General features: G+C 56.4%; 37 protein-coding genes, 1 tRNA gene and 10 pseudogenes. 18 read left to right on the forward strand and 30 right to left on the reverse strand.

Annotated features, from left to right (window positions below):
- Both IM271_RS19185 and IM271_RS19190 read right to left on the reverse strand, forming a co-directional pair.
- A pseudogene (locus IM271_RS19185) lies at positions 1–135 on the reverse strand (IS481 family transposase); the annotation flags it as partial.
- Between the two features lie 184 nt (positions 136–319).
- Positions 320–395, reverse strand: a tRNA-Asn gene (locus tag IM271_RS19190).
- Positions 396–715: 320 nt separating this feature from the next.
- On the opposite strand from IM271_RS19190, the gene nac reads away from it, so the two are divergent.
- From nac to IM271_RS19205, 3 genes are all read left to right on the forward strand, one after another.
- Positions 716–1,633 carry a nitrogen assimilation transcriptional regulator NAC gene (nac, locus tag IM271_RS19195; protein WP_048998857.1) on the forward strand — a complete coding sequence of 306 codons (918 nt, stop codon included), beginning with the start codon at positions 716–718 and terminating at the stop codon, positions 1,631–1,633.
- 96 nt (positions 1,634–1,729) lie between these two features.
- Positions 1,730–2,680: an HTH-type transcriptional regulator Cbl gene (gene cbl / locus IM271_RS19200; RefSeq protein ID WP_193053017.1), complete on the forward strand. Its 951-nt coding sequence runs from the start codon at positions 1,730–1,732 to the stop codon at positions 2,678–2,680.
- Positions 2,681–2,843: 163 nt separating this feature from the next.
- On the forward strand, positions 2,844–4,130 hold the full coding sequence (locus IM271_RS19205) for a hypothetical protein (protein ID WP_193053019.1): 1,287 nt from the start codon (positions 2,844–2,846) through the stop codon (positions 4,128–4,130).
- Positions 4,131–4,290: 160 nt separating this feature from the next.
- On the opposite strand, the gene IM271_RS19210 is transcribed toward IM271_RS19205, so the two are convergent.
- Positions 4,291–5,211 carry a LysR family transcriptional regulator gene (locus tag IM271_RS19210; RefSeq protein WP_193053020.1) on the reverse strand — a complete coding sequence of 307 codons (921 nt, stop codon included), beginning with the start codon at positions 5,209–5,211 and terminating at the stop codon, positions 4,291–4,293.
- A 141-nt stretch (positions 5,212–5,352) separates the two neighbouring features.
- On the opposite strand from IM271_RS19210, the gene IM271_RS19215 reads away from it, so the two are divergent.
- From IM271_RS19215 to IM271_RS19230, 4 genes are all read left to right on the forward strand, one after another.
- Positions 5,353–5,742: a RidA family protein gene (locus IM271_RS19215; RefSeq protein ID WP_041909204.1), complete on the forward strand. Its 390-nt coding sequence runs from the start codon at positions 5,353–5,355 to the stop codon at positions 5,740–5,742.
- Positions 5,743–5,790: 48 nt separating this feature from the next.
- The gene (locus IM271_RS19220; protein WP_193053022.1) at positions 5,791–6,750 is read left to right on the forward strand and encodes a zinc-binding alcohol dehydrogenase family protein; all 960 of its coding nucleotides are present in this window, start codon (positions 5,791–5,793) and stop codon (positions 6,748–6,750) included.
- Positions 6,751–7,026: 276 nt separating this feature from the next.
- Positions 7,027–7,284, forward strand: coding sequence for an antitoxin (locus IM271_RS19225; protein WP_041909206.1), 258 nt, complete (start codon positions 7,027–7,029; stop codon positions 7,282–7,284).
- Positions 7,285–7,617, forward strand: a complete 333-nt coding sequence (locus IM271_RS19230) for a type II toxin-antitoxin system PemK/MazF family toxin (RefSeq protein WP_028013735.1) — start codon at positions 7,285–7,287, stop codon at positions 7,615–7,617. It abuts the gene before it with no gap.
- On the opposite strand, the pseudogene IM271_RS20365 reads toward IM271_RS19230, so the two are convergent.
- Positions 7,577–7,768: pseudogene (locus IM271_RS20365) on the reverse strand (hypothetical protein). The gene IM271_RS19230 and the pseudogene IM271_RS20365 overlap by 41 nt on opposite strands.
- A 251-nt stretch (positions 7,769–8,019) precedes the next feature.
- Between IM271_RS20365 and IM271_RS19235 the strand changes: the two are divergent.
- Positions 8,020–9,134: pseudogene (locus IM271_RS19235) on the forward strand (IS30 family transposase).
- Positions 9,135–9,254: 120 nt separating this feature from the next.
- On the opposite strand, the pseudogene IM271_RS19240 reads toward IM271_RS19235, so the two are convergent.
- The 5 genes and pseudogenes from IM271_RS19240 to IM271_RS19260 all read right to left on the reverse strand — a co-directional run.
- A pseudogene (locus IM271_RS19240) lies at positions 9,255–10,306 on the reverse strand (IS3 family transposase).
- Positions 10,307–10,467: 161 nt separating this feature from the next.
- Positions 10,468–10,599, reverse strand: coding sequence for a hypothetical protein (locus tag IM271_RS20270; RefSeq protein WP_255467567.1), 132 nt, complete (start codon positions 10,597–10,599; stop codon positions 10,468–10,470).
- A gap of 9 nt (positions 10,600–10,608) precedes the next feature.
- Positions 10,609–11,952 (reverse strand): enolase C-terminal domain-like protein, encoded by a 1,344-nt coding sequence (locus tag IM271_RS19250; protein WP_047062999.1) that lies wholly within the window; start codon positions 11,950–11,952, stop codon positions 10,609–10,611.
- Positions 11,930–13,282, reverse strand: coding sequence for an MFS transporter (locus IM271_RS19255; protein ID WP_047955839.1), 1,353 nt, complete (start codon positions 13,280–13,282; stop codon positions 11,930–11,932). The genes IM271_RS19250 and IM271_RS19255 overlap by 23 nt, the downstream gene beginning before the upstream one ends.
- A gap of 220 nt (positions 13,283–13,502) precedes the next feature.
- Positions 13,503–13,818, reverse strand: a pseudogene (locus IM271_RS19260) (IS110 family transposase); the annotation flags it as partial.
- Between the two features lie 338 nt (positions 13,819–14,156).
- Between IM271_RS19260 and IM271_RS19265 the strand changes: the two are divergent.
- Positions 14,157–14,303 carry a hypothetical protein gene (locus IM271_RS19265; RefSeq protein ID WP_154400831.1) on the forward strand — a complete coding sequence of 49 codons (147 nt, stop codon included), beginning with the start codon at positions 14,157–14,159 and terminating at the stop codon, positions 14,301–14,303.
- A gap of 156 nt (positions 14,304–14,459) precedes the next feature.
- Here the strand turns inward: IM271_RS19265 and IM271_RS19270 are convergent, their stop codons facing one another.
- Complete coding sequence (locus tag IM271_RS19270; protein ID WP_052768066.1) at positions 14,460–14,789, reverse strand: helix-turn-helix domain-containing protein; 330 nt, start codon at positions 14,787–14,789, stop codon at positions 14,460–14,462.
- A 66-nt stretch (positions 14,790–14,855) separates the two neighbouring features.
- Between IM271_RS19270 and IM271_RS19275 the strand changes: the two are divergent.
- Positions 14,856–15,064, forward strand: a pseudogene (locus tag IM271_RS19275) (recombinase family protein); the annotation flags it as partial.
- A gap of 258 nt (positions 15,065–15,322) precedes the next feature.
- Positions 15,323–15,538, forward strand: a pseudogene (locus tag IM271_RS19280) (LysR family transcriptional regulator); the annotation flags it as partial.
- A gap of 317 nt (positions 15,539–15,855) precedes the next feature.
- On the opposite strand, the gene IM271_RS20250 reads toward IM271_RS19280, so the two are convergent.
- Positions 15,856–16,056: a helix-turn-helix domain-containing protein gene (locus tag IM271_RS20250; RefSeq protein WP_052768067.1), complete on the reverse strand. Its 201-nt coding sequence runs from the start codon at positions 16,054–16,056 to the stop codon at positions 15,856–15,858.
- A 443-nt stretch (positions 16,057–16,499) separates the two neighbouring features.
- On the opposite strand from IM271_RS20250, the gene IM271_RS19290 reads away from it, so the two are divergent.
- The 5 genes and pseudogenes from IM271_RS19290 to IM271_RS19310 all read left to right on the forward strand — a co-directional run bounded on the left by IM271_RS19290 (position 16,500) and on the right by IM271_RS19310 (position 24,162).
- Positions 16,500–17,090 (forward strand): TetR family transcriptional regulator, encoded by a 591-nt coding sequence (locus IM271_RS19290; RefSeq protein ID WP_047063004.1) that lies wholly within the window; start codon positions 16,500–16,502, stop codon positions 17,088–17,090.
- Between the two features lie 632 nt (positions 17,091–17,722).
- Positions 17,723–18,853 (forward strand): efflux RND transporter periplasmic adaptor subunit, encoded by a 1,131-nt coding sequence (locus tag IM271_RS19295; RefSeq protein WP_047063006.1) that lies wholly within the window; start codon positions 17,723–17,725, stop codon positions 18,851–18,853.
- Positions 18,850–21,933, forward strand: a complete 3,084-nt coding sequence (locus IM271_RS19300) for an efflux RND transporter permease subunit (RefSeq protein WP_047063008.1) — start codon at positions 18,850–18,852, stop codon at positions 21,931–21,933. The genes IM271_RS19295 and IM271_RS19300 overlap by 4 nt, the downstream gene beginning before the upstream one ends.
- A 402-nt stretch (positions 21,934–22,335) precedes the next feature.
- A pseudogene (locus tag IM271_RS19305) lies at positions 22,336–23,028 on the forward strand (MipA/OmpV family protein).
- 171 nt (positions 23,029–23,199) lie between these two features.
- Entirely contained in the window at positions 23,200–24,162 is a 963-nt protein-coding gene (locus tag IM271_RS19310; protein WP_047955838.1) for an MBL fold metallo-hydrolase, read from the forward strand.
- A 139-nt stretch (positions 24,163–24,301) separates the two neighbouring features.
- Here the strand turns inward: IM271_RS19310 and IM271_RS19315 are convergent, their stop codons facing one another.
- From IM271_RS19315 to IM271_RS19350, 8 genes are all read right to left on the reverse strand, one after another.
- Complete coding sequence (locus IM271_RS19315) at positions 24,302–25,336, reverse strand: hypothetical protein (protein ID WP_047955837.1); 1,035 nt, start codon at positions 25,334–25,336, stop codon at positions 24,302–24,304.
- A 152-nt stretch (positions 25,337–25,488) separates the two neighbouring features.
- Positions 25,489–26,106, reverse strand: coding sequence for a membrane integrity-associated transporter subunit PqiC (locus IM271_RS19320; protein ID WP_047063014.1), 618 nt, complete (start codon positions 26,104–26,106; stop codon positions 25,489–25,491).
- On the reverse strand, positions 26,103–27,764 hold the full coding sequence (locus IM271_RS19325; protein ID WP_193053023.1) for an intermembrane transport protein PqiB: 1,662 nt from the start codon (positions 27,762–27,764) through the stop codon (positions 26,103–26,105). The genes IM271_RS19320 and IM271_RS19325 overlap by 4 nt, the downstream gene beginning before the upstream one ends.
- A complete protein-coding gene (locus tag IM271_RS19330) occupies positions 27,761–28,384 on the reverse strand; it encodes a paraquat-inducible protein A (RefSeq protein ID WP_047063016.1) in 624 nt (207 codons plus the stop codon). The genes IM271_RS19325 and IM271_RS19330 overlap by 4 nt, the downstream gene beginning before the upstream one ends.
- Positions 28,381–29,040 (reverse strand): paraquat-inducible protein A, encoded by a 660-nt coding sequence (locus IM271_RS19335; protein WP_047955835.1) that lies wholly within the window; start codon positions 29,038–29,040, stop codon positions 28,381–28,383. Before IM271_RS19335 ends, IM271_RS19330 begins: the two co-directional genes overlap by 4 nt.
- A gap of 18 nt (positions 29,041–29,058) precedes the next feature.
- On the reverse strand, positions 29,059–30,606 hold the full coding sequence (locus tag IM271_RS19340; RefSeq protein WP_072208238.1) for a DHA2 family efflux MFS transporter permease subunit: 1,548 nt from the start codon (positions 30,604–30,606) through the stop codon (positions 29,059–29,061).
- A gap of 20 nt (positions 30,607–30,626) precedes the next feature.
- Positions 30,627–31,787 carry an HlyD family efflux transporter periplasmic adaptor subunit gene (locus IM271_RS19345; protein WP_047063019.1) on the reverse strand — a complete coding sequence of 387 codons (1,161 nt, stop codon included), beginning with the start codon at positions 31,785–31,787 and terminating at the stop codon, positions 30,627–30,629.
- 14 nt (positions 31,788–31,801) lie between these two features.
- Complete coding sequence (locus tag IM271_RS19350; protein ID WP_047063020.1) at positions 31,802–33,169, reverse strand: efflux transporter outer membrane subunit; 1,368 nt, start codon at positions 33,167–33,169, stop codon at positions 31,802–31,804.
- Between the two features lie 129 nt (positions 33,170–33,298).
- Here IM271_RS19350 and IM271_RS19355 point away from each other — a divergent pair, with 129 nt between their 5' ends.
- A complete protein-coding gene (locus tag IM271_RS19355) occupies positions 33,299–33,949 on the forward strand; it encodes a TetR/AcrR family transcriptional regulator (RefSeq protein WP_052768068.1) in 651 nt (216 codons plus the stop codon).
- 371 nt (positions 33,950–34,320) lie between these two features.
- Here the strand turns inward: IM271_RS19355 and IM271_RS19360 are convergent, their stop codons facing one another.
- From IM271_RS19360 to IM271_RS19405, 10 genes and pseudogenes are all read right to left on the reverse strand, one after another.
- Complete coding sequence (locus tag IM271_RS19360; protein WP_047063021.1) at positions 34,321–35,250, reverse strand: NADP-dependent oxidoreductase; 930 nt, start codon at positions 35,248–35,250, stop codon at positions 34,321–34,323.
- A 25-nt stretch (positions 35,251–35,275) separates the two neighbouring features.
- The gene (locus IM271_RS19365) at positions 35,276–36,625 is read right to left on the reverse strand and encodes an alpha/beta fold hydrolase (RefSeq protein WP_223812791.1); all 1,350 of its coding nucleotides are present in this window, start codon (positions 36,623–36,625) and stop codon (positions 35,276–35,278) included.
- Entirely contained in the window at positions 36,570–37,439 is an 870-nt protein-coding gene (locus IM271_RS19370) for an aldo/keto reductase (protein ID WP_047063023.1), read from the reverse strand. The genes IM271_RS19365 and IM271_RS19370 overlap by 56 nt, the downstream gene beginning before the upstream one ends.
- Before the next feature lie 54 nt (positions 37,440–37,493).
- Entirely contained in the window at positions 37,494–38,738 is a 1,245-nt protein-coding gene (locus IM271_RS19375) for a S9 family peptidase (RefSeq protein ID WP_080346974.1), read from the reverse strand.
- A 52-nt stretch (positions 38,739–38,790) separates the two neighbouring features.
- Positions 38,791–39,465: a TetR/AcrR family transcriptional regulator gene (locus IM271_RS19380; RefSeq protein ID WP_047063024.1), complete on the reverse strand. Its 675-nt coding sequence runs from the start codon at positions 39,463–39,465 to the stop codon at positions 38,791–38,793.
- Between the two features lie 111 nt (positions 39,466–39,576).
- Positions 39,577–40,404 carry a biotin-dependent carboxyltransferase family protein gene (locus IM271_RS19385; protein ID WP_223812790.1) on the reverse strand — a complete coding sequence of 276 codons (828 nt, stop codon included), beginning with the start codon at positions 40,402–40,404 and terminating at the stop codon, positions 39,577–39,579.
- The gene (locus IM271_RS19390; RefSeq protein WP_047063026.1) at positions 40,385–41,275 is read right to left on the reverse strand and encodes an allophanate hydrolase subunit 1; all 891 of its coding nucleotides are present in this window, start codon (positions 41,273–41,275) and stop codon (positions 40,385–40,387) included. Before IM271_RS19390 ends, IM271_RS19385 begins: the two co-directional genes overlap by 20 nt.
- Positions 41,265–42,661, reverse strand: a pseudogene (locus tag IM271_RS19395) (acetyl-CoA carboxylase biotin carboxylase subunit). The gene IM271_RS19390 and the pseudogene IM271_RS19395 overlap by 11 nt, the downstream one beginning before the upstream one ends.
- 16 nt (positions 42,662–42,677) lie before the next feature.
- Positions 42,678–42,929 carry an acetyl-CoA carboxylase gene (locus IM271_RS19400; RefSeq protein WP_047063028.1) on the reverse strand — a complete coding sequence of 84 codons (252 nt, stop codon included), beginning with the start codon at positions 42,927–42,929 and terminating at the stop codon, positions 42,678–42,680.
- Positions 42,930–42,958: 29 nt separating this feature from the next.
- Complete coding sequence (locus IM271_RS19405; RefSeq protein WP_200900453.1) at positions 42,959–43,726, reverse strand: 5-oxoprolinase subunit PxpA; 768 nt, start codon at positions 43,724–43,726, stop codon at positions 42,959–42,961.
- Between the two features lie 146 nt (positions 43,727–43,872).
- On the opposite strand from IM271_RS19405, the gene IM271_RS19410 reads away from it, so the two are divergent.
- Positions 43,873–44,790, forward strand: a complete 918-nt coding sequence (locus IM271_RS19410) for a LysR family transcriptional regulator (RefSeq protein ID WP_047955833.1) — start codon at positions 43,873–43,875, stop codon at positions 44,788–44,790.
- 214 nt (positions 44,791–45,004) lie between these two features.
- Here the strand turns inward: IM271_RS19410 and IM271_RS19415 are convergent.
- Positions 45,005–45,242 (reverse strand): annotated as a pseudogene (locus IM271_RS19415) (Arm DNA-binding domain-containing protein); the annotation flags it as partial.
- Between the last annotated feature and the right edge of the window lie 465 nt (positions 45,243–45,707).

A 45,707-nucleotide genomic window follows, 5' to 3' on the forward strand; every position in this document is an offset into this window, starting at 1 on the left:
GTAGCCGGTGGCAGGAGAAATGCCGAACTGACGGCAGAGGAAACGGATGTTCGCCCCGTCCTGCGAGGCGAACAGTACAAACTCGGTACGTAATGACATGGTATCTCTCGCATCCCAGGGCATAAGTGACTCCATAAACGGGTTCTTATGCCTCAGTTGTAAGTGTCTACCATGTCCCCGAACAAGTGTTCACTATGTCCCCGGACCGTACACCCACGGGAGAGGGGGAACACACTAAAAACGGCAACCTGGTTGCCGTTTTGCATTTACCTTGCGCAGAAAAGCAAAAAGCCTGCTTTAAAAGCAGGCTTTTCAAATTTGGCTCCTCTGACTGGACTCGAACCAGTGACATACGGATTAACAGTCCGCCGTTCTACCGACTGAACTACAGAGGAATCGTGTGAACGGGGCGCATATTATCGACCTGCGTTCGCCTTGTCAAAGGGTGGATCAACGCCTTTTGATCGTTTGCTGACAAAATCGGCAAAATGATGTTTTTGACAGCGGAATGCACCGTAATGGTGCGGATATACCTCTAATGGGGCAGATCGTAAACTGCTGTTTCAGTAATAAATCCCCCCTCCATGATTAGATTTCCTTATTTTCAGGCGGTTAGCGAACAATTCAGACCGCACGGTAAAAGTGGCATTCATATTGCAAAACCTGTTCAACAACGACAGCCGGTTCCGGCAATGCATTTCGAACAGGGGGCAAAATGAACTTAAGACGACTGAAATACTTCGTAAAAATCGTCGATATCGGCAGCCTGACTCAAGCGGCAGAAGTGCTGCACATCGCGCAGCCTGCGCTGAGCCAGCAGGTGGCTACTCTGGAAGGCGAGATGGATCAGCAGTTACTGATCCGCACCAAACGCGGCGTCACGCCAACGGAAGCAGGCAAGATCCTGTATACCCATGCCCGCACTATCCTGCGTCAGTGTGAACAGGCGCAGCTGGCGGTGAACAACGTGGGCCAGACCCTGAGCGGGCACGTTTCTATCGGGCTGGCGCCGGGAACGGCGGCGTCCTCTATCACTATGCCGCTTCTGCAGGCCGTGCGCGCTGAGCTTCCGGAAGTGCTGGTCTATCTGCATGAAAACAGTGGTTCTGTACTGAATGACAAGCTGCTCAACGGCCAGCTGGACATGGCGGTCCTTTACGATCGCTCCCCGGTTGCCGGGCTCACCAGCCAGCCGCTGCTCAAGGAAGATCTCTACCTCGTGGGCACCCGCGACTGTCCGGGCCAGAGCGTCGATCTTACCGCCGTGGCAGAGATGAACCTCTATCTGCCGCGCGACTACAGCGCCGTGCGCGTGCGAGTGGACGAAGCGTTCTCCCTGCGCCGTCTGACGGCCAAAATCATCGGCGAAATCGACTCAATCTCCACGCTGACCGCGGCCATTGCAAGCGGAATGGGCGTCACCGTACTGCCGGAATCCGCCGCGCGCTCGCTGTGCGGTGCGGCAAACGGCTGGATGGCGCGGATCACCACGCCTTCGATGAGCCTGCCGCTGTCGCTGAACATGTCCGCTCGCGGCTCGCTGTCGCCTCAGGCGCAGGCGGTAAAAGAGATTTTAATGTCGCTGGTCAGCAAGCCGTCGCTTGAGAACCGTGAGCTCCAGCTCGTGAGCTGATATTCCAGAAAAGCATAAGATGCTGGTTTTTATTATTTGTTCTGCAGCTCGGCTGACTCTAACAATAGAGCTATGTCAGATGCGCCGGAGTGAATCGTGAATTTCCAGCAACTTAAAATTATCCGTGAGGCGGCCAGGCGGGACTACAACCTGACCGAGGTCGCCAATATGCTTTATACCTCTCAGTCCGGCGTCAGCCGCCATATCCGCGAGCTGGAAGAGGAGCTGGGCATAGAGATCTTTATCCGCCGCGGCAAGCGGCTGCTCGGCATGACGGAGCCGGGTAAAGCATTGCTCACCATCGCGGAGCGGATCCTCAACGAGGCCAGCAACGTGCGTCGCCTGGCGGATCTCTTCACCAACGATGCCTCGGGCGTGCTCACCATCGCCACCACCCACACCCAGGCGCGCTACAGCCTGCCGCCGGTGATCAAAGCCTTCCGCGAACTTTTCCCTGACGTCCGTCTGGAGCTTATCCAGGGCACGCCGCAGGAAATTGAAGGGCTGCTGCAAAACGGTGGGGCAGATATCGGCATTGCCAGCGAGCGATTGAGCAACGACCCGCTGCTGGTGGCCTTTCCCTGGTTCCGCTGGTACCACAGCCTGTTGCTCCCGCTCGAGCATCCGTTGAATCAGGTTTCACCACTGACGCTGGAAGCGATCGCGAAATGGCCGCTGATTACGTATCGCCAGGGCATAACCGGACGCTCGCGCATAGACGAGGCCTTCAACCGTAAAGGATTAACGCCGGACATCGTGCTGAGCGCGCAGGACTCTGACGTGATCAAAACCTACGTCGAGCTGGGTCTGGGCATTGGCCTGGTGGCGGAACAGTCCAGCGGCGAACGCGAAGACGGGAACCTGGTGCGCCTGGATACGCGGCATCTGTTTGACGCCAATACAGTGTGGCTGGGCCTGAAGCGCGGGCAGCTGCAGCGCAACTATGTGTGGCGCTTTATCGAGCTGTGCAATGCCGGGCTGTCGGTGGACGAGATCAAACGCCAGGTCATGGAGCCGGAAGAAGTGGCGATTGATTATCAGATTTAATAATCCAACTTAGACAAGCAGTCTGTTATCGTTTATGCCCGGTGCGTTAGTATCGCGGCATAAATTTTATGAAGTATGCATGCAGGAATAAATACTGAATATATTGATAGCAAAAGCTTAGGCGTGTTAAAAATGGAGGCTAGGTCGATGCCGGGAGGGCACAATGGCAAATGTTATTCATGATTTTATTTATGATATCTGCCACTCAGGAAATCTTGAGGCAGCTGTTCAACAATATGCACTCTATTACCACTATCTTGACGATTATACCTTCATTTTTGCAGCGGAGAAAGGTGCGACTCCTGGCTTATCGGTTAACAGGAACTTCAGCAGTGGTTCTGCCGTGCGTAGCTTATTCAAAACGCCGCATGTGTTTATTCTTACACCAGACATATTCAGAGAAATGTTTATCTCTGGTAACCGCGTTACATTTCCCATCGACTATTCTATCTCGCTCGATACGCAGGTATTAAGTTATCTTAAGCCTTTCTTTGAAGGGCAAAGATCGCGACTTCCCGAAGATTTTGAAGAAATTTTTGACTTCATCGCAAGAGAGGAAGTCAATGTTGATCCTTTGTTGTATGAACTCGAAAATCTTTGTAATTTTAGCGATCTCAATAAACAGGAAAAAATCTTCGAACGCATTCGAGCTTATGAGATGTTACGCAACCTGGATGTTGCGGCTTGGCAGCAGCATAGGCAGTTAAAATTTAATGTGTCTGAACAGGAAATTATAGCTAAAACGCAGCAATATATGGCACGTAAAAATTATGAGTTTATAAATAAGTCGCTAATGGAAGAGCTGGCTCGTGACTATAATCGCTTATATGTATATGTGTTAAAAATGTGCGCGATTCACCTGCGGAACCCAAAAACAAGTGCTAAGCAGGTGCAGGAAAAATTAGTCGAACTGCTAGAATTTACTCACAATGAAGCCCATTTCTTTGGCATTAGAGAGATTTTGCTCGCTAAGCGTTTTTTTGAAAATGGTTCTAAGGAAGCCTTTTTTCACAAAGTGAACCGTAATACGGCGGGATTTTGGGAGTACGTTAGAGGTATGGCCTGGGATCTTCGCCATCAGCGCTTTCTCGAATTTGTTATTACCTTAAATATTGATAAAAACGCGGCATTCTTTTTTCCCGCAATCTTAACCTGTGATAAAAAATTCATTGAAGTTCTGGATGCTCATAGCGTCAAAGTCATCGTTTTTAATAACAAAACTAAAGAAATTCTTCCTTTTTATGATATTGATTTTATTGAAGAGATAGCGTCATGCGGTGAGCGAGTCAAAGAACGATTAACTTTGCTCTCTACCGAAGAATACCAGTTACAACGTCGCCAGTATCAGGAAGGGCCAGACTATCTTCAATCGTTGGTTAAAACACTCGAAGCCGAACTTGAGGGCATTTGCGGTATTGCCTGTGAAAAGAATCCGCTTGGTAACTATTAGTGGGTCACAGATGCAAAAAGCCGGCTTCAAAAGCAGGCTTTTCAAAAATGGCTCCTCTGAATGGGTTCGACTTTGCCAGTAACAGACAAATAAATATTTCCCTTTCTGTCAAAACCGCCTGAATGACCACCAATCGGCGGTGATGAGCGAATAGATGTAGTCACTTAATGGTAGAAGTAGGGACATGCTGCTGCATCAACTCAACGATCCAGTCAATAAAAACGCGCAGTTTAGCGTTGACGTGGCGGTTAGGCGGGAATGCCAGGTACAGGGGCATTGGAGCAATACGCCAGCGTTCAAATAGCGGAATCAAGGCACCGCGAGCCTGATGTGCTGCCGCCATATAGACCGGCAGCGCAATCACGCCTAATCCCGCTAGTCCAGCTTCGAGGTAAGCATTGCCATCATCCACAGCAAGCACATAGTTGCCCGTAATTTCAATACGTTCACTCTCACCGTGCAGCACCAGAGGATCAATCTTACCGGTGCGTGAGGACAAGAATCCCACGATGCGATGGTCCGTGTTTTCCAGCTCTCGCGGATGCGCGGGGGCGCCGAGGAGTTCCACATAACTCGGTGCGACGTAAACACCGATTTGCAAATCGCCGACATGGCGCGCGATCAGTGACTGGTCATTGATTTCGCCACCCCGCAGGACGCAATCCACGTTGTCGCCGATCAGATCCACCACCCTGTCACTCACGCCCATGTCGAACTGGATATCAGGGTAGCGCGCGTGAAAAGCCGGTAGCGCGGGCACCAGCACAAGGCGGGCGAGAGGAGTGGGCACATCCACCCTTAACCGTCCCCTGGGCGTCATCGCCGCACTGGACAGGCTGTTTTCTGCATCTTCCATGTCCGCCAGCAGGCGGATAACGCGCTCGTAGTAGACCGCGCCATCGGGAGTGACGCCGAGCCTGCGGGTGGTGCGATGGAGCAGCTTGACGCGCAGGCGCGCTTCCAGCTGCTGAATAAGCTGCGTCACCGTGGTTTTGCTCATATGGAGCGTTTGGGCAGCCTTTGTGAAGCTGCCTGCCTCCACCACGCGAGCAAAGGCGCGCATCGCATCAAAACGATCCATCCCATGTCCTCTCTTTTCACCGATTGTTTGGATATTACAAACAATGATGGACAAAGTCGCCTGTTTATCCCTCTGCTTCAGCAGCTGTAAAGTCTCTTTACGTTCACCGGGCAGAGTTCGCCCCATTACAAAGGTACACATATGACAACACGCGAAGCCGTTTTTCCCTTCGGGCGCCAGGCGCTCTATGAGCGCAATCGCTATTCACCCGCCATCAAATCTAATGGCTTCTTGTTTGTTTCGGGGCAGGTGGGTAGCCGGGAAGATGGTTCGCCTGAAGAGGATATAAAAGCGCAGATCCGTCTGGCGTTTGATAACCTTAATGCTGTTCTCACGGCTGCGGGCTGCACGTTCGATGACGTGGTTGACGTTACCCTTTTTGTTGTCGATCCCGAGTCAAACCTCGACGCTATCTGGAGTGTCCTGCCAGAATACTGGGGGGAAGCACCTTACCCAACCTTGACCGGGATCGGCGTGACGTGGCTGTACGGATTCCAGTTTGAGATAAAGGTGATTGCCAGGCTACCCTGAGCGTTACGGATCTTTCCGACGGTCAAAAGGCAAGTCAGAGGAAAATTTATGAAGGCAGCGGTTTATGACGTGGAAGGCGCTCCCGGCGTCCTGCAATATGTCTATGTTCCGGATCCGGTCGCAGGGCCTGACGATGTGCTGATTTCAGTCGAGGCTATCTCAATTGAAGGGGGAGATCTGATCAACCGACGTTCAACTCCGCCGCCTTTTCCTTCATGGATCGTTGGCTACGCGGCCGCGGGGACGGTGGTTGCCGTCGGGTCGAAAGTCCGTAGCCGCAAGGTTGGGGACAGAGTGACTGCTTTTAGCATGCAGGGATCGCATGCGGAACGTTGGGCTGTGCCTGCGGAACGAACCTGGCTTTTACCAGACGGAGTGGATGCAGCAGAAGCGGCGGTGGTACCGATCTCCTTTGGAACCGCATATCACTGCCTCTTCACACGCGGCATGCTCCGGCACGGAGAAACCGTTCTGATTCAGGCAGCAGCGGGTGGCGTGGGGCTCGCGGCCGTTCAGCTTGCCTCACAAGCTGGCGCGACGGTCATCGGCGTGGCAAGCGGAACGCAGCGAAAAAACCGGTTGCTGGAACTGGGGGCCGATCATGTTGTGGATCGTGTAGAGAATAACGTCGTGGAGAGTGTCCGACAGGTCACTCGTGGCACCGGTGTTAACCTCGTCATCGATCCGGTAGGGACGACGTTGCCTGCGTCGCTTTCTGCTCTCGCGCCGGAAGGGCGTCTTGTTTTCGTCGGTAATGCGGGCGGTGGCAGCCTTACAGCCGACTTATGGCCGGCAATGCAGTCTAACCAGACGCTCATGGGGGTATTCATGGGCCCCCTTTTTGAAAGGCCTGAGGTTCGGGCAAGCGTGGACGAGATGTTGCAGGCTGTAGCGGCAGGGTGCATCAGGGTTGTCATTGATCGAATCTTCCCCCTGGCTAACGCCGCCGCGGCCCATGAATACGCCGAGACAGCGAAACCGCTTGGCCGCATCGTTATGAAGCCATGAGGGGGTTGACCTTAGCCTGGCCCCCACCATTCTCCCGATGCGGAAGCCGCCTCGCATTTCGTTTATCCGATCCGCCATAATTCTTTTAACCGTAAAAACAGTTTTTTATTATCAGCCTTCTTAGTGACGCAATTCGTTCCCACCAGCGCTGCCCTTCGATGGATAACGGCTCTCTGCCCACTTAATTACGAAAAGGAAATCACCATGAATCTGATGAATAACTGCGCATCTCCTGGCATAAATGTTATATTAAAATATAATATTAGGAGGTGCGCTATGTATAAAACTCGCCTGAAAAAGGTCGGCGGATCCATCATGTTGGCGGTTCCTCCCGCCGTGTTGAAAACGCTGGAGCTGTCGACGGACAGCGAAGTCGGCATGACCATTAACAATGGCTGCCTGATCATTGAACCCCAAAAACGGCCTCATTATTCGCTTGAGGAGCTGCTGGCGCAGTGCGATCCGCACGCTGAAATGAGTGAAGAGGATCGGGAATGGATTGATGCGCCTGCGGTAGGAAAGGAGATCCTGTAAATGGACAGAGGGGAAATCTGGCTTGTTTCACTGGATCCGATTGCAGGCCACGAGCAAAGTGGAAAACGTCCGGTTCTCATCGTGTCGAAGGCATCGTTTAACAAGCTGACCCGGCTACCGGTAGTGGTTCCCGTCACCAGCGGCGGTAACTTTGCTCGCACGGCAGGTTTCACCGTTTCACTGGAAGGGGCGGGGACAAAAACGATGGGCGTTATTCGCTGCGACCAGCCCAGAACTATTGATATGGCTGCCCGAAACGGCATGCGGCTGGAACGGATACCTGACGCCGTTGTCAACGAGGTGCTTGCCAGGCTGGATGCGATTCTGAGTTAACATCAGAGACGCAGAAAAGCAAAAAGCCTGCTTTAAAAGCAGGCTTTTCAAAATTGGCTCCTCTGACTGGGATCACCTTTGCCAGTAACTGGCTAATAAGGAAGCTAAACTTGAATCTTCATCCTGTCAAGACCACCAAAATGACCACCATTAGTTGTGGGTTAAATAAATCTGTTTATAGGCATTCAATGTTCCCTAATTGTGGCGCTGGGAAGCCTACTTGTGCGGTCGTACCTGCTATAAAAATAGTACTGACTGAGGCCAATAAGACTTGTTAGCAAAAAGCGGTTTGTTCGCTTTTTGCTGTGAGTTCAACGGGTCGATGCAACGCTATCCTTAATCAAGGGGGACGTTGCCATGAAACGAAGAACGCGGATTTACTAAACGTCGGAACAGAAAGCGATTATCCAAGACAGATACAAACAAGGTGATTCCGTGCATGATATCGCCAGAATGTTCGACAGATATCATTCTTCTATTATGCCCACTATCCACCAGACTGGTGGATACCGTCCCCCTGTCGGAAAGCGGCACCCGTTAGCGCTTTCACTTGATGAAAGAGAGGAAATATCCAGAGCGCTTGTAGCAAAAATCAGCATCAGAGCGATCGCAAACAAACTATCGAGAGCTCCCTCAACGATTAGCCGCGAGATTAAGAGGCACGGTGGTGCAAAACAATATCGTGCATCAAAAGCGGATGCTGCTGCGTGGGAAAATGCTCTGAGACCAAAACCTTGCAAGCTAATTGAAAGACCTACACTTTGTAAAATCATCGCAGAGAAGATGCATCAGGACTGGTCGCCGGAACAAATCGCCGGTTGGCTGAAACGCTGTTATCCGGATAATCAGGAAATGCATGTGTTACATGAAACGATATATAAAACGCTTTTCATACAAACTCGGGGGGCATTAAAAAAAGAACTGCAGCAATGCCTCCGAAGCGGAAGAGCCGTGCGTAGATCCAGAACGTCATCGCTTAAAGGGAAAGGATTAGGATCAATCTCGAATGCGGTACAGATAAGCGAGAGGCCACCTGAAGCCGCAGACAGAGCCATACCGGGTCACTGGGAAGGTGACCTGATCCAGGGCTCGAAAAACTCCTGTATCGTCACCCTCGTAGAACGCCATTCCCGCTTTGTTATGTTGGCCAAAATCAGGGACAACAAGACCATAACCGTTATATCTGCACTCATCAGGCAAGCCCGGGGATTACCTGTTGAGCTTTATAAAACATTAACCTGGGATCGAGGAGCTGAAATGACCAGCCACACCCGATTTACTGTAGCTACAGACATCCAGATTTACTTCTGTGATCCTCAATCTCCCTGGCAGGTGGCTCAAATGAAAATACGAATAGGTTGCTCAGACAATATTTTCCAAAGAGAACTGACTTATCGATTCACAGCCAGCAGAGACTAAACAGCGTTGCCAGACAGCTCAACGAAAGACCGAGAAAAACGCTAGACTATGAATCACCCGCAGAACGGTTCAATCAGTGTGTTGCATCCATCAGTTGAACTCACAGCTCATAGAGGATTTGACCTGCCCCCGGTATTAGATACAACCGTCAGTCCATAATGTCGGTTTGTTGAACCGCTCCCCGTATGTGATCCATTCATAATCAGGAATAACTGGCTTCATTCTGGCTGCATATTCTGGCAACCGGCAGATTTTACGGCAAATTCGGAGGGGGTCATCCAGCCCAGCGCAGAATGGGGACGACTTTGGTTATAGTGTATGCGCCAGGCTTCGATTTTGCACCGCGCATCCTCCAGGGACATGAACCAGCTCTCGTTCAGACATTCCTGTCGCAGCCTGCCGTTGAAGGACTCTACCGTCGCATTGTCCGTCGGCGTTCTGGGGCGTGAGAAGTCGATACGGATACCCCGTTCATACACCCAGCTGTCCAGCATTTTCCCCGCAAATTCAGAGCCGTTGTCGGTTTTCAGCATCTGAGGTAACGGACGCCTGAGCTCTATGCTGTTCAGCATTTCCGCCACTTCTGTTGAACGCAGATTCTGCACCACGCAGATCCCCAGGCATTCGCGGGTGTACAGGTCTATAACCGTCAGCAGGCGTAGTCGCCTTCCGTCAAACAACGCATCAGAGACAAAATCCATGCCCCAGACGTGATTCGGATACAGCCCCTGAGGCTGCGGCTGTCGCCGCTGTGCGGATTTATTACGGCGTGGACGCTTGGGGCGCAGCGACAGGCCCTGTTCACTGTACAGGCGGCAAATGCGTTTGTGGTTATCACGCCAGCTTTCCCGCCTGAGCATCACGTGTACCCTGCGGTAGCCATGGTGAACCCTGGTTTAGGTAATCTCCCTGATGCGCAGGCGCAGCGCACTGTCGTCTGCCGCAACGGAATGGTACCGGAACGAGCTGCGGCTGAGCCATAGCGCAAAACAGATTTGTCTTTCGCTGGCACCGTATCGGGCCTGTAAATCCCTGATCCATTCGCGCAGGCGTGCCAGCGTCAGTTCTTTTTTGCCAGCACGTCCTGCAGCATAGCCTTGTCGAGGCTGAGATCGGCCACCAGTTTCTTCAGACGCAGGTTTTCCTCTTCCAGCTGGCGCATGTGCTTTAGTTCTGAGGGTGAAATGCCACCGTATTTCTTACACCAGGTGTAAAACGTGGCGTCGGAGATGCCCAGCTTGCGGCAGACGTCCGGTACGGACATCCCCAGCTCGGCCTGCTACAGGGCAAAGACAATCTGCTCTTCGGTAAATCGTGACTTTTTCATCGGCACCACCTCCGTTCAGGGGAGTGTTTATCATGCCGGAATTCTGTTTCTGAATGGAGCAGGATTTTGGGTCAGTGTCACCCCAGCAGTTGCAGCGCGTCGGTTTACTCGTTCAGCGCGTAGCGTGCGATGGTGCCATCACTGGCTTCTAATATGTAGACAAAAGTTTGCGCCAGCAGTGGCGCGCTGGCGGCAATCGATGCCATGAGCGCCACCGCACGTAATATTCTCTTCATTTCGCTTCCTTAGCGAACCATTGACGGACGTTTGGCATCATAGCGCCAGTTATCAATTAAAAATTGCATCCCCAGCGCATCGTTTCGGTTCTTATCCGGCAGCGCGTTGTAAAGCGCATGCGCCTCCTCGACGCGTTCCATATTCAATTCGATGCCAAAACCCGGGCCTGGCGGTAATTCCAGATAGCCATCGCGGATCTGCGGCGGTTGATGCGTCAGTTGCTGGCCATCCTGCCAAATCCAGTGAGTATCAAAGGCGGTCTGACGATCGCCAGGCGCCGCTGCGCCCAGGTGCGCCACCATTGCCAGTGAGATATCAAAATGATTATTGGAGTGGCAGCCGGTGGTCAGCCCCCATTCGTTGCACAATTGCGCTATCACGTTGGCATTGCGCATCGTCCAGAAGTGCGGATCGGCAAGCGGAATGTCGATGGCGTTAAGTTGCAGCGCATGATGTAATTGGCGCCAGTCGTTAGCAATCATATTGGTCGCGACCGCCACGCCCGTGGCGCGACGGAATTCGGCAAGCGTTTCCCGCCCTGAATACCCTTGCTCAGCACCACAGGGATCTTCCAGATAGGGCACCTTTCCTGCCAACTGTTTACCAAAGCGAATCGCCTCATCCAGCGACCAGCTGGCATTGGGGTCGACAGTGACGCGCGCGCCGGGAAACCGCGCCAGTAGCGCTTCAACCGTTTCCACTTCCGCTTCGCCTGCCAGCACGCCGCCTTTTAGCTTGAAGTCACGAAAGCCGTACTGCTCCACTGCCGCTTCCGCCAGCCGTTGAACGCCAGCGCTGTCCATTGCCGCCTCATGACGCAGACGGAACCAGCCATCCGCCGCGTTATCGCCCGAGCGGTACTGCATTGTGGTGCGCTTGCGATCGGCGATATAGAACAGATAACCCAGCACCGGAATACGCTCACGCTGTTTGCCGCTGGCAAGCAGATCGGCGACCGGCAGGTTAAACAGCTTGCCTTGCAGGTCTAGTAGCGCGGCCTCAATCGCCGCCGCAGCGTTATAAAACTTCTCCGGATTCATCTGCGGAATGTGGATGTCGTTGGTGTGTGAAGTGTGCTTCTGACGCGCCTCACTGTTGAAAAGCTGGCTCAGCGTGGCATTCAGGCGCAGCAGCGAGCTGCCTACAATCAGCGGGCGAAACTGCTCCAGCAACTGCAACGTCGAGGCATGACAGGGCGTTTCGCCCACCCCGGTATGCCCGGCAGAATCGGTGAGGATCACGATAATGCGCGTGAAGAAGCAGTTATGGGCACCGCCGATATTCAAAAGCATGCTGTCATAACCAGCAACTGGGACGATGCGCATGGTATTAATGACTGGACTGTCTGACATGAAGTCTCTCCTTGTGACCTAAAGCGGGGGGAACAGGTTTGGTGCGCAGCAACAGCCACAGGCCGGTCACCACGGACACGCTGGTCAGCGCGTAGAGGCCGCCGGTGGTGCTGCCGGTGTGCATCTCCAGATAGCCAAACACCGTGGGTGCGAAGAATCCGCCAAGGTTGCCGACAGAGTTGATCATCGCAATGCCCGGTGCCGCTATCGAGACGGGCAGTTCGCTTTGCGGCATCGGCCAGAAGAACGCGGCACTGACTTTGGAACCGATGCAAGCCACAATCATCGCCACAAAGCCAAACCACGGCGTGCCAAGCGTGGCCATAAAGGTGCCGCATGCGGCGATCAGCATGGCGATGCCCAGCCCTTTCTCCAGCTTATCGCGATAACGGTCGGTGGCTTTGCCCAGCAGAAACAGCGCAACAATGGCGAAGAGCCACGGGATGGCGGTCAGCAGTCCGGATTCGAAACTGTTGAACCCCTGAATACGCTGGATAATTTGCGGCAACCAGAACACCAGCGTGTAACCGGTCATGGTCATGGTGAAGAAGATCAGGCAGTAGAATATAAGGCTGCGATCGGTGATCAATCCCCAGCGTCCCTGTGTGACGGCACGCTCGTCACGCGTCGCGTCTTCAATTGCCAGTTGCTGCGCGAGCGCCTGTTTTTCCGCGTCGCTGAGCCATTTCGCCCCTTCTGGCTTCGATACCAGTACAAACGCCGCCAGCAGGCCGATCACTATCGATCCGCCGCCTTCCAGAAACATGACCCATTTCCAACCCGCAAGTCCGCCGACATCGTGCATCATCAGGATTGCGCCGGTGAGCGGGCCAGAGAATAGAAACGCGCTTGCGGTTGCACTCAATACCATTGCGGTTGCGCGGCCTCGCCAGGCATTGGGCACCCACTGACGAAAATAGAACAGCACGCCAGGGAAGAAGCCCGCCTCCGCCACGCCAAGCAGGAAACGCAGCATATAAAAATGCATTGGCGTGCTGACGAAACCGGTAAGTACCACCACCGTTCCCCAGGTGATCATAATGCGCGTGAGCCACACCCTTGCGCCGAACTTCTTCAGCATCATATTGCTGGGCACTTCAAACAACGCATAGCCGATAAAGAACAGTCCTGCGCCTAAGCCGAAGGCCGCCGCGCTGATTCCGGCATCGGTTTGCAGCTGGGCTTTGACGAAGCCAATGTTGGCGCGATCAATCTGGTTAATAATAAGCATCAGCGCCAGCATCGGGATAATGCGGCGGAAGAATTTGCCAATCGCAGAAGCGATATGCGCCTCATGATCGGCTGATAATTCATGGCGTTGTTGTGTCATGCGTCACCTTCAGTGAGAGAAAAACACCGCTATAGTTATACGCAGCAGGGTTGGTGAGTAGTTATGTATTTTTGCCCTGGAAGGGTTAGGCAAATGCCATACAGTTATAAAATTTCATAAGGTTATGTAAATTCACGTCGAAGAGTTTCGTGCGGGTTTGTGCGCTGGCTCACTCAGGAGGTGATGTCCGCTTCACGCGCTGAGACATTCGACAAGCTTTTTATGGCTTCAGTAAGGGCGAGTTTCGCGCTTGGAGAGCCAGCAAATACTTTGCTTCGTCGTAACAGGTTCTGTTTTTCCAGCAGCTATAAATTATCCGGATCTATTTGAACGCCAGAGCTCGGATAGCGGATTGATGCGATTTTCCTTTTTCTCGCTGGCCCAGTACGATGAGTTAACCGTCTTCGCAGTCCATTCCACGAATGTCTGTCGGACGAACTTCGCACACTGCCAACGCCAGCGTAGTTTTGAATTTCTTCGGCGCTGTTGAAGCGGTCGCGGTTATCATCCAGTGCGGCAAGCATGCGCGGTCCCATAACTGAACAGTTGGCAACACAAAGCCTCGGAGCTTGGGAGTACAAAGAGAATGTCAACAGGTTGTGCAGGCAGTGTAATGTAATGCCAAAACAGGTCAGACCGTGGTTCACCAAACCTGATAAGACTTCCGAACGTTGAGTTCGCTGAGGTAATTGTGAGATGTGGGCCAGCGGATTTCATTAAGGCCCGCGGCAGAACAATTGCTGCATTAAGGCCGGCAATCGTCCTGTCCGTCATCAAGTACAATGCCTGGCAAACAACGGGAGGCGAGTCTTAAAGCTACGTTTAAGCCTAGTCAAAGTGAAATCATGGGGACTGTTCTTACTGAGCCAGAGCGATGCTAACTGAAGAACGCGCTAAACTGATACTGGCGCTGAGCGTATCGCTGCAGGCTTTATCAACAACTCCAGACGAAGGTGATTATAAAGGTAACGATGTCTTTGACAACGTGCGCGCGTTGGTTGATGCAGCAGGATTCAGATGAGTAACGGATGCAGCCGCTCTGTCAGTCGGCATAAGGCGCGCGGTTAATATATGCACGTCACAAAGCTCTGTTCAGGCTTTATAAGGCTGTATGTAAATTCTCGTTAATCAGGGAATATACTTATGTTTACCGGATATGCACCGTACTGCCGTGCTCTCAGTTAAACCGACTGGGCGTTTTACCGAAGCTCTGACGGAATACGTCAATATAGGCGCTGACGTTACTATAACCGCTCAGCGATGCGATTTCACTGACTGGCAATCCCTCTGACACCCAGCGCAGTGAAGCCACCACCTTTGCCTGCTGGTGCCAATGACTGAAACTCAGCCCGGTCTGCTGACTGAATAGACAGTTGATGCTTCTGATGCTGAGCCCCGCTTCATGGGCAGGCTGTTGCTGATCCATTATGCAGGCCGGCTGGCTCAGCAGCTTGTCTGCAACGCTGCGCGCCCTGCGTTCTGTTGGCAGCTTCAGCGCCAGCGGCAATTCCCGACAACGGAGTGTTTCATAGCCCAGCAGCGTCAGAAGGGGGTTCGTGTATTCCTCAGGGAAGCCAGTGACAAGCTTGTTTTTGGAATCTTTGCCGCACAGGCGGAGTTTGAGCGAGAATTGATTGCCGAGCGAACAACAGCAGGTCAGGCCTCAGAAGGGACCCGAGGGAAGAAGGGGCGGCCTAAAAAATGACGCCAATAAAATCGCTACCGGCAATGGCATTAATAGGACGGCCAGAAACGAAAGTCAGTACATTATGCCACGAACTCAGGGGGTGAAAGTACGCTTAGTTTTCTTGCTCATTAAGTCATTTGTTTTGTGTTGAATGAGAATATAACCTTTAATCAGGTGGCCAAATTTTCTATGCCACTACAATCAGAGCTTCATTGAGGAATTCAGGTGTGTGTAATTTACGGGGCTTTTTGCTTATTGATAATGATCTTGTCATGAGTCCCTCTGGTTGAGAGTTTTCTCACTTAGTCCCGTGTCCACTATTGCAGGGTAGGATTAATCGAGGGAAGTGTCCCTCGCTGGATCTGATGCTTACATTGGACGGCGCAGGCTATGGCATCGGCTTGATGACTGCGACCAAGATCCCGGTAAGCCAACGATCGGATGTCGTTATCCGTCACCTGGCAGTCGAATCGGCTTTGACTATTTACTTGCTTCGCTCCGAGAACAACCGCTTGTCTGTTTCACTAGAGTGGCTTATCGATCGTCTGCGCGATGGCTTGGGCGAATAAATTTCCTGCAAACCGGTCTCAAGAATCCGCAGCAGACTGTGTATTCCTTTTCGAGCTTCTCGCTGTTGCCACGGAGGCCGGTGAACGAGCCACGGCTGGGGCGGGAAACCACTGCCACATTCCACAGCCATGAAGTGTCATGCGCGGTCGGAGTAACGTGCGGTACCCCGATAAAACAGATCATTCTATCCATCCACGGCACTCGAAGATGCCGTTGCTCTCGATCAACTGAGCCGGAGGTTGCGTTCAGCTATGTAGCGCCTCGGTGAAGTGCCGAGTGATTTGCGGAACATAGTCACAAAGTTACCGGCACTTTCTTAACCCAGACTATCGGCGACCTGTCGAACCGACATTCCAGTACTCAACCATTTCACCGCAAGAATGACTTGGATCTGCTGGCGCCAGCGTTCGAAGCTCATACCGGTTTCCTGAATAAGCAACCGTGCGAGAGTGCGTTCACTCAGGCCGACACGAATAGCCCAAGTGCGGACGGTCCCGCGGTGTATTGGGGCTTCCATGAGATCTTCTGCAGTCGCACATCGGGCGGCATTGGCAGGCGAAGATTCCCCCTTGGTACCACCTAAATTTCACCTAAAAGTAAACTAATCAGATGTGTTTCTGCCCTCTGGATAGAACATAGAGAAACTTGCGGAGCGGATCACTAGCTCACGTAACAATGGTGTCGCAGATATCGTGCAGAACTTCGACGGAAGACTCGAAGCAGCGCTTGAGTTGATGTAGGCGATTTAGCATTCGATTATACCTGCGGCCAAGATCTTGTGAAAGAAGCCTCCCGGCACATTGATCTCTGGTGCTAGCCGCGTCTCCCGGTCGGTCTTTATAAACCTTCATTATATGGCAGCAATGAAGCGCTTCGAAGCGTCGGTTTAGAGCAAACCAGATGCCTTATGGCACTAAGTGCCTTATTGTCACTTGGTGCCAGATATGACAGAATACTCTCATGGCAAATAAAAATCCCGGCCTTCGCGAAAGGCACAAAGAGAGCACCCGGAGGGAGCTATCCAACCTCGGGCTTGAGTTGTTTCTGAAACAGGGCTTTACCCACACGACCATCGAACACATCGTCGAGCCGCTTGGTGTGGCTAGGCGTACGTTCTTTCGCTACTTCAAGACTAAAGAAGATCTGATCTTCCTGTGGCACGACGAGAAGACGCATGAGCTGGTCGATGAATTGCGGGGGCGTCCCGACCACGAGGGGCCACTGGATGCGGTCAGAGAGACGCTGGCCACGACGCTCCTGCGGTATGACGCCAATCCTGACATGGCTTTTGCACTGGTGCGCCTGCTGAAGGAAACGCCGGCTCTGCTCGCCAAGGGATGCGAAAAGCGGATGGATCGGGAGGTGTCGCTCGCTGCCGCACTCGTGGAACGAGAAAGCGAGACCGGGCTGAGCATGCTCAAAGCGCGCATCATCGTGGGCGCGGTGACGTCCGCATGGACGGCTGCCCTTGACGAGTGGTATGCGGATGGCGGCAGGCAGAACCTGCGCTCCATCGTGGCCAGGGCGTTTTCATTGGTGGGCGAACTGTGATGGCAGCTATGCACGTCTTGTCGGGCCATCAGCAACGCTATCGTCCCCGGCTCATGACGAGCGTGCTGGTCGCTGCGCCTGGCCCTGGTCCCAGCCAGACCAGATGCGCTCAATGGCCCGGGGTCAACGGCGCGGTGTCGCGAGACAAATCGCAAACCCAGACAGGTGGCACAGACACGATCAGCACCACTTCGGGGTTCTCTGGCGCCAGGTTCTTGTGAGAGCCAGACCTGTGGGGAGATGCCCCTGCGACAGAAGAAGTGGCCCGCAGTGAGCCTGATGCGCGCAACGCCAATGACGTGAGTTCCCTGACGGCTATGTTCCCCGCGTGGCTGGATGCGGATACCTCTCTCCAGACCGCCGATGCGTCTGCAGTTGCGCGCACGCGAACGAAGTCCGGTATAAGGCGGATGTAATCACCTTATTCGGGCAGGAAGGCCCGGGTTGACAGCTCAGGGGCGCGCAGGAAAGCGCCATCGCCGCTGCTTACGATCGCACCCATCCCGGGTCTCCTTGTGCGCGCCGCAGGGAACCCGCCGTTATGGGCCGCAGTACCGCAGCCCACAACGACTGAGCAAATGGACGACGCTCCGTCTGCCACCCCTGTATCGCCCGTAAGGAAAATTATCGCCATGAGTCAGGAACAAGAACACCGTAACCAGCCCACCCGGGGACACCTCCGGCGGCACCGGATCGCGTATTTCGTGGGGGGAGTGGCCCTCGTTGTGACGGCGCTGGCGATAGTCGTCGGCAGGGGCGATACGACGCTGGAGGAAGCGACTGCCGCGGCGACGCCGGCGCTGACCGTCACATGCACCATCCCCCGGGAAGTCTCGTGGCCCATAGAGATCAGGGCTTCGGGTGCGATTGCCGCATGGGAAGAAGCCAGCATCGGTGCTCAGATTGGTGGTTATCAGCTCATCGATGTTCGCGTCAATGTCGGCGATATCGTCAGGAAGGGACAGATTATCGCTCGTTTTGACCCGGATCTGTTGCTGGCGGAACGCGCGGAACTGAAAGCGAATGCCGATCAGGCTGCCGCCAACCGGCAGCGCGCGCTCGCGTTGCAAAGCAGCCGCGCGATGAGTGAACAGGACGTGCTCCAGCTGGTGACTCAATCCAGGACCGCGGATGCGCTGCTCGCTGCCAATCAGTTGCGGCTGCGTTACACCGACGTCACTGCGCCGGACGATGGTGTCATCAGCCACAGGACTGCAACGCTCGGCAGCGTCGTTACGGTGGGCCAGGAACTGTTTCGCATGATTCGCCGGGGGCGCCTGGAGTGGCGTGGCGAACTGACCGCCGAGCAACTCGCTCAGGTCGAGATCGGGCAGCAGGTAACATTAGACCTTCCCGACGGCAAGACAGCGAAGGCGACGGTTCGCCAGACCTCGCCGATTCTGGATAGCACCTCTCGCCTGGCCACTGTTTACGCCGACATCCACCCTGGAAGCACGGCACGGGCTGGTATGTACGCCAACGGCAGGCTCGGACTCGGGACAGAGCCGGCGCTGGTCGTGCCCGCCGAGAGCGTTGTCATCCGCGATGGGCGCAGCCACGTCCTGGTGCTGGCCGACACCAGTGCCACGTCCCGCGTGTCGCTGCGAAGCGTCAGCGTCGGCCGGCGTAATGGCCGTGAGGTCGAGGTCACCGAGGGGCTTGGCAAGGACGAGCGTGTTGTTGTCCGGGGAGCCGGCTTCCTCAAGGATCGCGATCTGGTCCGGGTTTCGCAGGGGCAGCCTGCTGGGGCGGGCAGACCATGAATTTCGCTACCTGGTCCATTCGCAATCCGATCCCCTCGATCCTGCTGTTCGCACTGCTGGCACTCGCAGGGCTATGGGGGTTCCAGAAGCTGCCTACGCAGGATCTTCCAGACCTTGATCTACCAATGGTCACGGTCATGCTGACGCAGCCGGGGGCGGCTCCTGCGCAGCTGGAGACGGAGGTCGCGCGCAAGGTCGAGGATTCACTTGCGACCTTGAGTGGTTTGAACCATCTGCGCACATCGATCACGGATGGTTTGGTTTCAATCCAGGTCGAATTCGTGCTGGAGAAGAACCTGTCGGACGCGCTGATCGAAACCAAGAACGCGGTTGACAGCATCCGGTCTGATCTGCCGGATGATCTTCTGCAACCGACCGTCAGTGCTTCCACGAGCGTAGGTTCGCCCGTTCTGACCTACGCCATATCGTCGTCCCGGCTTAATGAGGAGCAGCTTTCGTGGTTTGTGGATGACACCATTGCCAAGACTATTTTCTCGCTTCCCGGAGTCGGTCGGTTCGAGCGGCTTGGCGGAATCGAACGTGAGGTTCGGATTGAGCTCGATCCGTCGCGCATGTCTGCCCTCGGCATCACGGCGGCGGATGTCTCCCGTGCACTGCGCCAGGTTCAGCAGGAATCTTCCGGCGGCCGTGGTCAGCTTGGCGGCCAGGAGCAGTCGGTTCGCACGATTGCCACGGTTCGCCAGGCATCGGAGCTTGCGGACCTGCGAATCGCGTTGTCCAACGGCAAGAGCTTCAGGTTGGACCAAATCGCGACCATCGTCGATGGTCAGGCCGACCCCACGCAGGCGGCCCTGCTCGATGGCGAGCATGTGGTCGGCTTCAGCGTGTACCGCGCCAGGGGCTTTGACGAGGTACGGCTGGCCGAGGGCGTTCGCGAGGCCCTGGCCGGCCTTCAACAGGCCGACCCGGCGCTCAGCCTGACTGAGATTTCGGGGTCGGTCGGCCAGACGCTTGAGCAGTATGAGGGCTCCATGGCGATGCTGTACGAGGGGGCCATCCTCGCGATGATCGTCGTCTGGCTGTTCCTGCGCGACTGGCGGGCGACGCTGATAGCCTCGACCGCTCTGCCGCTGTCCATCCTTCCGGCATTCGCGGCCATGGCCTGGCTGGGCTTCACGCTCAACACCGTGACGCTGCTGGCGCTGGCGGTGATCGTCGGCATCCTGGTCGATGACGCCATCGTGGAGATCGAGAACATCGAGCGCCACCGGCACAGGGGCAAGTCGGTCCGGGAAGCCGCAGAGGACGCCGTGACCGAAATTGCCCTGGCGGTGATGGCGACCACAATGAGCCTGGTGGTCGTCTTCCTACCGACGGCCATGATGAGTGGTATCGGCGGCCTGGTGTTCAAACAGTTTGGCTGGACCGCCGTGATCGCCGTGCTCGCTTCGCTGCTGGTGGCGCGCCTGCTCACACCCATGATGGCGGCCTACCTGCTCAAGCCCGAGCCGATCCCCGAGAAGGAAGATGGCCGGGTCATGCGCTGGTACATGGCAACGGCGCGCTGGTGCCTGAAGCATCGCAAGACGACCCTGAGCGGAGCGGTCATCTTTCTCGCGGCTTCGCTCGCCCTGGTGCCTTTCATCGAGACGGGCTTTATCCCCGCCTCTGATAGCGGCAGCACGACCCTGAGCATCGAATTGCCGCCAGCCAGCTCGCTGGAGGACACGTTGGCGGTCGCCGGGTCGGCCCGCAAAGCCATCGGCGATGTTGACGGCATCGCCCATGTTTTCGCCACGGTGGGCAAGGCGCAAAGTGCCGGCCCCGGTGGGGCGCAGGCGGGCGAAGTTCGGCGCGCGTCGCTCACGCTCACGCTGGGGCCGCGTAATGATCGCCCTTCGCAGCAGGTCATCGAGAAAGCCGTGCGGGAACGCTTGCTCGATGTTCCCGGGGCGCGCTTTGCCATCGGCGGCGGCGGGCCGGGCGAAAAGCTTACGATCATCCTCGCCAGCGACAATGCCGAGGCACTTAAGGCGAGCGCGGATGCGGTGGAAGCCGAACTGCGCGACGTCAAGGGCCTTACTGGCATTGCCTCGACGGCCAGCCTGGAGCGCCCGGAGATCATCATCCGTCCCGACCCGGAGCGCGCCGCCGAGCGCGGCGTGACGACCGAGGCGATCGGGGACGTAGTGCGGGTGGCAACCAGAGGCGATTTCGACGCTCAGGTGGCGCGCCTGAACCTCGACAACCGCCAGGTCTATATCCGCGCGCGCATTCCCGATGCCGCGCGGCAGGACATCGACACGCTCGGCAACATGCGCGTGCCGGGGCGCGACGGGTCGGTGCCGCTGGCAAGTGTCGCCAGCCTGACTGTGCAAAGTGGCCCCGCGCAGATCGACCGCCATGACCGTCTTCGCAACGTCACCATTTCGGCCGATTTGGGAGGTACCGCGCTCGGGACGGCGCAGGCGGCTGTGGCCAACCTGACTTCGATCAAGTCCCTTCCGTCCAGTGTGAAGGTGATTGAGGCCGGCGACGCGGAGATCGTTGCCGAACTCGGCGGGGGCTTTGCCATGGCGCTCGTGGTCGGTGTTTTGTGCATCTACTGCGTTCTGGTGCTGCTGTTCAGGGATTTCCTTCAGCCCATCACCATCCTCTCTGCCATTCCTCTGTCCATAGGTGGCGCGTTCCTCGCGCTTCTGGTCACGCGCAGCCAGTTGAGTGTGCCTTCGATGATCGGTCTGGTGATGCTTATGGGTATCGTCACCAAGAACTCCATCCTGCTCGTCGAGTACGCGGTTATCGGTATACGCGAGCGCGGATTGCCTGTTCACGAGGCGCTGCTGGATGCGTGCCACAAGCGTGCCCGTCCCATCGTGATGACCACCATCGCGATGATCGCCGGCATGTTGCCTATCGCGCTGGGGTTAGGTGCGGATTCTAGCTTCCGCCGGCCGATGGCCATGGCGGTTATCGGCGGCCTTATCACATCGACTGCCTTGAGCCTGCTGGTCGTGCCAGCCGTGTTCCTGTATGTGGACAGGATCGAGAAATGGCTGGCATCGCTTGGTTTTTTTCGACACACCGTACGCGCTACCGCTGACGAGGTTGAGCGATGACGCAACTAACCTCGTCACGACTCAACAGTCCTGCAATTCACTCGTCACATCGAAACTTGATGCGCAGCGCCTGCACTGACCCGTGCGGGACGACCCAGTGTCGTCCGGACGGTATGGAAATCAGGCAGACGGTGCAGTGCGGCCGTCTGCTGGTGATGGTCCGCGAACTCATCGAGATGGCCCGATGGCGTGGTCCGCGAGCTGCCATTCCCCAGTACAGGGGAGGCATTTTCACGTTTTCCTTAAAAGGGATCAATCATGTCATCTCGTCCTCAATGCGCAGTCCGCCTGCGCCGGCAGCCGTCTTACGCTGCGCTACCGATCCTGGTCGCTGGCATTTTTTCAACACCCGTTGCATGGGCTCAGACCGACGATACGAATAAGTCGGCGAGAGGTCAGGCGATGCCCGAAGCCGGACGCAGTGAACCGACGTGGGGGATTGGCGTTGCCGGTGGCATACAGTACCGCGTCTACCGCGACTTCGACGACCGCGTTCGAGGCTTGCCAATGATTACCTATGAGAACAAATGGATTCAGGTGGCCGGGCCTGTCCTGGACGTCAAGCTTCCGTCGGTCGGGCCGGTGTCATTCAGGCTGCGTGGTCGGTACATCGGGGAAGGCTTCGATTCGGGCGATTCCCCATATTTCGCGGGCATGCGCGATCGAGACTCCAGTTTCTGGCTCGGCGCCGCCGCCATCTGGCGTACCGGCATTGCCAATTTCTCTGCTGAAGTGCTCACGGATGCCATGAGCAACAGCGGGGGGATGCGGACGACGCTGCAGATCGACAGGCGATTTACCGCAGGCACAATCGGGCTGGCCCCGCGGCTGGCGGCCGAGTGGGTGGATGGCGAGTACGTGGACTATTAATACGGCGTAAGGTCAGACGAGGCACGGAGCTGGCGCCCGGCCTACGGCGGTAGTTCCGCGCTCAATACCGAAATCGGGCTTCGCGTGGACTGGCAGCCCGTGTCCAGTCACACCATGTTCCTCGACATGGGCGCCAAGCACATGGGCAGCTCGATCCGCAACAGCCCGCTGGTGGAAAAGAGCACGCAGTATGGCCTTGGTCTCGGCTACCTCTATCGGTTCTGAGAAGCGATTGATGGCATCGCCCGTTGTTGGCGTTTGCCGGGTATCGCATTCGACTCGAAATGAGGGGGATGCAACGTATTGGGAAGGTCTTCTGGAACACCGATTGGTGTGTTCATCGAGCGACTCATGCCATAGGCGTTCATCCTCATCGTCAATGTGGAAGGGGTGGCTATGGCAATTTTCGGCAAATCCAGACGTTTCAGGAATCTTGACGGGAGCGAAGCTCCCGGCACCGTGGTGCCGGCATTTCGGATGCTGGTCGTCGATAGTCTTGCAGGCCGGGGCCGTGGTGTACCGAGAAAGGCTTCGGTGCCGTGTGTGGTGCCCGATCTCGTCGCGATCGCCACTCCACCGGGCACGGGTGAAGGCGCGCGCCTGACCTGGATCGGGCATGCGAGCTGGCTGGTGCAGATCGAAGGGAAGTCGTTCCTCGTCGATCCGGTCTTCGGTGAGCTTGCCCTGGGGCCAGGGGGGCGGAATGTTCCGGCTGGCCTGCGCCCCGAGGATCTGCCATCCATCGACGCGGTGCTGATCAGTCACAACCACTACGACCATCTCGACCTTCCATCCGTGAAGAGCGTCGATGCCCCGGTGATCGCCGGCCTGGGCATGGCGTCGTTCCTCGCAAAAAAAGGGATTTCCGCAAGCGAGTTGGACTGGTGGCAGTCCATCGACATCGGCCCCGTGAGGGTGACTTTCGTGCCCGCCCAGCACTACAGCCGTCGCGGCTTGACCGACGTAAACGAAACGCTGTGGGGCGGATTCATTCTCGAGGGAGCTTCCGCCTGCATCTACCATTCGGGCGATACGGGCTACTTTGACGGGTTCCGGGAAATCGGCCGCCGTTTCCCGGTGATCGATGCTGCACTTTTGCCCATCGGCGCCTATGAGCCGTCCTGGTTCATGCGCCGCCAGCACATGAACCCCGAGGAGGCTGCCCGGGCCTACAGGGATCTTGGTGCCGGGTGCTTCTTCGCCATGCACTGGGGGACTTTCAAGCTGACCTACGAGCCGCTAGACGAACCGCCGGTTCGCCTGGCAGCAGAGTGGGAGCGCCTTGGACTTCCCGCATCGGAAAAGCGGGTTCTTGCCGTTGGCGAAACCGCGGACGTGTGGCGTTATCCGAATGACTAATCTCATACCCGCCGGGCAGTCAGCGCATTGTCGTACAGACAGAAAATGAGTAAGGCCTTGACGATTTCCGCTGGCAGCCCGGTCCCCACGCTTTCTTGGCGGAAGCCTGGGTGGATCCTGCAAGCCCTGGCGTCCCACGCTAGTCTGGCAATGCGGTATGCACCTGACGTAAATCCACCCGGCCGATTGTCCCCCTGATGCGTCCCAGCCACAGGGTGCCCTGAATTTCGACTGCGCCGCTCGCCAGAGGAAAATCCGCGCAGTCAACCAGCGGCTGCACGCTCATTGTTTGTGGGTCAATGCGTAGCACGCGCGCATTCCCGCACGCAGCACCTTCCTTCCCGGAGAAATACTCAACGATTTCCCGTAGGGTGCCTTGCTGGCCCGCGAGCAAAAGACTACCGTCCGGCGCCCAGTGTACATTGTCGCTGTGGAAACCGGTTTGAATTACATGTTTCTTCGCGGCACCGGCTCTGAACGAAAAGCGGTTAAAGGTCTGGCGGACAGAATCTGCGTAGTAGAGCCATTCTCCGTCAGCCGACGTTTCGATTCCGTTCGGCATCAGGTCGCCTCCGGTATCGACCTTGCTCCATCCGGAACGGGAACTCCAGGCCAGCACCTCACCGATGCTGCGCCCACCCTCGATTTCCTCGAAATTCAGCGCACGACCTCCCTTCTTGGGGATGGGCAGCGTGGTCTGCGTCATCACGAATCCGTCGGGCATTGGTGCGACCCCGTTGCCGGTCACAGAACCCGGTGTAAGCACGCAACCCCGCCAGTGGATGCGGGGCAGAACGTCACGGGTATCGACAGTGAAAATCTCCACGGATTCGCGGACGCCGTGATGCACGACGAGGAGCTGGTGGACACCGTTCGCGCCACGACGAATGGTGAGTCCGTGTGGATTGAAGCGCTCTGGCGGCCGGTCGGGCTGGCCGTGAAAGGTGTGCGCGTCGAAGCGTACCTGCGCCTCCGGAGAGGGATAAAGGGCACGGATTGCATGCGTGGATGTGTTCACCAAATCCAGTCGCCCTTCGCCATCGGGTGCCAACGCTCTCACGCTCACGATCAGCCAATGCGTGCCTGGAATTCCAGTCAGGTCTTCAGAGGCTTCGATTGATCCCACCGGCGCTACCTGCGTTGCACCGTTTGTCAGGTTCTTGGGTGTATCCATTGTCATTCAACCCTCAATGTTTATGGGGAGGTGGTTCAAGAAGGCGAGGTCCACCCTCTCGCGATTGCGGATGCTGTCTATCAATCTACTATCGTCGGACTCCCGATCACATCCTCCGTCGATCACGGGCAGGACGCGCAATACTCCCGGGGTTACTCCTGTGGGTCCACGCAAGCTGCCTGACGAGAATGTGCCCAGGCTCGTGCATCTGTCGCTATCCTCCTGGCTAACGCAGCGACCAGTCGTTGTTGGGCCTGAACCATTTCCGGATAGCCTCCTGGCGCGGGCTCATCCAGATAGCCCCGGCAGACCAGCCGTGGCTTTCCCGCCTCATTCGCGAATCCCAAACTCCAGTCGGCATCAAGCTGAACCCGTTGTCCGGGCCAGGCATCAAACCGACGCAACTGGAGTTTGATTCTGAGTACAGGCCTGGCAGAGGTCTGTGGCAGCCCGGCCACATCCTGGGTGGCCAACTCATGCGTCAGTACTGACGATAAGGCACTACGAATTTCGTCATCCAGCGGGCCAGTCCAGCGCTCGTTATCAAGGACAACGGCACCAGCGGCGCCCTGTCGTACGACCAGTTGTGACTGATCGTTCTGTGACGGGATACCGACCGGCAATACATCAACCATGAAGGGGGCCGGTGGCTTCGTCGTTATTGTTTCCCCGGACGGTGCGAGAAGTGAGTAGTAATGTACTGGCGGAGACGCGCAGGCATTCAGAAAGAAGACCGGCACGAGAAGCCCAGAAAAACGGTAACTTTTCATTGATGCGATTCCTGTTGACTTACTGTGTTGTCTTTTCCTGTGGCAGGAGGCGAGGGAGATTCCGGGCGTCCGCGCAACAGTGATTCAGGATGCCGGCCAAGCATGTCTGTCAGCACCCGTAGTGAGCGAGATACCCGCTGAACTTCCTGTAGCGTCTGGCCCAGGTTTTGCTGTAATGGCGCATCTTCGGCCAGCACACCTTGTGCCGCACCAAAGGCCTGCCGGGCCTGCAGCAGGGTCTGCGTGGTTTGCGGTAACGTCTGGCTGTTGACTTGCTTAAGGGTCTTGTCAAGTTCTGCTAATGTGCTGTCGAGGTTTCGCCCGATTGAGTCGAGGGGCATCTTCTCTATCTTGCCGACGATGCTGGCCACCTGCCCCTGCAACTGATCGAAACTGCCGTTGATTGTGGGAACGCTTAGTGGGCGTGCCGATATGTCTATGGTTCTTTTCGGTGCATCCGGAACAAATTCCAGCGAAACATAGAGCTGTCCGGTCAGCAGATTTCCTGATCTCGCCTGCGCGCGCAGGCCATGTTCGACCAGTTCTCTCAGAAATTGAGCGGCTTGTTGCTCTGTATTTGTACCAGGCAATTTATCCAACAGACGCCCAAGACGTTGTGGATACACCACGATGCCAACGGTTGTGGGGAATCGGAGCGTACTTGGATCGTAGTCGAGGTTTATTGATACCACCCTGCCCAGATCCATCCCCGAGAATTGAACCGGAGCACCTACAGATAAACCGCGTAGTGCCTGGTCGAAGCGTAGCTGGACGAACTGCTCCGGCCCGTCGGGTTCAGCCATGGCGCTGGCTTGATCCGGTGCAAGACTGAACTGGGTATTTTCAGGTGCCTTTTGCGTGTGATCTTTGCCGCGTGCAGAGGCGGCGAAAGCAATTCCTCCCGCCACAATTGTGGCCACGGATTGCGTTTTGAGCTTGAGTCCGTCAGCACCCAGCGAAACATCCATCCCACTGGCATTCCAGAATCGGGTATCGGTAGTGACAAAGCTGTCGTAGGGTTTGTCGATGAAGACCTGCAGGCTGACGTGATTACCATCATCATCAAGCTTGTAGGAGGCTACCCGGCCCACCTGGATACGCCGGAAGTAGACCGGCGAGCCAACATCCAGCGACCCCAGATCTTCGGTATGCAGGACAAATGACTTTCCGGGCATACCACCAATAACCGTTGGCGGCGTTTCAAGGCCAGTAAAGACTTTGCTGGATGCATGTTCCGATCCAGCATCCGCCGCAATATAGGCGCCGGAGAGAAGTGTGTCGATGCCTGATATACCGCCGGTGCCAATACGCGGGCGCACGACCCAGAACCGCGTGTCGCTGCGGGTCAGACTTTCCGCGCTCCTGGCCAACGAGACCGTGGCGGCAACGTGCGAGCCGTCGTCGCTGAGTGTGATTGTCGTTACTGTGCCCACGGTCACGTCCTTGTACTTGACCGGTGTTTTGCCTGCCTCCAGTCCTGCCGCTGTACGGAAAGCTATAGTGATTTCAGGACCAGCTGACAGCCAGGTATGCGCCAGCATTGACAGCCCGACCAGTGCAGCGATGGCTGGTACCAGCCATACCAGGGAAATACGCCAGCGACGGCGGGCCACTGCAGGATTGCCGGGCTGGTGGATATGTTCGGGTTCGTTATTCATTCCGGTTTATCATCCCATATCAGACGGGGGTCGAAGGTCATAGCTGAGAGCATGGTAAGGATCACCACCACGCCAAAGAAGAAGATGCCAACTCGTGGCTCGATATCACTCAGGCCCTGGAACTTGACCAGCGCGGCAACTACAGCCACCACCAGTACGTCGAGCATTGACCAGTAGCCGATCACCTCAACGAGCCGGTAGAGTCTGGCTCGCTCGCGTCTCGCCCAGTTACTGCGTCGTTGTGAAGTTATCAGCAGCAGTGTGAGGACAAGAAACTTGGTGCAGGGAACTGCCACGCTGGCAATGAAAATCACCAGAGCGATGCCATAAGACCCGGATTTCCAGAACTCGATAGCGCCGTTCATGATGGTGCTACCGCTGCCACTGCCGAGTAGGCTGGTATACATAACCGGCAGCACGTTGGCCGGAATGTAGAAAATCAAGCCAGCGATCAACAAGGCCCAGGCCCGCACAATGCTGTCGGGGCGCCGACGATGCAGTGATGCGCCGCAGCGAGGGCAGTGTACGTGCTTCGTTTCGTCGAGCTTGTCCTGGCAAACGAGTCTACAGATATGGCAGCCGATGACACCCAGGTGGCACGCGCGGGGAGGCAGATTCATGTGCGGCCCGCCTGCCGTTGCTGGTTGTATTCGGTCAGCTCCCACAGCCAGTGGATATCGCGGCTCGCGATCAGCGTAATCAGCAGCACTAACACGGCCGTGGCCCAGATCCCCGGTCCGGGTGCTACCTGGAGGAAACTTGACAGTTTGATGACCGCCACCAGAATGCCGAGCAGACCGACCTCAATCATGCTCCAGGGGCGCAACGCGACCAGCATCCGCATCGCCTGCGCGAAGCCTGGCGCACGCCGACCAGTGCGGGCAAAAGCCAGCACCCAGGCCAGCAGAGTGATCTGTAGAAGTGGTGCCACGATGATTGATATTGCAGTTGGTACTGCAATGGGAGCGCCAGGTCCGTAGGCGAGCGCCGCCGTCGACTGCCAGAGCGTGGTCTCGTTGTGCAACCCCTGCATACTGATGCGAACGACCGGGCAGACGTTGGCGATCACGAACACGATTGCTGCGGCGACGGTCAGCGCCAGCCAACGATCGACATCCAGACGGTTGGCGCGATAGAGGATGGCAGTACATTGCTCGCAGCGTGCAACCTCGCCCGGGGCCAGCGCGATGCGCCGGTACACCCTGTCGCAGTGCTCGCAGACAACGAGGTCTGGAAACACGATGAGTTTAGCGGAGAGACTCAGTTTCTTTGCCATGGTTTTATGCCCTGTTGTTTAGTGACCGCCGCTCATGTCGATGGGTCCCTTTGGTTTTGGAGAGAACCAGATTAATGCGGCGGCGAAGGCGAAGCAGAAAGCAATCGCAGCGAACATGTTGAGTGTTGCGAGCATGACGCTCTGGCCCTCAACGATGCTGCTCAGCGTAGATGTGGCAACCTCTCTCGACATTCCACTGGCCATCATGCTGTCGAGGGTGGTTTGTCCCTGAGTCATCGCGCTTGCCAGTTCAGTCTGGTTCTCACGTGTCGCGTTGGCCCACCCGGTCTGAACTATTGAAGTCGCAAACGCGCCGGCGAGCGTTCGCATGAAATTTGAGATCCCGGCCGCGTCGGCCTGTTCTGCTGTTGTGACGCTCGCCATACACAGACCGGTTACAGGGATGAAAAACATCATCAGGAATGGGCCCGTCAGCAGCATCGGCCAGGCCATCTGAATGAAGGTAATATCCGGCGTGAATCCCACCCGCCACGCAGATATGCCACCAAGTCCCAGCAATCCGACCGATACAATCAGCCGTGGATCGAGCCTTGCCGCTACCTGACCGATGATGGGGGAACTAATTACTGCGAGAATCCCCATGATCCCGGTGGCATATCCTGCCCACGTGGCGGTGTAGCCCATGTTCTGCTGCAGCCAGAGCGGGATCAGAACAATACTGGCGAAGAACGCACCAAACGCAACCGAGTAGGTAATGGAAGCCGCAACGAAGCCGCGATGGCGAAACACGTGCAGATTAACGATGGGATTCTTTTCGGTCAGTTCCCACATCAGGAAGGCGACAAAGCCGATTACTGCAATCACTGCAAGCACGCGGATTTCTGTTGCAGCGAACCAGTCATGGTTGCGGCCTTCATCAAGCATGATTTGGAGCGCACCGACCCACACAATAAGCAGGCCAAGACCCACTACATCAATCGGAGACCGGGTGACCGTTTCCTGCTGGCCTCGCATCAGGTACAGAAGTCCTAGGCCACCGGCGGCAGCAATTGGCACATTGATGAAGAATATCCACTCCCACCCGACGTTATCGGAGATCGTGCCGCCAAGAATGGGACCGGCGATCGGTGCGACTGTGGTTGTCATCGCCCATATGATTGTCGCGATTGTCGCCTTCTCAGGTGGGAAGATACGCAGCAGAAGGGTCTGCGAAAGGGGAATGATCGTGCCACCGGCCAAACCCAGGAATATGCGCCCGGCGACGAGCATGCCAAGCGTGCCCGACAGGCCACACACTAGCGAGAGCACGCCGAAGGCCAGATAAGAGGTAATGAACACACGATAACCACCGAAGCGGCGCATGAGCCACCCGGTAAGCGGCACAGTGATCGCTTCGGCCACTGCGTAGGAGGTGATAACCCAGCTTGCCTGGCTGGACGAGACCCCTAACCCGCCGGCGATATGGGGGATCGAGACGTTGGCGATAGTGGTATCCAGCACGACCAAAAAATTGCCCAGCCCGATCAGGATAGCGGCGAGGATGAGTTTCCCGCCCCTTAATGACCGGGCGGCTGGATTTTCATGCTGAGAGATGGAATCAACCATTATCGTCTGGTTCCTCACAATCAGTTGGAGACGTCGATATCGGCGGTCATAGACAGACCGACACGAAGAGGATGCTCTGCAAGCTGTTGGGGATCGAGTGCAATCCTTACTGGCAGGCGCTGGACGACCTTGATCCAGTTGCCGGTTGCGTTTTGCGCCGGCACTACAGAAAAGGCCGAGCCGGTACCGCCGGAGAAACCGACGACTTTGCCGTCATACTTAACGCTATTACCGTAGAGGTCTGAGGTGAGCTTAACCGACTGGCCTGGCTTAACCTTCCTGAGTTGACCCTCCTTGAAGTTGGCGTCCACATAGCTGGCGTGGATCGGGACCACGACCATCAGCATTGCGCCAGGCTGCACACGCTGACCAACCTGCACCTGGCGACGGGAGATGATCCCATCAACGGGTGCACGAAGAATGGTGCGTTCGAGGTCGACCTGAGCCTGCTCCCGTGCAGCACGTGCTGCCAGCACCTCGGGATTGGTGTCAGGTGTACTCTTGTCTATAAGTGCCCGGTTGGCGTCACGGCTCCCGATGGCAGTGGCACGATTGGCCGCGGCCTGCGTACGGGCTGCTTCAGCAACTCTCAGACTGGCGAGCGCAGTGCTGTAGGCATTGCGCGCTGTGGTCAACTCTTCGCCTGAGACGGAGCCCGACTCAGCCAGGGCGTTGCGGCGGTCAAGATCGATTTTCGCTCTGGCAAGATCAGCCTGTGCAGAAGAGACCTGCGCCTGGGCGCGCACTTCGTCGGCAGCCCGTGCCGCTATTTGCGCGTCAAGACCGCCATCCGTGGCGATAAGACCGCGCACGCGGCGTTCAGTCAACGCCAGCTCAGCTTCGGCGCGCTTTAGCGCTATCCTGGCATCCGTATCGTCCAGTCGAACGAGAACATCCCCCTGTTTCACGTGCAGCGCATCATCCACCAGGACTTCGCGCACAGGCCCCCCAATCAGAGGGGTCACCTGAGCGATATTAGCCCCGACGTAGGCATTGTCGGTTTCAGCATGGCGGGATGCGACGAAAAGATCATATGCGTAATAGCCACCCCCGAGCGTAGCGACGCTCGCCAGCAGGGCCAGAAATAGCCGCTTTCGCCTGGCGTTTTGCGCTCTGCTATCCGCAGCAGTATTGTTGGCAACGGGAACATCTTGTTCAATGGTATTGGTGGATTCAGACATGGCTCGGATTTCCTTTATGCGCGATAGCCGCCACCGAGCGCACGGATGAGGGCGATCTTGAGGACAAGGGCGCGGCTTTTCAGAGACGCGACCGTGCGGCGGGTGCTGATGAGGGCGTCTTCGGCAGCCAGCACATCAAGATAGGTCGCAAGGCCGCCGCGATAACGATTGCTGGCAACGAACCATGCGGCACTGGCAGAGCGCTCTGCTTCCTGTGCGTGTTCAAGCCGCAGGTCCAGCGCGCGTGTGCTTGTGGCTGCATCAGCCACATCTCGCAGCGCCTGCGTTAATGCGCCGTCATATTGGGCGACGGCCACCCGGTAATCGGCTTCGGCGGCACGGTACTGTCCGCGCAAACGCGCGCCGTCGAAGATCGGCAAGCTGATGGCCGGGCCGACTGTTCCAAAATCGGACCCTGACTCAAACACATTTCCGATGCCGAGAGCCTGCAGGCCAATCAGACCTGTCAGATTGACGTTTGGATAGAAGGCCGCCCTGGCTTCCTTGATCTGGCTCGCAGCAGCTTCTGCCCGGAGCCGTGCGGCAATGATGTCAGGGCGTCGTCCGATTAATTCGGCCGGTAGATTGGCTGGCAGGCCGAAGCTGCCAGTAATGGTCGCGCCCGGACGCGCTATAGTCAGTCCGCGATCAGGGCCAGCCCCAATCAGTGCTGCAATCCGGTGACGAGTGAGGGAGAGGGATTCATTCTGTTCAGCCAGATCGCCCTGAGCTGTGGCGAGTGCTGAACGGGCGCGCTCAACCGCACCTTTATTTTCCAGCCCTTGCTTATTACGACCCTCTATCAGTTCCAGTGTGCGCTTACGCACTTTAATAGCATGTTCGGCGGCATCATGTTCGGCGTAATCTCCGGCCAGATCTCCGTAGGCGCTGGCGATGCCTGCTGACACAGCCAGACGAGTGGCCGCAGCTTCGGCACCTGTTGCTTCGGCTTGTGAACGCGCTGCTGCTAATGCCGCCCGGTTGCGGCCCCAGAAGTCGAGCTCCCAGGTAAGATTGAGGGTTGTCTGACCATAATCACGCCAGCCCTCGGGCAGCCCACTTGCCGGGGAAAGATAGTTGTAGCTTTGCTTGGTCGATCCGACCTCACCATTTGCTGTGATGGCGGGAAGCAACCTGCTCCGGGTCTCCTGAACCAGTGCTTCGGCACGGGCAAAACGTGCTGAAGCCACGCGCAAATCGGTCGCTCCCTTCAACCCCTCGGTGATCAGTGCATTGAGCTGGGCGTCGCCAAATTCTTCCCACCAGCGATCCGAGGGCCAGGCCCTCCCGGGTGCGGAAAAGCTTGTAGCACTCGCGAAGCTTTCTGGTCCTGCAGGCACCACGTCATTTTTTTGTGGCAGGGGAGCACAGCTGCTTAGCATGAGCACAACCACAAAGGCGGTGACACCTCCCGACGCCGTGGTCCGCCATTGGAAATTTGATGACCCCATAACATGCCCTACATAACCATACTGTACGGTCATTTTAGATATATGTTCTTGCAGGTGTCAATGCAAAATCGTACAGTGCTGTATGAAAAAGTGAGGTTTCGAATGAGAGTAAAGACAGACGATCGGCGTAAGGCGATCCTTGATGTGGCAATCGAGGTATTTCGCGATGTCGGTTATGCGCGCGCCAGCATGGCGATGATCTCAGCGCGGATCGGAGGATCGAAAGGCACCCTGTATGGCTACTTCAAATCCAAGGAAGCGTTATTCGCTGCTGCCATGATGGCAGTGATGGAAGAACAAGCAGATGAGATTATGGGACTGCTTGATCTGTCCGAGCCGGATGTTTCACTGGCACTTCGGCGTTTTGGTGAGGCCCTGCTTGCTTTGCTGACTTCTGCAGATACGCTTGCCATCATGCGAGCTGCCATTGCCGAAGGCGCAAGTTCTACGCTGGGAGCCACGCTCTACGAGATGGGGGCCGGGCGGGCGTGGGAACATATGACAAACTATATTGCCCGTCAGCAGGAGAATGGTGTGATTCGTCCGGTAGACGCCCGCGTTGCCGCGGCGCATCTAAAGGGTTTGCTCGAAATCGGATTTATTGAACCGTTGTTATTTGGTGCTCAACCCTGGTTTACGCCAAAGGAAGCTGTAGCAACAGCGGTCGATGCGTTCCTTCGGGCTTATGTCAGCAACGGCGGGGGACAGTAACTATTGTTCTCGGTCTGACCTTCTCATCGCAAAGTCCAAATCCAGAGCGATGGAGCACAGGTCACCACCGGCAACATGCTGCCCGGCTCCTTCGTCACGGCAAAGCAGGAGGCACTGATACCTGTGTCGCTGTAAAACCCGTATTCTCGTGCACCACTGGCGATCCGTGTACCTTGCCGCCCGGGCTAGGCTGGAGTCGTTTCGTTGCTTCAGTCCATGCGATATTGCTGTGGCATAGCTATACATGAACAATCTTGTTTAACCAGAGTCGCCATGTCCCGTCATGATCGCCACTGAGTTTCAGTTGATATCATGTTCGGCAATGGCCGTTTTCTGCCATTGCCGGGTTCCTGAGACAGGTCCGTCGCTGATTACATGATCAGCACAATCCGCCCGGCAGGCCGCCGGCCGAGTTCTGCGTTCCTGATGACAGTCAGCGCGTCGGTGAACGGCGCTTCCAGTCCAATGGATACATGGATTTTGCCTTCACAGGCCAGTCGGGCTATCTCCCGCAGGTTCCTGAATCCCCCTGTTGCGAACACCATCCGGTAGCGCCCTGAAATAAAGCCGCGCAGCATTCTGCCAGGTGTCGGATTAATGTCGATGAAGCGTCCCCCGGACTTCAGCATCGCCAGACCCTCGGCGACGTCGAGCGTGCCGAGCGTGTCGAACACCGCGTCGTACGGGCCATAAGCGGCGAAGGACGTTTTGTCCGGGTAGGTAAAGGCCGGGCGGACACCGGCCAGCTCCACGCTTGCCAGCGAGGCTTCGCCGCAGGCGCCGGAAACCTGTGCTCCACAGGCCTGAGCCAGTTGCACAGCACTGCTGCCGACCGCGCCGCTGCAGCCGTGAATGAATATCCGCGACTCGCTGCCAGCACGCGCTGCGCCCACAATGGCCGCCCAGGCGGTGGCGAATGGAATGGGTAAGCACGCAGCTTCACTGAATGACAGCGCGGCGGGCTTGGGGGCAACCAGCCTCGCGTCAGCATCGACGACCTCGGCAAACGCACCCTGCCTTTTGATTTCTACCGTGCCGAACACCTCATCGCCAACCCGGACGTCTGTCACGGCGGTGCCAACCTCGTCGACAATGCCTGCAAAGTCAGAGCCCATGCCCTGGGGAAACCGGTTGCCAGTAACGAACTTCATGACGCCACGGCGAATCTTCCAGTCGAGCGGGTTGATTGCTGCGGCCTTTACGCGCACGCGGACTCGCCGGGGTTCAAGGGCTGGCAGCGAATATTCTGCAAGCGACATTTCTTCGGGGCCGCCGTAGCGGCTGAACTGGACTCTCTTCATGGATGCCTCGTAATGACAATGGGATTTAGAACGTCACCGCGTCGCGCGGCGGAGTATTGATGTCGATGTCTTTGACGCTGGCAGCCGCCGGCCTTTCGGCAGAGGCATCAGCTGTCTGCGACCTGCCCAGAACGGTCGCCATAACCGAGTTCTGCCAGTTGAAATAGGGATTGAAAGTCAGCCGCGCGTGGACTTTTCCCTGCTCACGGTGGCCCCAGTCCGAATACCAGACCGGTACGCCTTGCTCGCAGGCCTGCGTGTCTTTTGCACTAAAGCCATTCAGGCAGATACGAATAATTCCGCCTTCGCCATACACGGGGTTGGCCGGGGCAAATGTCAGGCTCATGTGCGAAAACTGACTGATGCGCCATGCGGGGAGCCTGTCGGGACGAACTAGAACGCGTTGCATATCCACCAGACTGTCCGGTGCCTTGCCGTACCAGATCAGGCGGCTGTCCGGGTGTGTGAAGCGCCGCTGGAAAACGTCGAGCAGATAACCAGTATCCAGCACCGAGTCATGCCCGGCGACCGCCATGAATACCGGCCTGTCATAGGCCCGCTCTCGCAATAGCCGGCGCGCGTTGGCGCTGGTCCGGTAGAATTGTGCGAAACCGTTGGCCGGTACATTGAAGTATTTGACGGCATTCTGCATCGGAACGTTGCCGTCCGGTGTGATGAGCCAGGGCCTGATACGGGCTGCCAGTGGCGCAAGCCAGTCGAATGGCATGCTCTTGAACCCTGGCGAAAACAGCACCAGCCCTGCGATTTCTGGATGGGAGTAAGCGTAGTCGAGAGCCAGATTGGCGCCCGTGGAGAAGCCCCCCAGGTAGACTGGTCCTTCGACATCCTTCTGCAGTGCGTTGGCCTGTTCCCACACGACCTGCTGCCATTGCTCTGCTGTGGTTTGCAACAGATCCTCGGGGCGGGTTCCGTGTCCGGGGAGAAGCACCGTTCGCACGAGAAACCCTTGCATTGCCAGCGGCTGGCCAAGGTCCCGGAATGACCACGGCGAGTCGCCCAGGCCATGCACGAGCAGGATCCCTTTGCGGGGATAACTTCCTTTCTCCGACGACGCGGGTCGCCACTCCTGAGGTGTATTCCACGTCAGTTCGGCATCGTGGTCGGCAAGCTGAAAATGGCGACCAGCCTGTATATGTTGGATTGTTTCGCGTCGATAGTCCTCGAAGCTCACTGCTGCAGCGGGCGGGGCGCTCAGTTTTACGCTGGCGCAGCCGGTCAATATGCCCGCTGTAACAAGGGTCGCTGCGATCAGTATAAAACGGTGCCTCGGGTGGCCCGGTATCGTGCGGCAAACCGCTTCACGCGAGTTCGGCATGATCTTCTTCAGTGAGCCGGATGCCGCCAGCGGCGACATTCTCTTCAAGATGCCTGACCGACCCTGTGCCAGGGATTGCCAGCATGGCCGGTGAGGACGCCAGTAACCAGGCCAGCGCGGCCTGAACAGGCGTGGCACCGTGCCGCTTTGCCACTCGGGTAAGCCGCCCGTCGTCGATCTCGCCCACACCTCCGCCAAGCGGGAAAAACGGGCAGAAGGCGATGCCGGATTCTTCGCAGGTCTGCAACAGGCTCCGATCCTCGCGCCGGGCGAAGTGAAAGTTGTTCTGCACGGCCACGACCGGAGCGATGGCGCGGGCCTCATTGAAATGCCCGATATCGACATTGCTGATGCCGAGGTGGCGAATCAGGCCTTCTTCGCGAAGTGCGGCCAACGCCCCGAAGCGCTCTGCAAGCGACTCGCCGTGCGGTACCGTCATCTCACCGATGCGCAGGTACACCAGGTCGAGGCGGTTCACGCCGAGGCTTGCCAGGTTCTCCTCGACAAGCTTACGCATGTCTCCGCCCGTGGCGGGCCGGTGGCTGCCATCCGGGTTGAATACAACACCGACCTTGGTTGCAATCACCAAATTTGAAGGATAGGGATGCAGCGCTTCACGAATGAGCGCATTGGCTCGTACTACACCATCGGAGCTTTGGTAGAAATCGGCCGTGTCGATCAGGTTGACGCCAAGTTCAACCACGCGGCGCAGCACCGCGCGGCCGGTCTCCGGATCGCGAGCCGGACCGCGGAAACCATTGCAAGGCAGGCGCATGGCGCCAAAGCCGAGCCGGTTGATCGACAGATCCCCGCCGAGACGGAATTCAGGGGAGGGGGTAGCGGATGAGTCCATGTCATGCTCCTGGGAAAATTTGAGAAGACCACAAGGTTCAGCGAGACGCGCGATTTACCCGCGCCCAAGCCGGTCTGCAATCCGGTCGAAGATGAATTCGGTGGCCGTGGCATAGCCTCCTATCTGGCAGTGCGACTGCGCCGTCGAAGACTCATCGAACAACAGATACTCCTTGGGGCAATTCAAGGCGTCGAAGAACGGCCTGGCACCGTGGAAGACCTCGCCGGTTCCATCCAGCACCAGCGTTTCACAGGTCACCTGGTCCAGGATGGCTGAGTTGTCATAGGGCTGGAGGGCCTGCACTACATCTTTGATCGAGTTGGGCACGCCATGCTTCCAGGCGTAATCACTCACCAGATTCCGTAACTGATCAGGAAGCTCGGCCAGCGGCCGGTCGGCGAAACGCTCCAGCTGCGCGATGATTTGACGTCCCCAACTGATGTTGCCCGGATCAGTGATGCAGAGCTTGATACGTTTGTCGAACGCAGCCACGCGAGGCACCAGATAGCCACCGAAGCTCAGGCCCATCAGCGCGATATTGGAGGCGTCTATCTCCGTAAACTTCTCCAGCGCGAAGTCAATCAGCGGGCTGACAACCTTCTCCCAGTCGGGGCGGAAGGTCAGGTTGTTCAGACGCAGCGCGAACCCCTGGCCAGGGCCATCGTAGGTCAGGCAGTGAATGCCCCGCTGAAGCGCACCTTCGCAAACCCACCGGGTGTCCTCGGCCCAGGTATCCCGGCCCGGTGTGACGATGAGTAGCGGGGCTTTCTCGTCAGCATGAGGTGATCTGTAGAAATAGCCGGGAAGGAAGCTGCCTTCGTAGGGGATTTCGATGCGTTCGGCGGGATAGCCGGACAGAGAGATGTGTCGCTCGTAGCACGATGCGCTGGCGACTGCGTACTCCTTCATACGCTTGTCCCCGAAGTCGCTGAAATAAAGCAACGCGCAGCGCCAGTACGTCGAAGCGCGAAGGTAGGCACTGGCCGCGGTGACAGACCTGTTATTTCTGTCCGCATCTTCGGCCCTGTCTTGCAGCCGGGTCGCCAGCGCGGCCCAGGCACTGACCCAGGTCTCTTCGTCGCTGCCCCTGAGCTGGTGCACCACGTCCATGACCTCGCCGAAGTCGGTCATGCCATAGGGCATCAGGCCCAGGATGTGCTTGATCAGCGCATCGAGCAGCACGTTGTCGTTAAAGAAACTCGGTTGTGCCCAGTGTTTTTTTTCCGGGCTGGCAACTTTTACATTGGCCGCATTCGTATTAGCCTGCTCTTTTCCGGACTGACTACTTTGAGTATTCATACATTTCTACCTCCATTCTTCTTGCTGGTTGCTACGTGGTTAAAAAAATGTTTCATTTCTTACTGTCTTCGTCCGTTTGCCCACCCGCTGCGCCATGAAGAAAAATTTGTACAGCATGACCAACGATTTCCTCGATTTCAGCATCAGTCAATGTTGGTGATCGAAGTCCAGACGCAGCCTGAAGCTTGGTGTTAGCGGCCACCAGACTGACAAAATGTTCCGCCAGCGCTTTGGCGGGGACGTCGCGGCCTAATCCTTTTCCCGGCTGCTGTTGAGCGGCAATCCAGACTGAAAGAATTTGGATGGCTTTACCGTAGCTGACGTCCCACATAGCTCTGGCAACGTCCGGAAAGCGCCGGCCTTCATTGACCAGAAGTCGATGCAACGCAAGGGTGCGTGAAGACAGGGCAGATCTCAGTAGTTGCCGGCCAAGAACTGGCAGCACCTCGCCTGGCTCTCCGTCCGCGATGTTCAGTTGCTCCAGCGGCCTGGCAACCTCGGTACAGAGGTCGATCATTGCATGCCTGAAAAGACCTTCTTTTCCTCCAAAGTGGCTGTAAATGGTGCTTCGTGATCCACCAACACGCGCAATCAAGTCATCAACAGCGACTGCATCAAAGCCCCGTTCAAGGAACAACTCGGCGGCGGCCTCAGTCAGGTCACGGACACGTTGGGCTCCTCTGGCAGTTCTGTGCTTAGGAGCGGAGGTTCTTTCGTCAGCTACCATTTTATTCTTCCGGTCTGGATAGATATTTGTACTGTACTATACAGTACAAATAGCAGCAGTTCAAATGGCAAAGCGCAAGATTTTGGAAGGAGTAAGAGCGCAATCAGACTGTCAGGCAGTGAATGCAATGCCCACCGCATCGCGCAGCAGGACAATTGGCTCAAGCCCACCCGGTGCCTGAACGGAACCAATGGGGTAGCAGGCATCGACAATATTGGAGGGATCAGAGCCTGCGCCAAACGGTGGCGTCCGTGGGTTAAACGCCAGCGGCTGCCCGCCTTTCAGACGGTAGCCCGTGCGGTCGGCTTCGGTACTGACATACCAGTCGTCGGCAAAGAAGGTATCGACCGCGGCATCCGTCAGTCGGTGGATATAGAGGCCCGGTACCAGTCGCAGAGTGACGGATTTCTCCAGCACCGGCAGTAATGCCTCAGGAACAGTGTTCCCCTCGCGGCGGAAGCGATCTGCGTTTACTGGATGCACGTTCAACACATCATCCGCTGCCAGTCGCCGCCCCTGAAAGCCCCCCAGCGCCCCCAGCGTATAGGTCGAGCCGCTTCCCAGGACGCGCGGCACATCAAGGCCGCCAGCAATCGCCAGATAGCCACGGCATCCCTGGCGGGCCGGGGCAAAGCGCAGATGTTGCCCGGCGTGGATATACAGCGCGCTGTGCGCAGCAGCAGGTTGATTGTCAACGATCGGCGTCATCGCCGCGCCGCACACCGCGATCAGCGCATCGGTGGAAAAATGTAACTCCGGGCCGAGCAGCGTCATCTCCAGCACCGCATCATCGGCTGCGTTACCCACCAGCAGGTTCGCCATCTGCATTGAATACGGATCCAATGCGCCGGAGGGGGGAATGCCCAGGTGGTAATAGCCTTCACGCCCTGCATCCTGTACCGTGGTGGCAAGGCCAGGCTTAATCACATTGATGGTCATACAACCCCCTTTTCAATAACTGAGGATAGCCCTGCGGATCGGCGACAAAGTCTGCAAGCACAAATGTCACATCGCGAATGCGCGGGGAAAATATGCCTTTTTTCACCTGTTCGCTGATGTCGTCATAAGTCTGATGATCGATGGCGCGGAACTGCACAATGTCGCCCGCTTTGAAGAACACCATTTCGCTTTGCAGATACGGCAGACGTTGCGCCGGATCATAGATCGGCATTGGCGTGATACCAAACAGCTGATAACCGCCAGCGCCACGCACCGAGTAGATACAGCCGAAGCAGCCGCCATGACCGAGGGATAACCCGGGCGTATCGGTACGCGGGCGCAGGTATTTCGGTACCTGGAGCTGTTTGTCATGCCCGACCATCTGGTACATAAACGGCAATCCGGCGACAAAACCCACCATCGACACGAACCACGGCGTACCGCTGTGCGCGGCAATAAAGTCGTCTTTATCCGCATAACCGTTGATGTGTGCGGCATAGTCGAGGTCGCTGCCTTCCGGTGCCTGATGGCGATCGCGAAAACGCATTAACGTCTCGTGTGTCCACGGATCGTTGTACAGCACCGGCACCTCAATAATGCGTGTCGCCAGCGTTGCGTCGGCTTCGCTATCGGCTTCCAGCGCCTGCAACTTGTCGAGCAGCGTTTGCGGTGCCAGCACGTCCGGGTTAAAGCGTACCTGGAAAGAGGCGTTCGCCAGGCAAATATCCAGCACACCGGGGAGCTGGCATGCCTCCAGTGCCCGTGTCAGTGTCAGGCCGTGGAAAAAAGCATTTAACGACATTGACTGGTCAATTTCGGCAAAAAGATGCTCATCTCCGCCAAACGAGTAGCGAATCGGATTATTGGCCATAGCGCCTCTCCTGTAGCGGCGGCGTGGCTGCACTGTCGCGCTCCGCCAGCCACTGCTCAAGGGTGGTGGTGGTAAATTCTCCTGCCTGCAATTGCGGGTTTGCAGCAGCCATTGATGCAGCGGGGCGGTGGTTTTGATGCCACGTAGTTCAAGCCCGCCGAGTGCCTGGCGGGCGCGGGCCAGCGCGTCGGCGCGATCGGGGCCCCAGGCAATTACCTTCGCCAGCAAGGAGTCATACCACGGGGGAACGCTGTAACCGCTGAAGACATGGCTGTCGACACGGATCCCTTCGCCACCCGGCCACACCACTGCGTCTATCCGGCCAGGGCAAGGGAAGAAGTTCTTGTCGGGGTCTTCGGCGTTAATGCGCATTTCGCAAGCGCTGCCGCTCAGGTGCACATCCGACTGCGCCAACGTTAGCGGTTCACCGTTGGCAATGCGTAACATCCACTGCACCAGATCGATGCCCGTTACCATCTCGGTTACCGGGTGTTCCACCTGGATACGGGTATTCATTTCAATGAACCAGAACTCGCCGCGCGTTTCATCAAACAGGTATTCCAGCGTGCCTGCCCCGCGGTAGCGTAGGTGCCGCGCCAGTTGCACTGCGCTGTCGCAGAGCGCGGCCCGCTGGGCAGGACTCAGGGCAGGCGAGGGCGCTTCCTCAAAGATTTTCTGCCGACGGCGCTGTAACGAGCACTCGCGGTCGAACAGGTGGATCACCCGCTCGCCATCGCCGAGGATCTGCACTTCAACATGACGGGCGCGGGCGATAAAACGCTCGAGATAGACTGCGCTTGAGCCAAAAGCGGCTTTCGATTCGCTCTGGGCAACGGGGAATTCCCGCGCCAGTGCCTCATCATTTTCTACCACGCGGATACCACGACCACCGCCACCGGCTGCGGCTTTAATCAGGCAGGGATAACCGATCTGGCTGGCGCGAACTTGCGCTGCCTGTACCGTTTCCAGCACCCGGGAGCCGGGAACGACCGGCACACCGGCTTCTGCTGCTGTGCGGCGGGCTGCGGCTTTATCGCCCATCACGCGAATGGTTTGCGCGTCGGGGCCGACGAAAATATACCCGGCCTGTTCAACCCGCTCGGCGAACTGGGCATTTTCCGACAGAAAACCGTAGCCAGGGTGGATCGCATTTGCACCGGTTTGCGCGGCGGCATCCAGTAAGGCATTAATGTTGAGATAACTGCGCGCGGCAGGTGCCGGGCCGATAATGCACACCTCATCGGCCAGTTTTGCCGCAAGGCTTTCGCTGTCCGCCTCGCTGCATGCCGCCACCGTTGGGATCCCCAGTGTTTGCGCAGCACGAATAATACGCACCGCTATTTCCCCACGGTTAGCGACCAATAATTTTTTTATTTTCCCCGTCATAAATCCTCCGCAGTGATTATTCGTTATCGGTTTTTATTATGGCGATCACCTGTCCGGGTTCGACGGCATCACCATTTTGTATGGTGATGGCGCTTATTATGCCGCGAGTCTCGGCGAATATTTCACTGAACTGCTTCATCACTTCAATTAAACCAATAATGGTATCGGGTTCGACTTTATCGCCATCCTTAACAAAAGGTGCAGCCTCCGGTGAGGGTTGCCGGTAAAAAATACCTGGCAATGGCGAAAAAATTTCAATATCAGACATCGTATTTCTCTCCAGATAAGCGGGAATGATTAAACCATACCCGGTGAGCAGACGTTTATACCTGCATTAATGAGCGCCATTTTTACCGAGCTGATAATTTCCAGTGCGCCGGGCGTATCACTGTGGATACAAATAGAATCGAAACGAATCGGGATGGTATTGCCGGTAACGGTTTTGACTTTCCCCTCCAGACAGGCCATTAACACTTTCTCGGTGATCGCCTGCACATTAAGACGTCCGGTACTGCGGGTGAAGACAATAAGCCCTTGATCGTCATACTCTCTGTCGGCGTAAAACTCGGTGACTACCGGATGCTCCAGCCGCTGCGCTGCCTGCCAGACGGCGGAGCCCGCCATGCAGTAAAGATAGAGGCCGGCGTCGAGTTGATGCAGGGCGGCAACAAAACATTGCGCTGCCGTTTCATCCCGCGCCAGGTGCATATATAACGCGCCGTGCGGTTTAATATGCTGTAATGGCAAGGAGTATAAACGTGCGAATTCCCGCAATGCACCCAGTTGGTAAATAATGTCGTTAACCAGTTCGTCCATCGGAATAGATAAATGGCGGCGACCAAATCCTTGTAAATCATTAAATCCCGGATGTGCGCCAATGGCTACGCCATTTTTTCTGGCCGACTCGACAGTTTTTCGCATAATACTGGGATCACCAGCGTGAAACCCGGTGGCAATATTGTCGGAGCTGATTATCGTCATAAGTTCATTATCAACATCATCGCCAATTATCCATGAGCCAAAACTTTCTCCTATATCGGAGTTGATATCGACCGTTTTCATCATAATAATTTCTTATTTCCGTTGGGGACGTCAATTCACTATATGAAGATTTATTTGTATCCGAAAAGTATTATTTTTAGATAGTCTGATATCAGAAAAACAGAACGCTCATGGGCAAACATTTTGCTTAAATAAAAAGAGGGGCAGAGATGCTGACATTACGCCAGGTTCGTTATTTTGTTGCCACCGCCGAAATGGGGCAGATCTCGCTGGCGGCCTTGCATCTCAATATTTCTCAGTCGGCGGTCACCGGGGCGATTCAGGAGCTGGAGCAGCTATTGGGCAAGAAGCTGTTTACCCGCTCGGTGCACGGCATGATGCTGACCGACTACGGGAACCATTTTCTTAACCATGCCTATACCGTGTTACAGACCGTGGATAATGCCGTGCGTAGTATGCCGGTTAATGACACGGGTGTGCGAGGCACGCTGCGCCTGGCGGCAAGTTACACGGTGATTGGCTATTTTCTGCCGTTCCATCTGCAACGGCTGGCGCAGGATTACCCGCACATTGATATCCAGTTGTTTGAGTATGAGCGGCAGGATATTGAACAAGGATTGGTTGACCAGAAGCTGGATATGGCACTGGTGCTGACTGGCAATTTACGCCATCAGTCGATTTATGCCGAAACCCTGTTTAATTCTACGCGCCGCTTGTGGCTGCCATCGCGGCATCCGTTATGTGAAAAATCGCACGTGACGCTGGAGGATGTGGCCGGGGAACCTTTCATTATGCTCACGGTGGATGAAGCCGCAGACAGTGCCATGCGCTACTGGGAAGAGGCCGGAGCCAGCCCGAGCGTCATCCTGCGCACCAGTTCGGTCGAGGCGGTGCGCAGCATGGTGGCTAATGGTTCGGGGATTGCTATCTTATCGGACCTGGTTTATCGCCCGTGGTCGCTGGAAGGGCGGCGCATTGAGACCCGTTCGCTGGTGAACCATGTGCACCCGATGAGCGTCGGCCTGGCATGGCGTCATGACGCCCACTTAACCCCGGCGATGGCGGCGCTGCGCGAGTATTTCCGCAGCGCATTCGTGACGCAGCAAATCAATATGGTGCGACGTTAACACCTCTCTGCGCCCGACGTGAGTAAACCTTTCCCTATTAATAACCAAAAGTTTTGGCATTTGAGAAATGGACAAGACTGGAGCGCCCCGAGCCGTAGACAAATCTGCCCTGTAGTTTGAGCACTGAAGAAATCTATGGGTACACCGCGTTTTACTCCCGAATTAAGAAGAGGCTGTCCGCCAGATAATCGAACGTAGTTATTCCGTGGCCGAAAATGCGTTGTTGAGCGGGATTAATGTTCCGAGCCAGTAACTTACGGATCCCCTCGCGTTGCTGTCGGGCACCAGCCAGCGACATAACAGGGTAAGCACTTAAGCCAGGACGGGATGCTTTACCGTTGATACGGTATTTGGGATACCAAAGACGTGAACCGTCTGGATGGACACGCAGCTACAGACCAATCAGAGGCTTTACAAGAAGGTTTGAGGCTGCGGGTTTTCGTGTCGTTAAGGGGGGCATTTGGCGATCACTCCACAATCGAACTGAAATGACCCAGATTTGACGACCACTTTTTCCCGATGCGGGGGGTAAACTGAATACGAATCGGGAAGGCTTTTCACGCTAACTTATTGAATCAAAATCGTACAGGGATTCGCAAAGCGACATGAAAACAAGAATTTGACTCTCTGACTGGGATCGCCTTTGCCAGTAACTGGCTAATAATTAAGCTAATCCTGAATTTCCTTTTTGTCAAGACCACCAGAATGACCACCAATCGAAGCTGGTGATCATTTTTGTACATTTGGTTATCGCTATTTAATTTATGAAACTTGGGTTGTTGTACGGCCTGAACCTACCTCGTTTGGATTCTAAGATCTGCAGGTGATTTTTATCTGCAGATCCTATATCAGTAAGTTTTTTATTCTATGCTTAGATCTTCTGCATAAATTAAAACTTTTTCAGGAGAGCCTATTTG

Source organism: Enterobacter cloacae complex sp. I3, assembly GCF_014896175.1.
GTDB lineage: Bacteria > Pseudomonadota > Gammaproteobacteria > Enterobacterales > Enterobacteriaceae > Enterobacter > Enterobacter bugandensis.

Bases quoted from the DNA above. Each gene is read 5' to 3' on its own strand.
- nac (WP_048998857.1), top strand. From the start codon at position 716: ATGAACTTAAGACGACTGAAATACTTCGTAAAAATCGTCGATATCGGC.
- IM271_RS19205 (WP_193053019.1), top strand. From the start codon at position 2,844: ATGGCAAATGTTATTCATGATTTTATTTATGATATCTGCCACTCAGGA.
- IM271_RS19210 (WP_193053020.1), bottom strand. From the start codon at position 5,211: ATGGATCGTTTTGATGCGATGCGCGCCTTTGCTCGCGTGGTGGAGGCA.
- IM271_RS19215 (WP_041909204.1), top strand. From the start codon at position 5,353: ATGACAACACGCGAAGCCGTTTTTCCCTTCGGGCGCCAGGCGCTCTAT.
- IM271_RS19220 (WP_193053022.1), top strand. From the start codon at position 5,791: ATGAAGGCAGCGGTTTATGACGTGGAAGGCGCTCCCGGCGTCCTGCAA.
- IM271_RS19225 (WP_041909206.1), top strand. From the start codon at position 7,027: ATGTATAAAACTCGCCTGAAAAAGGTCGGCGGATCCATCATGTTGGCG.
- IM271_RS19230 (WP_028013735.1), top strand. From the start codon at position 7,285: ATGGACAGAGGGGAAATCTGGCTTGTTTCACTGGATCCGATTGCAGGC.
- IM271_RS20270 (WP_255467567.1), bottom strand. From the start codon at position 10,599: ATGAAGAGAATATTACGTGCGGTGGCGCTCATGGCATCGATTGCCGCC.
- IM271_RS19250 (WP_047062999.1), bottom strand. From the start codon at position 11,952: ATGTCAGACAGTCCAGTCATTAATACCATGCGCATCGTCCCAGTTGCT.
- IM271_RS19255 (WP_047955839.1), bottom strand. From the start codon at position 13,282: ATGACACAACAACGCCATGAATTATCAGCCGATCATGAGGCGCATATC.
- IM271_RS19265 (WP_154400831.1), top strand. From the start codon at position 14,157: ATGCTAACTGAAGAACGCGCTAAACTGATACTGGCGCTGAGCGTATCG.
- IM271_RS20250 (WP_052768067.1), bottom strand. From the start codon at position 16,056: ATGGAAGCCCCAATACACCGCGGGACCGTCCGCACTTGGGCTATTCGT.
- IM271_RS19290 (WP_047063004.1), top strand. From the start codon at position 16,500: ATGGCAAATAAAAATCCCGGCCTTCGCGAAAGGCACAAAGAGAGCACC.
- IM271_RS19295 (WP_047063006.1), top strand. From the start codon at position 17,723: ATGAGTCAGGAACAAGAACACCGTAACCAGCCCACCCGGGGACACCTC.
- IM271_RS19300 (WP_047063008.1), top strand. From the start codon at position 18,850: ATGAATTTCGCTACCTGGTCCATTCGCAATCCGATCCCCTCGATCCTG.
- IM271_RS19310 (WP_047955838.1), top strand. From the start codon at position 23,200: ATGGCAATTTTCGGCAAATCCAGACGTTTCAGGAATCTTGACGGGAGC.
- IM271_RS19315 (WP_047955837.1), bottom strand. From the start codon at position 25,336: ATGGATACACCCAAGAACCTGACAAACGGTGCAACGCAGGTAGCGCCG.
- IM271_RS19320 (WP_047063014.1), bottom strand. From the start codon at position 26,106: ATGAAAAGTTACCGTTTTTCTGGGCTTCTCGTGCCGGTCTTCTTTCTG.
- IM271_RS19325 (WP_193053023.1), bottom strand. From the start codon at position 27,764: ATGAATAACGAACCCGAACATATCCACCAGCCCGGCAATCCTGCAGTG.
- IM271_RS19330 (WP_047063016.1), bottom strand. From the start codon at position 28,384: ATGAATCTGCCTCCCCGCGCGTGCCACCTGGGTGTCATCGGCTGCCAT.
- IM271_RS19335 (WP_047955835.1), bottom strand. From the start codon at position 29,040: ATGGCAAAGAAACTGAGTCTCTCCGCTAAACTCATCGTGTTTCCAGAC.
- IM271_RS19340 (WP_072208238.1), bottom strand. From the start codon at position 30,606: ATGGTTGATTCCATCTCTCAGCATGAAAATCCAGCCGCCCGGTCATTA.
- IM271_RS19345 (WP_047063019.1), bottom strand. From the start codon at position 31,787: ATGTCTGAATCCACCAATACCATTGAACAAGATGTTCCCGTTGCCAAC.
- IM271_RS19350 (WP_047063020.1), bottom strand. From the start codon at position 33,169: ATGCTAAGCAGCTGTGCTCCCCTGCCACAAAAAAATGACGTGGTGCCT.
- IM271_RS19355 (WP_052768068.1), top strand. From the start codon at position 33,299: ATGCAAAATCGTACAGTGCTGTATGAAAAAGTGAGGTTTCGAATGAGA.
- IM271_RS19360 (WP_047063021.1), bottom strand. From the start codon at position 35,250: ATGAAGAGAGTCCAGTTCAGCCGCTACGGCGGCCCCGAAGAAATGTCG.
- IM271_RS19365 (WP_223812791.1), bottom strand. From the start codon at position 36,625: ATGTCGCCGCTGGCGGCATCCGGCTCACTGAAGAAGATCATGCCGAAC.
- IM271_RS19370 (WP_047063023.1), bottom strand. From the start codon at position 37,439: ATGGACTCATCCGCTACCCCCTCCCCTGAATTCCGTCTCGGCGGGGAT.
- IM271_RS19375 (WP_080346974.1), bottom strand. From the start codon at position 38,738: ATGAATACTCAAAGTAGTCAGTCCGGAAAAGAGCAGGCTAATACGAAT.
- IM271_RS19380 (WP_047063024.1), bottom strand. From the start codon at position 39,465: ATGGTAGCTGACGAAAGAACCTCCGCTCCTAAGCACAGAACTGCCAGA.
- IM271_RS19385 (WP_223812790.1), bottom strand. From the start codon at position 40,404: ATGACCATCAATGTGATTAAGCCTGGCCTTGCCACCACGGTACAGGAT.
- IM271_RS19390 (WP_047063026.1), bottom strand. From the start codon at position 41,275: ATGGCCAATAATCCGATTCGCTACTCGTTTGGCGGAGATGAGCATCTT.
- IM271_RS19400 (WP_047063028.1), bottom strand. From the start codon at position 42,929: ATGTCTGATATTGAAATTTTTTCGCCATTGCCAGGTATTTTTTACCGG.
- IM271_RS19405 (WP_200900453.1), bottom strand. From the start codon at position 43,726: ATGATGAAAACGGTCGATATCAACTCCGATATAGGAGAAAGTTTTGGC.
- IM271_RS19410 (WP_047955833.1), top strand. From the start codon at position 43,873: ATGCTGACATTACGCCAGGTTCGTTATTTTGTTGCCACCGCCGAAATG.